Source organism: Auritidibacter sp. NML100628 (assembly GCF_003185985.1).
Taxonomy (GTDB): Bacteria; Actinomycetota; Actinomycetes; order Actinomycetales; family Micrococcaceae; genus Auritidibacter; species Auritidibacter ignavus.
In genome coordinates this window covers 57672-114146 of record NZ_QHLP01000004.1, presented here as the reverse complement: position 1 = coordinate 114146, position 56475 = coordinate 57672, and the positions used below count along the sequence as shown (strand labels likewise).

Below are 56475 nucleotides of genomic sequence, written 5' to 3'. Positions count from 1 at the left end.
CAATCAATTCCTGGCGACGGGTCTCGACGTCTCCGCCCTCGTCAGCGACCTTGGCCAACTCGCGACGGTAGAGAATATTAACCGCACCCTGGGCACCCATAACACCGATCTGGGCGGTAGGCCAGGCCAGGTTGAGGTCTGCACCGAGCTTCTTCGAACCCATCACAATATAAGCGCCCCCGTAGGCCTTCCGAGTGATCACGGTGATCTTCGGGACCGTAGCCTCGGCATAGGCATAAATCAGCTTCGCGCCACGCCGAATGATGCCGTTGAACTCCTGATCGGTGCCGGGCAAGAAACCGGGCACATCCACCAGGGTGACAATCGGAATGTTGAAAGCATCGCAAAAACGCACGAAGCGTGCCGCCTTCTCCGAAGCAGCGATATCCAGGGTGCCAGCAAATTGCATTGGCTGGTTGGCCACCACGCCCACCGAACGCCCATCCATCCGGCCGAACCCGACAATCACGGAGGGAGCATAAAGTTGCTGGACTTCTAAAAAGGCCCCGTCATCAACCAGCGTGGCCACCACGTCGAGCATATTGTAGGGCTGGTTCGCCGAGTCGGGCACGATAGTGTTCAGGGACAGGTCGGCTTCGGTGGTCGCCAGATCGGGGTCGACATCGAAGATCTGACCATCGGAGTAGTTGTGCGCTGGCAGGTAATCCAGCAGTTCCCGCACCCAGTCGAAAGCATCGGCTTCATCCTCGGCCAGATAGGCCGCGGTCCCGGTCCGCTCATTGTGACTACGAGCGCCACCAAGAGTTTCCATATCAATGTCTTCACCGGTCACGGCCTTGATGACATCGGGGCCGGTGATGAACATGTGTGAGGTCTGATCCACCATGACCACAAAATCGGTCAGGGCCGGGGAGTAGGCGGCACCGCCAGCAGCCGGTCCCATAATGATCGAGATCTGCGGAATCACCCCCGAAGCCAACACATTATTGCGGAAGATGTCTGCGAACATCGCCAGGGAGTCCACGCCTTCTTGAATGCGTGCTCCGCCCCCGTCGTTGATCCCGATGATAGGACACCCATTACGGGCAGCGAATTGCTGGACTTTGACGATCTTTTCCCCGTTGACCTTCGACAGGGACCCACCGAACACGGTGAAATCCTGAGCGTAAACGGCCACCAGACGTCCATCGATGGTCCCGTAGCCAGAAACCAGACCATCACCTTCGGGGTGTTTGGCGTCCATACCGAACGAGGTGGTGCGGTGCACGCGAAGCTGATCGAATTCGACAAATGAGCCGTCATCCACCAGCTCGTCGAGACGTTCACGAGCGGTGGCTTTACCGCGGGAGTGCTGACGGTCAATCGCGACTTGGCCGGAGGGCACCATCGCAGATTCACGCCGATGGAAGAAGTCTTCGAGTTTTCCCGCGGTGGTAGTCAGATCGGGAGTGGTCTGTCCCGCCTGGTCTGGCTCAGTGCTCAACAGCTTCCTCCAACATGGGTTAGGTGTGCTTTGTTGATCCCGCTGGTACTGCTGATTCTAGCGCGGAGAGCACAGCAAGATTCGAATCTCTAGTGTACTCATCTCAGCGCTCTGGCACCATGAAGTGTCCTGCGGGAAAGGCATCCCCTACGCTAGGAGTGTGACTACTTCCTCTGAGCCCATCATCCCAGCTGATCCGCAACGGATTCGTGAACGTTTCTCCACCGGCCTCAGTGATGATACCCGGCGGGGAGCCAGTCGGTTATGGTTGCCCAGCGTGGATTCCACGCAACGCTTTCTGATGAGAGAGGCCAAAGAGCACCCGGAGTTCTGGCCACACGCCAGTGGAGTGGGAGCTAATTATCAAACGGCAGGTCACGGCCGTCGTGGAAACGCCTGGCAGGCTGCTCCGGGCGCCTCGGTGAGTATGTCGATTCTGCTCAAACCCGCGCGGTTAGGACCCGGCCTCCAGGCCCAATATTGGCCCTGGATTACGTTGGTGGCTGCCGCGACGCTGGTCGACTGGTTCGGTGAACTAGGTGTGACGGCTCAGGTGAAATGGCCCAATGACGTGCTGGGATCTGACGGACGAAAACTCGTGGGAATCTTGGCGCAGGTTGTCGATGACGACCGGGTGATACTCGGTCTGGGCATCAACCGCGATTTCGGTGGTTCCGGCCAGCAACGTCCGGTCGACACCGCTGCGGCACTTAGCGATTACAACCCGGTCCTGGCCACTGTGGGGTCTCGAAAGCTTGCTGACGAGGCGATGACTCGTTTGGTGGCCGGACTCGAGACCTTTGCTGAGCGCGTCAATCCGCCCAACCCGGATCACGTCGAAGACGAACTGCGTCGTCTCAGTCGATTGATCGTTACCGAAGGCCAGTACATTAGCGGTGAACTTCCAGGCCAGCGTCGCTTGACCGGCTGGATCAGAGGCCTCGGGGATACCGGTTCACTGTTGGTCGAACCTGACCCCTCTCTGCCAGAGGACACCCTGGAAGATCTCCCGCGAGATCCCGACACCGGGTGCGTTGATCTGACCTCAGCAGTGATTCATCACGTTAGACCCCGATAGGTTCGCCTCCAGCCAGACAAGCACGACTCCACGTCGGGCTCGACCGGTAGAATGGCAGTGCCGGTCACATATCTCACGCTGTGAACGCTGAGCACACAGCATTTCTTCATCTTTGTCCGGCATACTGTGGTCGATGCAGCAGATGCACCCCGTCCGGGTCGGAGAGGAGGAGGATAAATGGCCAAGCTTGTCACCGGAGAACAAATGCGGATCCGTACCCGTGCCGATGCCTCCATCCTGATTGGCCCAGCCATCTGGCTGGTGTTATTGGGCGGGCTTCAAGGCGCTTGGCAAGGATTCTTAACCCGCCCTGATCTGCCCTGGGCGCTGAGTACGTATGACCGTGTGTGGTCGATCGCCGGAACTGTTGTGGTGGTTTTACTCCTGGCAGTGCTGGTGGTTCGCCCAGTCTGGCAATGGTTGACGGAAGTTTATGAAATCACCACCCACCGGGTGGCCCAACGCTACGGCACCTTATCTGTGCGTCGCCGGTGGATGGCGCTATCCAGTATTGTCCACATCCGGATTCGCCAGTCCCGCCGACAAACTCGTCGCGGGGTCGGAGACCTCCAACTCTTCACCGCTCAAGGACAATCCTGGACTTTGACTAACGTGCCACACGTCGATGACTTCACCCACTTTGTGGAAAACGAACGTCTCGCTTATGCTCGCAAATTTGGCACGTTGTCGGCAACCTATCGGCCCGACTATCGCCATGACGGCATGTCGACACAGACGCCGGGGAACTCCCAACCCCACCCGATGGGAGGCTACTGATGGCTCGCGGATCAGAGAACACCGGGCATTCCGAAGACCAGGTTTACCGGGACCCCACACCTACTCAGCCTGAACCAGTAGTGCAGTCTAACCCTTGGGAAGGGCTCAAAGAGCTCAGCGACTTACAGGACCAGAAAGGTGACACCGCTGCCACTCTTGACCCGATCAACGACCCGGAAACCTGGACCCAGGCGATCCGGGTGCTTGATGAAGAGCTCATCGGGGGGCCACGCAAACTTAATCGTCGCCAGTTGGCCCAGAAACTCGGCGTATCGGCGCTCTCCGTTCGCAAGCTCGGCCGAGCCTTGGGCTTCCCGAATGTCTCCGAAGAAGAACCAGTCTTTACCAATAGTGACGCTGACGCCTTCGCCACCATGATCGACTTGGTGCGACGCGGTATTTTGAACGAAGAAACCGCGATCTCACTCTCACGCTCCATTGGGCAGATGACCGACCGGATGGTGGTCTGGCAGATCGAGGCCCTAGTGGAAGACAAAATGAATGCCGAAGGTCTCTCAGATCCGCAGGCCCGCCGTGAAGTCGTCCAGATGTTGCCCCGAGTCGTGGATTCGCTGGAAGAAGTCATGGCCTACTCCTATAAGCGTCAACTGAATTCAGCGTTGCAACGACTGGCCGTGCGGGTTGAAGCAGGGCTCGCCGCTTCAGCCCGGGGTCGCGATGGCACCGAAGACGATGATTCGCTACCGCTGGCCCGGGCGGTCGGGTTTGCCGATATGGTCTCCTACACCTCGCTGTCGCGCACCATGTCCGAACGCACCCTGGCCCAAATGGTGCAACGCTTTGAGAACCGGTGCGCAGAAATTATCTCTGTGGGCGGAGGTCACCTGGTCAAAACCGTCGGCGATGAGGTGTTGTTCAATGCTGAAACCCCCGAAGACGGAGCCGAAATCTCGCTGGCCTTATCAAAGGCGCTGTCGGATGACCCGGTGCTCCCCTCGGCGCGCGTCTCGTTGGTGTGGGGCCGGGTGCTCTCCCGACTCGGAGATATCTACGGCCCCACCGTCAACCTTGCTGCCCGGCTGACCGCGCTGGCCGATCCGGGCACCGTGCTGGTTGACCAGATGGCTTCCAACGCGCTCGCCGATGATGACCGCTATATTCTGATTCCCCAGCCACCGGCTTCGGTGCGAGGATTCGGTGAAATTCGCCCGGCGATGTTGATGCGGGGCACCGGTGAAGGTATTGAGATCGACTAGTGGGCGACTATTCTGGTGGGGTGAGTTCATCCTACCGATTCCGTAGTGGCGTCGCCACCGATGTGGGGCACCGACGTGACACTAATGAAGACAGCCATGGCACCGCTGACGACCTGTTCATCGTCGCCGACGGTATGGGAGGACACGATGCCGGAGAAGTCGCCTCGGCGCTGACCGTCAAAGCCCTGCTCACCGGGCGCAAAGAACACGGCGACAAGCTCGTAGAACTCACGGATCTGCAACAGTGGCTCACCACCGGCAACAAAGAAGTCTTTGACTATTCCAATGGGCGAGCTGGCACCACTGTCACGTTGCTCTGCGCGGTCAAACACGAAGGCGTAGAGCGACTGGCGGTGATCAATGTCGGTGACTCTCGCACCTACCTGTACCGCAGCGCCGATGAACAACTTGTGCAATTGACCGAGGATCACTCCGTGGTCCAAGAAATGCTCCGCTCCGGCCACATCACGGCCGATGAAGCACGCCACCATCGGGCCAAAAATATGATCACTCGTGCCGTGGGTTCCCAGCTGCGACTAACCGCCGATGTCATGATGCTCGATGCCGCGGTGGGAGACCGGTTCTTGCTGTGTAGCGATGGGTTGAGTAACGCGGTGGATCACCACGAAATAGGTTTAGTGCTCACGTCGGCCCAAACACCGCAAGATGCCGCCGACACATTTATCGAACAGGCCCTCGACCTCGACGGCTCGGACAATATCACCGCCGTGGTGGTGGAAGTGCTCGATGCCCCACCCGAGACCGACCACCAGAAGGTTCAGCAATGACTTCCTCCGCAGAACATCACGAGCCAGACGTCATCCCCGATTCCGAGCTACGTGAACACTACGAGCAACTCATCTCTCAGGTGCGCCGGCATCGCACCGCGTATTACCAACACGATGAGCCTGAAATCTCCGACGCCGCCTACGACAAGCTGTACCGCGAGCTTGAAGACCTCGAAGCGATGCACCCGGAGATCGTGGCCAATGACTCACCCACCCAAGACGTCGGTGGCGACGTCTCGGCGGCCTTCACCCCGGTGGAACACCTGAACCAGATGTACTCGCTGGAAGATGTCTTCTCCCTGCAGGAGCTGACCACCTGGTTCACTCGCACCGAGACCTCCCTGCACAACATCCGCCCCGATATGCGTCCGGCTTGGTTAGCGGAGGTCAAGATCGATGGTTTGGCCATCGCGCTGGTGTATCGCCATGGCGTCTTAGAGCGGGCCGCAACTCGTGGGGATGGCACTGTCGGTGAAGATGTGACCCACAACGTGCGCACCATCAAAGACATTCCCCAACGACTCCGTGGAGACAACATCCCTGAGTTGGTTGAAGTCCGCGGAGAGATCTTTATGCCGTCCCAGGCCTTCCGAGAATTCAACCAGCAACGTGCTGAGTCCGGGTTGGCGCCCTTTGCCAACCCGCGTAACGCCGCGGCCGGGTCACTGCGACAAAAGGACCCGGCCCTCACCGCCCAACGTCCCCTATCGATGTTTGTCCATGGCATTGGAGCTCGGGAAGGACTGGAACTCACCAGCCAATACGAGACCTACCAGCAACTGGGGGAGTGGGGGCTACCTATCAGCCCGTACACCACCTTTTTCTCTGCTGAATCCGCCGAAGCAGCGCACCAGGATGTGCTGGATTATATCGCTCAGTATGGCGACCAGCGCCACGAGCTGGTGCATGACATTGATGGCATCGTGGTCAAGATCGATGACTTCGACCTGCAACGCCAGTTAGGCTATACCTCTCGGACACCACGCTGGGCGGTGGCTTATAAATACCCACCGGAAGAAGTCCATACCCAGTTATTGGATATTCGCGTCAACGTTGGCCGTACCGGACGAGTCACCCCCTACGCAGTGATGGAACCGGTCGTGGTGGCCGGCTCCACCGTCTCCATGGCGACCCTGCACAACCAAGACGTGGTCACAGCGAAGAACGTCAAGATCGGGGACACCGTGGTGTTGCGCAAGGCCGGTGACGTGATCCCCGAGATTGTCGGGCCGGTGCTGCCGATTCGTGAACAGATCCAGTCCGGCGAGCGCGATGGTGAGATTCGGGACTTTCAGATGCCATCCGAGTGTCCTTCGTGTGGTGAGCCGTTGGCCCCGGCGAAAGAAGGGGACGTGGATCTGCGGTGTCTCAATGCCGAGAAGTGTCCGGCGCAATTGACCGGACGCATTGAGCACGCCGGCTCCCGGGGGGCCTTCGACATTGAAGCCCTGGGGGAAGAAGCCGCTATTTGGCTAACCAATGGGCCCGGACCTGACCCGGCCCATAACCACGGGCACGTCCACCCCCAAGGCCCGGGCGTGCTGACCTCGGATGCTCAGCTGTTTGACTTGGCAGAAACTAACGGTGACCCGGACCTGAAAGCAGCGCTGGGCGAGGTGAAGGTCTGGCGCGAAAAACGCGTCAAAGACAAGGACGGGCACCTGGTCCCCAGTGGCACGTGGCAGTTACAGCCCTATTTTTACAATCAACGTGGCGAACCCACCGCGAACACCAAGAAGTTATTCGCCGAACTGGACAAAGCCAAAGAACAACCGCTCTGGCGAGTGCTGGTGGCGCTGTCGATCCGCTACGTCGGACCCACCGCCGCCCGGGCGCTGGCCGTGGCCTTCGGGTCACTGCCGGCTATCCGAAAAGCCGCCCAGTCCGGTGACCCTGAAGCCTTTGCTCACGTTGATGGAATTGGCCCAACTATTGCCGAGGCACTGGTCGAGTTCTTCTCCGAACCATGGCGGCTGAAGGTCATCGATGCGTGGGCTGCTTGCGGGGTGCGCACCGAAGACGAACGCAACCAAGCCATGGCCAAAACCCTGGCGGGGCTCACGCTCGTGGTGACCGGCACGTTGGAAGAATTCAGCAGGGACTCAGCCAAAGAAGCCATTCTTGCCCGTGGTGGGAAAGCCACCGGGTCGGTGTCGAAGAAGACCGACTATCTCATCGCGGGCGCCAATGCCGGTTCTAAACTCGATAAAGCCGAATCACTGGGCATCACCGTCCTCGACGAAGCGGGATTCCAACGGCTGTTGGAACAAGGACCTGACGGCGTTGAAGGATAGGACCTATGGTCGATGAATGCTCCCATCCGGTCCAGGGCCTGCTCGCGGTCGCACGCGCGGCCGCTCGAGCTGGCGCCGAGACGTTGCAACGGCGCCCTGGTCCACTGACGCCGTTGCGCGCCGACCAGCTCGGTGCCGAAAACAAAACCTCGACCTCCGATTGGGTCACCGACTACGACCGTGGTGCTGAACACGCGGTGCGTTCGGTCATTATCGCCTATCGGCCCCACGATGAGATCACCGGAGAAGAATACGACCAGCACGTCCCCGAGAGCCCGTCGGGATACCGGTGGTCCATCGATCCACTGGATGGCACCACGAACTTCATCAGGGGCATCCCACACTATGCCACCAGTGTGGCGGTGGGCTACCACGCCGACGAGGGACGGGCTGTCCAATGGCTAGCCGGAGTCGTCCACGCTCCGGCGCTGGGGTGCACCTGGTACGCCGCGCGTGGGGCGGGTGCCTATCTGGTGCGCGAGGCCGATGTCCCTGCGGGTGAAGCAGGTCAGCACCCAGAACCGTTGCGACTTTGTGGCCCGGCATCACAACAGCAGGGGCGCCTGCTGGGAACCGGGTTCAGCTACGATCGGCAACGTCGTCCCTACCAAATTGAGGCTGCCAACCGGCTGATGGAGCACGAAGGATTCGCCGATATCCGCCGTCTCGGGTCAGCTGCCATTGATCTGTGTCTGGTGGCTCAAGGTACGCTGGACGCCTACGCCGAGTACGGTTTGAGCGAGTATGACTGGGCCGCTGGCGCGTTGATTGGTGAAGAAGCTGGTCTTAGCGTGCGTCGGCCTCGCTGGTCTAATGGCGTTGAGACGGGAGATTGGTGTCTGCTCGGGGAACTGGGTCCGACCGGCAACAGTCTCGGGCTGGAACCAGGCCACCGCTGTCACTACTGAAAGGTGGAGCACGTGATTCAGATCAGAACCGCCACCGAAGACGATTTCGCCGCCATTTCCGACCAACGAGTGCGCTCCTACCTTGACGGTGGTCATCTCCGCCCCGAAGACAGCTATGTCGAGACCTTGGCCGACGTGGCTGCTCACGCCTCCGAACTCCTGAAGGTCGCTGTCGATTCAGCGCACCCGGACCAGGTGCTCGGTTCAGTGATCATGGTTCGCCCCGAGGACGATGCCTCGGAAACCGCTCGACCGGATGAACGTGAATTTCGCATGCTCGTGGTCGCCCCGGAGGCACGCCGTCGAGGAGTCGGCGCCGCCCTGGTCACTGCTGTATTGGATTGGGCCGAACGTGAAGGCGCTCGCGCGGTGTCGCTGACGACCTTGCAATCTATGACCGAGGCGCACCGACTCTACGAACGTCTGGGCTTTCGCCGGGCGCCGGAACGCGACTGGTCGCTGTCTGATATCGGCTTAGCTGACCCGGTCGACGGTGAAGAGGTCTTTCTCGTCTACGTCCGCCCCTTGTCAGCTGAGACAACGGGCTAAACTAGATGCGGACTGAAATACGTGCAGATGAACAGTGCAGTGATAAAGGAGACTCATGTCCGGAATCTCTCGCGAGACGGTCGCGCATCTAGCGCAACTGGCTCGAATTGATCTAACCCCCGAGGAACTTGACCGGTTCTGTGGTGATCTCGATCTGATCCTGAAGTCCACCGCGATGGTGCAGGAAGCGGCCGGAGACGACGTTCCGCCCACCTCTCACCCGATGCCACTGACCAATGTCTTCCGTGAAGACGAGGTATCCGGTGTGCTCACCCAAGATCAAGCGCTTGGCGGTGCCCCTGACGCCGAAGACGGCCAGTTCAAGGTTCCTTCGATCCTGGAGGCTGAGTAATGACACAGACCACAGATCTGACACGTTTAACTGCCCTGCAGATGGCTGAAAAACTCCAGTCCGGAGAGATCACCTCTAAGGAGCTGACCCAGGCCCACCTCGACCGTATTCACGCCATCGATGGTGACGCCGAGTCCGGGGTTCACGCCTTTCTTCACGTCAACGCCAAAGAAGCCCTCGAGGTGGCTGTTGAAGTTGACCAGTTGCGCGCGCAAGGTGCTGAGCTACACCCGTTGGCCGGTGTACCCATTGCCATTAAGGATCTGCTGGTTACCGTCGGACAGCCTACGACCGCAGCATCCACGATCCTCAAGGACTGGATGAGCCCTTACGACGCCACGGTGATCCGCAAGATCCGTGAGGCCAAACTGCCCATACTGGGCAAAACGAACCTGGACGAATTCGCAATGGGCTCCACGACCGAATTCTCCGCCTACGGGCCCACGCGCAACCCCTGGGACACCACCCGCGTCCCGGGCGGATCCGGCGGTGGCTCCGCCGTTGCGGTCGCAGCGTTCATGGCCCCTCTAGCGATCGGTACCGATACCGGCGGGTCCATCCGCCAACCCGGTTCCTTCACCGGAACAGTGGGCGCTAAACCCACTTACGGTTCGGTCTCCCGCTATGGTGCGATCGCGATGGCCTCCTCGCTGGACACTGTCGGCCCGGTGGCCCGCACCGTGGCTGATGCAGCGGCTCTGCACGAGCTGATTGCCGGCCACGACCCGCACGACTCCACCTCGCTACAACGCGAGTGGGACGACCTCGCCCCGGCTGTGGTCGCCGGTGAGGACCTCACCGGGCTGAAAATCGGTGTCATCGAGGAACTTGACGGTGAAGGATTCGATGCTGGGGTGCTGGAATGTTTCCAGGCCAGCTTGAGGCTGCTCGAAGATGCCGGAGCCGAGATCGTGAGGGTCGCATTGCCTCATCTGAAAGCCGCTCTGCCGGCCTACTACCTGATCATGCCTTCGGAGGCGTCCTCCAACCTGGCCCGCTACGACGGTGTCCGCTACGGCAACCGGGTGGTGCCTGAGCAGGCCACGATCGACCGGGTCATGTCCGCTACCCGTGCTGCTGGCTTCGGAGATGAGGTCAAACGTCGCATCATCCTGGGGACCTACGCACTTTCGGCCGGTTACTATGACGCCTACTACGGTTCGGCCCAGAAGGTGCGCACTCTGGTCCAGCGCGACTTTGCAGCAGCCTTTGAAAAGGTAGACGCTCTGATCTCACCGACCACCCCAACCACCGCGATTGCCCTGGGCGAGGAACTGGACGACCCGATCGCCATGTACCTTAACGACGTGGCGACCTTGCCGTCGAACCTGGCCGGGATTCCTGCGATTTCCGTGCCCGGTGGACTGGCCTCCAACATGCCTGTCGGCGTGCAAATCCAAGCCCCGGCCACCGAAGATGCGCTGATGTACCGCATCGGTGCCGCCCTGGAAACCGGTCTGAAAGCCTCGCATGATGGCGCCGATTTCTTCTCGTTACTTCCCAACGCTTATGAGAGTGATGCCCGATGAGCCAAGATCTCATGAACCTCGATGAGGCCTTTGAAAAATTCGATCCCGTGCTGGGCTTTGAAGTCCACGTCGAGCTGAACACCACGACCAAAATGTTCTCCGCGGCGCCCAATGCCTTCGGCGATGAACCCAACACGAATACCACTGAAGTCGATTTGGGGATGCCCGGCGCGTTACCGGCAGTGAATAAAACCGCGGTGGAATCAGCGATCAAACTGGGCCTGGCCCTGAACTGTCACATCGCCGAGAAGTGCGGTTTCGCCCGCAAACAGTACTTCTACCCGGATCTGGCGAAGGCTTTTCAGACCTCCCAGTACGATGACCCGATTGCGTCGGACGGTTATGTGGATGTGGAACTTGATGACGGAGAAATATTCCGCGTTGAGATCGAACGCGCGCACATGGAAGAAGACGCTGGAAAGCTCACCCATAAGGGTGGGTCCGGACGCATTCAGGACGCCTCCTATTCCCTGGTGGACTACAACCGTGCCGGCGTGCCCCTGATCGAAATCGTCACCAAGCCCATCGAAGGCGCCGGCGATCGGGCACCGGAGTTGGCCCGAGCCTATGTGACTGCGATCCGCGACATCGTCAAAGCCCTCAATATCTCGGATGCCCGCATGGAACGCGGTAATGTGCGGTGCGACGCCAATATTTCGCTCAAGCCTCGAGGTGCAGAGAAATTCGGGACCCGCACCGAAACCAAGAACGTCAACTCCATGCGTGCGGTGCAGAACGCGGTGAGCTACGAGATTCAGCGCCAGGCTGCGATCCTGGATCAGGGTGGGTCTGTCACGCAGGAGACCCGGCACTGGCAGGAAACCTCAAAGACCACCACCTCGGGTCGTCCGAAGTCCGATGCTGACGATTACCGGTACTTCCCCGAGCCCGATTTGGTGCCGATCGTGACCGACCAGGCCTGGATTGACAAATTGCGCGAAGAACTGCCCGAAGATCCCTTGGCCCGCCGTCGTCGTCTCAAAGGCGAATGGGGTTACTCGGACGAAGAGTTCCGCGATGTGGTCGCAGCCGGGCTGATCGATGAAATCGATGCCACCGTTTCGGCCGGGGCCTCGGCATCGGCTGCCCGTAAATGGTGGATGGGGGAAATCGCCCGACTGGCCAATGAAGGTGAGGTTGCACCGCATGAACTCGGTGTCACCCCCGAGCACGTGGTCGAGATTGAGGCGCTCATCTCCGAAAAAACCATCAACGACAAGATCGCCCGCCAGGTCATCGGCCACGTCGCCGACGGTGAGGGCTCTCCTGGAGAGATCGTTGAAGCCCGTTCTTTGGCCGTGGTCTCCGACGAGGGCGCGCTGAACGACGCCGTGGCCCAGGCGATTGCCGACAACCCGGACGTGGTCGAGAAGATCAAGGGTGGCAAGAAGAAAGCCATCGGTGCCCTGATGGGACCGGTGATGAAGGCCACCCGCGGTCAGGCGGATGCTGCACGTGTCCAAGAACTGATCAATGAACAGCTCGGCCTCTGAACCCCGGTCTATGCCTGGATTCCCGAGTCGTTGACGGCACCGAAGCCGGCCCCGTCTTACGCATCACGGGGCCGGCGTGGTGCTGTCTAGGCCCGATTTTCGTGCTCTGGCGCCTTAGCTGACCTTGAGCGAGCGCAACCGGTTGACCGCTGCCATCACTTCGTGGCGACGGGGCATTGCCAGGTGACCTTTCCACCGTGGCGCTAGCTCACTCAAGCTACGTAGCGTTAGGTTTTTCTTGCCCCTGTTATGGTTGTCACCTTGTTGTTGCGTTACGATGATCTGTTCCAGAATGCCAGCAATGGCCCGGGTCTGTTCCACACTGACCAGCTGGCTGAGGGCGGAGAGATCAATATCTTCGTGCCCGATCTGAATGGTGTGCACTCCGCGTGCCCGAGGCGGTTTCCGGGGAGATTTGATCTGTTGCGGAACACGATCCTTCGGCAACCTCAGGGGTTGCGCAGCGCAGTGGTGTCGTTGCTGGGCACCGAGCCGGTGAGCCTCGGCGGTGAGATCACTGACACGGTAGTTTTCTAAACCTAGGACACGATCGGCCACCGAAAAGAACGCTCCGGTGCCCCCGGCCACCAGCACCGTGGAAATGCCTTGGTCGGCCAGTTCTTTGATGCGTGCGGTAAATGGGGTAATCGGCTCGGTTTTGACTAGCTGACGCATCAACTCATCCCGGACCATGAAGTTCGTGGCAGAGGTATCCTCATCGATCAGCACAGCGCTTGCTCCTGCTTCCAGGGCCTCTACGACGTTAGTGGCCTGCGAGGTGGAGCCCGACGCGTTCGTGGTGGAAAAACGTGTCGTGTCAGTGCCCTGTGGTAGGTCAGAGATGAAGGAGGAAATATCGACGCCGGCCACTGAACGACCGTCTTCGGCCCGAATTGCCACCGCATCGGGATCCGTGATCACGAACTCACGTCCGTCGCCGGCTCGGTGGGGATACACGCCGTGCTCCAGCGCATTGAGTACCGTGGATTTACCGTGGTAGCCCCCACCGACGATCAGTGTGATCCCGTGGGCGATGCCCATACCGGTGAGCGTTCGGCCACTGGGGAGATCGAAGCTGACCGAGACGGAATCCGGGGACTCGAACGGTTCGGCATATTGCAACGGTGCCGAGGAATTACCGGCAGCGCGGGGCAGGACTGAGCCATTGGCGATAAAGGCGACCAGCCCGCGGCGGGGAAGCTCGTCGCGAATGGCCTGCTGGTCCTTCAATAGCGTGATGGTCTCGTCCAGTTCCTGGTGGTCAATCTCCTTCGTGGCATCCCGGAGTAGGTCAGGCAACACCTGGGTGATCAACCGGGCAGCCTGGTGACCTTTGATCCGGCGACCCGCAGCCGGCAAGGACACCAGCAGGTGGATTTCCATCACCCACCGACTCGACCCTGGGACGCGATGAAACTGGATGCACGAACGCTCCAACACCTCAGGCCCAAACGTCCCGATGCTGATCTCGCGCGGGGCACGCTGGCGGATCCGGCGTGCCAAGTAGTCTGTGGTGGCCACTGTGGTCAGGTGGTCGGCGAGGTTCTCTAGGTGGTCGGCTGTGGCAAATACTCGCACCGTCGACGGCGGCGCATACGGGTCAGCCTGAATATGGTCCAGGTGTACCGTGAGCTCTCCGAGCTGGTGCTTACCCTTCAGATTGCGATATTTGGCGTAAGACTGCCCGTCCAGAGCGTGTAACTGCTTCGCCAGCGACATGGCACCTCCATCGTCAGCATCGAGACGTCACGCAGGTTTGGCAGTCTAACAGTGCACCCTTAGTCCCGGCTCAACCTGTCCGCACCGGCATGCGGGCCACCACCGTGTGGTCTCCTGTCATCCAGCCGCGCACGTAGACTGAGTGACTATGAAGTATGTGATTATTGGTGGCGGGATAGCCGGAATTTCCCTGGCCGAAGAGCTCACACGGCGTGTGGCCAGCAACGATCAGGTCACGGTGCTTGAGGCCGAAGACCGGTTGGCGTATCACACCTCCTCGCGGGCCGCCCAGCAACTGACACTGTCTTATGGACCCCAGGCGGTGCGAGAGCTTATCGAGTTCACCGTCCAGGACCTCGACAAACGACAACAGGGACTCGACGAACCACTGATGTGGCAGTCCGATTTCTTGCTTTTCGGTACCCAAGACCATGTCGTGGAGGAAATGTATCCGGGAATGACGCCCTTGACTCACCAGGAGGTGCGCGAGCACGCCCCGGAGATCCGTCCCGAAAGCTTCGACGATGGCGGACTGGAACACCGCTCGGTGCGAGTCCGCGCTCTGCCATTCCTGCACTGGTTGGCCGATCAGGCCACCGACCGCGGGGCGAACACCGTGCTGAATGCTCGAATGATCCGGGCTGAACGTGTGGGTGGGCTCTGGCAGCTGACCACTGAGGACGGCCAGGAATTCGTCGCCGACGTGGTGATCAACGCTGCTGGAGCGTGGGCCGATATCGTCGCTGAGGCCTTTGGGGCCCGGCCCTTGGGTCTCATTCCTAAGCGTCGTACGGCACTAGAGGCGGCTCTGGCCACTCCGCTGACTCCCGACCACCCGCTGGTCTGCCGTGCCGGCCACGACTACTACTACCGCTACGACGAACTGGGCATCGTCGCTTCTCCCGGGGAGGATGAGCCCTGGCATGCTGAGGATGCCCAACCCCGCGATGCCGACGTACAACGTCTGATCGATCGCATCCAGACTGAGACGACCTTGGAGATCACTGAGGTCATTCGCTCTTGGTGCGGACTGCGCACTGAAGGCCCCGATGGGGAACCGGTGAATGGATTTGACCCCCAAGTCCCGGGATTGTTCTGGCTGGCCGGACAATCTGGGTACGGATTCCAAACCTCACTGGCTATGGCCACTCTGGCCACCGACCTGCTCATTGATCGCACCGCTGGCAACTGGGTGAGTGCTGATGCCGTCGCTCGGGTCAGCCCGGACCGCTTTTACCAGCAGGGTTGAGCCGACCGACTTACCGCAGTGCCTGCTGGGCCGCTTCGAGTCGCGGTACCATCTTCCGCATGAGCCGACGGAAGGCAGAGGCTGGTGGCTGACGCCGGAGTGCGTTCTCGATCGATTCCAGTGCCATCGACGCTGACCATACGCGGGCATGCACCAGCTCGGAGGGTGAAGAACAGATCTGGGGGAGCAGACCGGCGCCGTGCCACAGACTGAGAATCGCCGGATTCAGGGCCGGGTCCCACCGACTTGCCTGGTCCCAGTCCAGCACCCCGTTCAGTCGCCAGGGATCCTGGAGCCAGAGCATATTGTGTCCGGCGAGATCACCGTGCACGAGCCCGAAAGGGCCTTCTTGGGTCCAAGTATGAGTCAGTTCCGCGACGTCTGCGATAAACTGCGCAAAATCCGGTAGCGGTGGGCCGGGCATCTTGGCTAGTCGCGTGACTTTCTGCGGGGTCAGCCCGCCACGCTGGGCAAAGGGCTGGTTCAACGCCAAACCGGTGGTGTCAACCTCCGATAACGTGTGAACAATGTCGCGTAACTGCTCTGGGTCTCCGCTGTGGTTCGGGTGGGCCGTGCCAGCAATATAGGGCTGGATAACTCCGCCGTCGACGATCGACAACGCTACCGGGACCTGCCACGGTAACTGGGGTGCGAGCTGGTCCAGCAATGTTGCCTGACGTTCAAGATTGGTGGCCGGATCCCGTGGAATCCGCACCACAAGGTGGCCCGGAACGATGACCAGACGATGATCTTTTCCTCGCTCGATCAGATGAGCTTGAGACCACGGTGCGGACTCAATCAGGGCGCGGTGTCTAGCGCTGATCCCCTCGCGCAAATGCGCGGCCAAACGCTGTGCCAGGGCCAGGTCTTCGTCGGTGGGCAAAGAAGCCATAGTGTCTAATTTAGTGCCCCCGACAGGTTTACACTGGGGTGGTGCTGAGATTCTCGCGAACGGTGGTCTGGTGGCAGATCCTGATTGTCCTGGGGCTATCCCTGGGACGCTCCGGGGTCTACGCCCTGGTGGACTTAATGGAAAAGCTCACTCAAGCACCTTTAGACGAGCAAACCACCGCGCTCAACCCCTCGCTGGCACCAGATCCCGTGTTTGATCTGATTCGCCAACTCCTCAGCATTGGGTTCGGTCTGGTCCCGGTCGTGCTGGTGCTTCACCTGGTGTGGATCTACGGTCGCAACCCGTTGAGAAGCTTCGGTTTGGATTTCCGCCGTCCGGTGAGTGACCTTGGGCTGGGACTGATCCTGTTTGTCACTATGGGTGCTGGCACTCTGCTGGTCTACGCGGTGGGACGATCTATGGGGCTGACCACCGCGATTATCGGATCGAGCATGAATGACCACTGGTGGACTCCCATCGTGCTGACGCTGGCAGCCGTCCGGCACAGTCTGGTTGAAGAAGTCATTATCTTGGCCTGGTTGGTGGACCGGGTCAGCCTCCTGCGACGCACCCCCTTTCCCCCGGCTGACTTGGGTACAAATACCACCTGGCTGCCAACCACCACGACCGATGTGGTCGCGGTCTTGCTGGTCTCCTCGCTGATCCGGGCCAGCTACCATCTTTACCAGGGCATCGGTCCGGGGATCGGTAACGCGATCATGGGAGTGGTATTCGTGCTGGTATATCTGAAGTATCGAAGGGTGATGCCGATGGTCTGGGCTCATCTCTTCTTGGACGTGGCCGGCTTCGTGGGCTTCCCGGTACTCGAAAGCCTGGGCTGGTTTGGGCACTAACGTCGGGCTCGGCGTGCCACGTGGAAGGTAAGCGGTTGTGCATCGCGATCACACAGCGCGCACCGCATCGTGAAAGGAACATTCATGCAGAAAAATAAGCTTCTGATTTATGGCCCGTTGGGTGTGGGCGCTCTCGCGCTGTTTTCGCTCATGGCGCTACTGTTATACCTGTTTATTTTTGGCACCCTCTTGGGCCATAATGTTTCCTCGCTCGACGGTGACGGACCGCAATGGCCGTTTGCGACCGCATGGGTGCTGGGATGGATTAGTGTCATCTGCGTTCCGCTGGGGGCTCTCTGGGCCGTGATCATGCCACATATTGGCCGGGAGCAGGGCTAAAGAGAGAAGCCAGCTCAGCTGGGGGTCGTTCCATGGCCGGTTTGTCCGCTGTCAGCGGTGCAACCGTTTATTGGTCAGCCGGGTCGCGGTGGCGGTCGTGGGGTCTTCTGGCCACGGGTGTTTGGCGTAGCGTCCTCGGTTCTCGGCACGTACCTGGGGATAGACTTCAGACCAGAAAAACGGCAGGTCTTGGGTGATAGCTAACGGTCTTCCGGCAGGGGAGAGCAAATGAATGCTAACCGGGACATCGACAATGGTTGGTGTCTCCACGGCTCCGAACATCTCTTGGAGCTTCACTGCCAGCACGGGTGGGTTCTGGGAATAATCCACCCGATAGCTTGAACCGGACGGGACCGTGAGCCGTTCCGGGACTCGTGTCTGTAATTCAGCGTCCTTGTCCCAGCCCACCAGCGTCTTCAGACCTGACAGGAGATCTTGGGCAAAAGGAGCCCATTGTTCGGGAGTGAAACTCCGGGGATCGGGCCAGTCTGGCAGATGGTGATGGGCGAAGCGTAGCCGGTCCCAGTACTGCCAGAAATTCTGACTTGGGTTGAGGGCCTCGAGCCCCTGGACGCGAACGGCCCGAGCGGTGGCCAGCAACGTGTCGTCACTGGTGGCCGCCACCGGAGTCTGGTTGAGAATGATGGCACCGATCCGGGACACCTCGCGGACGTTGACTTTCTGCCCCGACCATTCGGCAACTCGCTCTTGGGTAACGGGTAACAACAGCTCGACGGTGTCTTGATCAACCGGCACTGCCGCGCGGATGATGGGCTTGCCACGCAACAGCCCAACCTCCGTGCACACTAACCAGTCGGTCTGCGGTAGCCGAGAATCTCGGGGTAGTTCGGCGGCGGTTCCGGAGACCAACAAGAATTCTCGGGAGTCGCGTTCTCGGCGACGGGCAATGCGATCTGGGTAAGCCAGAGCTGCTACGGTGACGAGATCCTGTTCCCGGGGCTTCTCAGCCGGTGCTATACCGGAGGGGGTAGCACCGGTGAGGCCGAGAAATCGGTGCGCCTCGCGTGGAAGCTCACGTGCTCTCACATTGACACCAGGGGCTCTCTGATCGGAATCCAATAACGCTACCGCCGTGGCCGCGGTGACAGGGTCGAGGAGTTCGGAACCGTCCAGTAAAGCGCGGGCGAGTCGTGGTTCTGTAGGAACTGAGGCTAAACGTCGACCCAGATCGGTCACCACCGGCCACGCACCGGAGTCTTCATCGGGCGGTTCGATAGCTTCCAAAGCACGCAAGACCTCCACTGCGGCGCGATATGCGCGTTGCGGTGGACAGGTCGGGAGACGGGTCGGACCCCAACACGCCAGGAACAACACAGCCGAGGTCAGGTCACTGGTGAGGATCTCCGGGGTGATATCACTGGGGCGGGCAGCATATTCGCGTTCCGTCACACACCGTACGACCAGGCCTGGCCCGAGACGCGCCGCACGACCGGCCCGCTGCCGCATCGAGGCCTTGGACGCACCCACGGTGACCAGCCCGGTCATCGCCCGCATCGTGTCTAACCGTTGGGTTCGCTCCAGCCCTGAGTCCACTACGGCCCTGACCCCCGGAACGGTCAAGGACGACTCAGCGACATTCGTTGCCAGAATGATGCGCTGATGGTTGGCTCGGGAGAGTACCTGGTCCTGTTCCTCGGCGGTGCTTGACCCGGTCAACACGAGGGCTTCAGGAAGCTGGCGTTGTACCGCGCGGATCTCGGCGACACCGGGCAGAAAGACCAAAACGTCTCCCTCGGTGCGAGCACTGGTCTGGGCCGTCGTCTTCGCAACGTGGGCGAGAAAATCTGGAGTGACGCCACGGTCGTCCAGCGCGGTGGGGGGCTTAGAGAATTCTTCGGTGAGGGCATAGATCTCGGTGTGGGCGGTGAATAATGCAGCATCAAAATAGTTCACCCACTGTTGCGACTGCGCAGTTGCTGACATCGCCACGAGTTCCAGGTCATCGCGTCGTGGTAAGAGATCGCGGATAAATGCGGCGGTGAGGTCGGTTTCTACGGAGCGTTCATGGATTTCGTCGATCACCACCGCCGAAACATCATCCAGGTCCGGATCACGCAACAGACGACGGAGCAACACTCCCACCGTGACGAACTCGATCTGAGTCTGTGCTGAGACCTTCGCATCGCCCCGAACGGTATAACCAATGTGGTCCCCCACGATGGTGCGAGTGAGCTGTGCCAGTCGCCGTGCTGCTGCCCGGGCCGCAACCCGGCGCGGCTGGGTCACCACGACCTTGAGACCGGGCTCGCGGTGCTCGGCCCTGGCCGCCAACAACGGGGGAATGATCGTGGTTTTACCCGTACCCGGAGGTGATTCCACCACCGCGCGTAGCCGGTGCGGTAGCCCGAGAAGTTCTTCGACTAATGACGCGGCCGGTAACCCGTGGCCGATCTGTGGGAGGGCGTCGTGGAAGGACAATGAAGAACTGGTCATCCCTTGTAGTCTATGGACTCGTCGTTGGTAGGCAGAACCAGTGCAGTCTCCGATGTGATCAGACCTGGGATGAAATGACCGCCCAGATCTGGCAGAATACTTTGTATTGGTCACGAGTGTCAGTGAAACAGCCCCGGCTTACTGACCGGCAACCCTCCACCGCGGTGGGGTGCCCCGGGTGAGGACCAGGCGCGAACCACAATGGTTCGCAGCAAGCGCGGGTCCACCGTGCTCTGAACGCTGTCTGCCGGCACGGTGTCAGAACACGAGTTGCGACCCCTGAGACAACAGGAGTCAAACCCCATGGGTCAATCACAGCAACCAGACAGCACCAACCCCAACACCTGGGGGCTAGCCACCAAACAGATTCACGCTGGGATCCCGGAGGTAGCCGACTACGGTTCCACCCAGCTTCCCATTCATGCCACAGCGTCCTATAACTTCCCGACTTTGCAGGACGCAGCCGATCGTTTCGCACTCTCCAGCCTGGGCCAGATCTACACCCGCATTACGAATCCCACCACCGACGCGGTCGAACAGAAGATCGCCGCACTGGAAGGTGGCGTGGGGGCGGTGATGACCTCCTCCGGACAGTCCGCGACCACCCTGGCCGTTCTCAACCTTGCCGGTGCGGGAGATTCGGTGGTGGTGTCCGCATCACTGTATGGTGGCACCCAAAACCTGTTCAAACACACCCTGCCGCGACTCGGGATTGAAACGATCTTTGTCGACGATCCCGATGACCTTGACGCCTGGAAACAGGCCATCAAACCCAACACCAAGGTGCTCTTTGGTGAAGTGCTGGGTAACCCGAAAGCCGATGTGCTCGATGTGGCAGCGGTGGCAGATATTGCCCATCAGGCGGGGCTCCCCTTGATCGTGGATTCGACATTGACTCCACCGCCGGTGTTCCGCCCGTTCGAACACGGTGTGGATATTGTCGTGCACTCGGCGACCAAATACCTGGGCGGTCATGCCGCGGCGCTCGGCGGGTTCGTCGTTGATTCGGGCCATTTCGACTGGACAGCCGACCCGGAAAAATTCCCCTGGTTCAATACCCCCGACGAGTCGTATCACGGCGTGGTGTTCGGCACCGATTTTGGACCCGATGGACCGCTGGGCGCGAATCTCTCCTATATTTTGCGACTTCGCACCCAGCTGTTGCGCGATCTGGGCAGCGCAGCCAGCCCATTCAATGCCTGGATCGTCAACCTCGGCCTCGAGACCCTCTCCTTACGTGTCTCCCGCCATGTGGAATCAGCGCTGACGGTGGCGCACTGGCTGGAAGACCATCCCTTAGTTCAGCACGTGGCCTACGCCGGTCTGGAATCAAGTCCCTGGTATCACCGTGCCCAACGGCTGTTGCCCGAGGGAACCTCTGGCATCGTCTCCTTCAACATCGCCGGCGGTGCACAAGCCGGTCGGATTTTCGCTGAAGCCTTGACGCTTCACAAGCGAGTCGCCAACCTTGGCGACACTCGCTCACTGGTGATTCACCCGGCTTCGACCACTCACGCCCAGCTCAGTGAAGCAGAACAGCGGGCCGCCGGCGTCGAGCCGTCGTTAGTCAGGCTATCGGTCGGTCTGGAGAACCCCGAGGATATCCTGGCTGATCTGCAACAAGGTTTTGCAGCAGTCGAACAGCGTCGCTAGCGCCACAACCGCGTAGCTACTCGCAGATACTGCCGGGCACAGTATCGACAACCGGAACTGAGGATGATGAACGTGTCAGTGGATGCAGAACCGATCGTTGCAGGTCGTGCGATCTCACCGGGGCTTCGGACCATCTCAGTGGGTGAACTGACCTTTGAAACCGGAGGCTGGCTACCCGAGGTGCAGCTGGCCTATGAAACCTGGGGCACACTCAATCAGGATGGCTCCAACGCCATCCTGATATTGCACGCCCTGACCGGTGATAGCCACGTGGTTTCCTCAGAAGCGCTTCCGCATCCGGGCTGGTGGGAGTCTCTTGTCGGGCCGGGCCGCCCCATCGATACCCGAAAATGGTTCGTGGTGGCACCCAATATGGTGGGTGGCTGTTACGGCTCGACGGGCCCGTCTTCCCCGGACCCTGACGGGCGACCGTGGGGCTCACGGTTTCCCTTTACCACGATCCGAGATTCGGTTCATGCTGAAGCACGCCTGGCCGACGCGCTGGGCATTGAGACTTGGCACGCCGTGCTGGGCGGTTCTATGGGCGGAGCTCGCGCACTGGAATGGGCAGCCACCTACCCGGAACGAGTCCGGGGTGCGGGTATTTTAGCCTGTGGGGGAGCAGCCAGCGCCGAGCAGATTGCCTTCGCCCAGTCGCAAGTGGCCGCGATCAAACTTGATCCACACTACCGCCGTGGTGACTACTACGGTCAACAGCCGCCCGAGGAAGGGCTGGGTATCGCACGGCGCATTGCTCACATCACCTACCGTTCGGAGGCCGAGCTCCAGTACCGCTTCGCTCGGAAACCTCAAGGGCAGGAAGACCCCTTCGGACAGATCACTCAGCGTACCGGCCGGTACCAGATCGAATCCTATTTGGATTACAAAGCCAAAGACCTGGCCTCCCGGTTCGATGCCAACTCCTACGTGGTTCTCACCGAAGCGCTGATGTCGCACGACGTTGGACGCAACCGTGGCGGGCAACAAGCCGCGGTAGCACGGATTGTGGCAACACCGTTCATCGCTGCGGTCTCCTCGGACCGGTTGTACTTCCCCTCTCAGTCCCAGCAACTAGCCGACGACTTCAACCGCGGCCGTGGTGCCCAGGATCCTAATCATCCGCAGCATGTCCTCAGTCACCAAATCGATTCGCCCATCGGACATGATGGCTTCCTGACCGCTCCCGAAAAAATCGCGGATGAACTCATCCGGGTCCTGGAGCTGTAAAGCGAAGCTTCTGCACTGGTAGACTGGTTCGCTAAGATCATCGACTATGAGCTACAACACTGAGTCGAACCAGCTGGTAGTACGTTTCAGCCACCAGGACCTTTCCTCCCGGAGCGATAGTGATCTGCTCGTGGTGCTTCACGGTTACGGCGCCGATGAAACCGATCTCCTTCCGCTCACGGCCGAGTTGCCCGACACTTTTACCGTAGCCGCGGTGCGTGCCCCCATCTGGCTGACCAACGGGATGAATGGATACGCCTGGTTCCCGATCACCGAAGACTTGAGCTCACCTCCGGAAAGCGTTCGCAACAGCCTTGAGCAGTTGGACTCCTGGATCCAGAGCGTCGCTGATGGTTTCCGCACCGTCTCCATTTTGGGGTTCTCCCAGGGTATGGCCATGGCCACCTCCATGTTACGGATGCGCCCCGACCAATATGCTGCGGTGGTTGGTCTGTCGGGCTTTGTTCTTGACGCGAGTAACGAGCCACTCCTGGCAGAGCTGTTGAGTCACGACGAAGAACTGGCAACCAAACAGGTGCCGGTCTTCTGGGGTCGCGACCTACAAGACCCCATTATCCCGCCTGAAATGGCCGAAGATGCCGGCGCGTGGCTTGACCAGCATGTCGACCTCACACAGGACACGTACCAAGGTGTGGGCCATGGGGTACACCCGCAGGAAATCTCCGATCTCACCGCATTCCTCGTTCGCCACGTCGCGAACCGGCGTTAACCGTAGGTGAATTTCGGGGTGCATCAGGAGACATGGGTTGTTACCAACCTGTAATCTGTCGCCCTTACAGTGATCGTGTTCTTACTGAGGCTGACCAAGCCTTGTTCCAAGATCACTATCACCGAGGAGAACGCGCATGTCGTCGAATCGTCGCCCGGTTGCTATCGGGCTGATCACTCTGATGGGGTTGCTTGCTCCGACCCCGGCTTTGGCAGCGACTTCCGAGTCCCCTGCCCCTGAAGAAACTCCCGCACCTTCGGCACCGGCTACTCAGCCGTCGGAAGCTCCTGCGGAGACTCAGCCCGCTGACAACGGACCTGAGACTGAAGATACCGAGACGGAAGGTTCTGAGACCGCGGGCTCCGAATCCCCTAATCCGGATGAGGAAACCGCCGAGAACCCAGACGGAGAAACCACCGTCAGCTTGCTGAACATCAATGACTTTCATGGTCGCATGAGTGAAGATATCGCCATGCCGTTTGCCAAGCTGATCACTGATCAGCAGGCTGTGAACCCTGGTAACACTTTGTTCTTGTCGTCTGGTGACGATATTGGTGCTTCGCTGTATGTTTCCTCTGTGCAGGATGACAACCCGACTCTGGATTACCTGAATGCTCTAGGTCTGGATGCTAGTGCGTTGGGTAACCACGAGTTTGATAAGGGCGTTAGCGACTTAGTAGACCGTGTCTTCCCGCGCTCGGATTTCGATCATCTGGCGGCTAATGTGATCGTGAAGGAAACCGGCGAGCCGCTGACCGATCCTTATAAGATCTACGAAACCGAGTCCGGTCACTCCGTGGCCGTCGTGGGCGGTGTGACCCAGGAGACTGTTACCCTGGTGAACCCGGCCGGCATTGAGTCCGTCGAGTTCAAAGACCCGGTGGAATCGGTCAACACCTACATTGAGCAGCTGTCCGATGGGGATGCGTCGAACGGCGAGGCAGACATCATCGTGGCTTCGTACCACGAGGGTGTCAACACCGACAATATTGACAACGACCGCATCGTCAACAACACCCACCCTGAAGCTGACGTGATCTTTACCGGTCACACTCACGAGTTGTACAACGTGGATGCTCCAGTTCCAGGCGAGGAGGGCAAGACCCGCCCGGTTATGCAGACCGGTGAATACGGCAGCAACCTGGCTCGTGTTGACTTCAGCCTCGATGCTGAGGGCGAGATCATTGACGTCGAGCACAAGAACTTGCCTGCCGGCGATGCTCCGAGTGAGGACGAGATCGCTGCCAGCCCGGTGCTGACCGAGGTTAAGCAGATTGTTGATGACGCCGCTGCTGTGGCTGAAGAAGAAGGCTCTGTGGTGATCGGTGAGCTCGAAGACTACATCACCACCGGTTACAATCCTGAGGCCACCGATAAGGGTGGATTCGACCAGCGTGATCGCGAATCCACCATGGGTCACCTGGTGGCCGATGCGTGGTTGTGGGCCGGCAATAACAACCCGGCTGGTCTGAGTGCTGACATCGGTGTGCTGGCCGCCGGCTCCCTCCGTGACGAATTCCCCAGTGGCCTGCGTCTGAACAAAGACCTGCAACCTGGTGAAGTCACCGTTGCTGATGCTGTATCCGTGAACCCGTTTGCTAACGACATCTACGTCGTAGAGATCACCGGCGAGCAGCTCCGTGAAGCGCTGGAACAGCAGTGGCAGACCACCGCTGATGGTGAGATTCCTTCTCGCCCCTACCTGCAACTGGCTCTGAGCTCTAACGTTCGTTACACCTTTACCGGTGAAGTGTCGACCAACGCTAACAACCGTGCTGGTCACGAGACTCTGGGTAACAACATCGACCAGATCTGGGTTAACGACAAGCTGGTCACTGGTGACGAGACCTTCAAGGTGGCTCTGCCGTCCTTCTTGGCCGCTGGTGGTGACAACTTCCGTGCTTTTGGTAACAGCCTGAACCAGCAGCAGACCGCGCTGATTGACTCCGACATCTTCGTCAACTACCTGCGTGACGAGCTGGATGGCAAGATTGCTCCGCGTTTCGATCAGCAGGCCATCAATATCTCTGATGTGTCTGATAGCTACGACATCAACGGCGAGCTGACTTTCGGCCTGCAGTCCCTGGGTGTTCCGTCCTACAACGCTCCGATTCCGGAGAACTTCGCGGCCAGCATCGTGACCGAAGATGGCACCGAGGTTGAACTGGGCACCGTCGAGGTGCAAGACAAAGCAGGTAACGTCAAGTTCGACCTGTCGCAGTTCGATTTGGCTGCCGGTAACGTTCAGGTCAAGCTGGTGGATGAGACCACCGGTACCATCATTACCCGCGCCATTGAGTTGACTGGTGAGCGGGACGACGAGGGCGGACAGCCTGGTGATGGTGAGACGACCGAGCCTGGTGACGAGGAGACCAGCGAGCAGCCTGGTCAGCCTGGTGATGACGAGACCAGCGAGCAGCCTGGTCAGCCTGGTGATGACGAGACCAGCGAGCAGCCTGGTCAGCAACCTGGTGATGAAGATGAGTCGGGCAAGCCTAGCGAAGGTGGCGAGGCTAGCGAAGATGGCGAGGCTGGCGACAAGGGCCAGGGCGGTGCCGAAGGTTCTGAACAGGGCTCCTTGGCTTCCACTGGTGCCACCATTGGTGGTCTGGCACTGCTGGGTGTAGCGGCTCTGGGTGTTGGCGCGCTGTTGGTTCGCCGCCGCGCTAACGCTCACGAGTAAGGGCCCTATCCCCTGAGGGGATAGTTCACACTGACGATCAGGGTGGTGACGGAATCATTTCGTCACCACCCTGAATCGTTGTGGAGGCTGAGTCTTAACCGGGTTAAAGAACGAAAAACATAGGAACAGACTAGACCCCGGGTGATTCTCGTTCGATAGTGACAGCAATGCCTGCGCTCGGGATAGCAATTACGTCCCCGGGGTGCAATTGTCGACCACGGCGAGTTTCGACCTCACCGTTGACCACAATAAGGCCATCCTGGATAATCTCACGGGCCTCCACTCCGTCTTCGACGAGGTTTCCCAATTTGAGGGCCTGGCCTAAACGGATCATGTCATCGTTGATCAATAGTGCTGTGACGTCAGGTGGCTCAGAAGCAGAAATACCCATGATGCCATTCTCACACCCGCCAACGATGTTGTCAGTGCCTGATCTGGGTGTCGCATCCGTGCCCGTGACTCAAACTGCCCGTAGACTAGTCACCGTTAGGCTCGCTTACGCACCATCGAACAGAGTGAGCCTCCACGATATCAAGACACTCATACCACCTTTGTCCCGCGCGAGCCCGCGCAGAAAGTGAAGCTTCATGGCTGCCCCGTCATCTCCTCTGGACCAGGTTATTAATCTCGCCAAACGGCGTGGATTCGTGTTCCAAGCCGGTGAAATTTACGGTGGCTCGCGTTCAGCCTGGGACTATGGACCACTGGGCGTCGAGCTGAAAGAGAACATTAAGAATCAGTGGTGGCAGACCTTTGTTCGTGGGCGTGGCGATATGGTCGGACTGGACTCGTCCATTATTTTGCCCCGTCAGGTCTGGGAGGCCTCCGGCCACGTCGAGACTTTCACGGACCCGCTGGTGGAATGCACGAGCTGTCACCGCCGGCAACGCCAAGACCACCTCGAGGAAGCTTTCGAAGCCAAGCATAACCGTGTTGCAGAATCCATGGCAGAAATCGTCTGCCCCGACTGTGGGACTCGTGGCCAGTGGACCGAACCTCAGTTGTTCTCCGGACTGGTCAAAACCTATCTGGGGCCGGTTGATAATGAGGAAGGCCTGCACTACATGCGCCCGGAGACTGCCCAGGGCATCTTCGTGAATTTCCTGAACGTGCTCAATGCCTCCCGGAAGAAACCACCGTTTGGTATCGGCCAGATTGGTAAAGCCTTCCGTAACGAGATCACTCCGGGTAACTTCATCTTCCGCACCCGCGAATTCGAACAGATGGAAATTGAATATTTCGTCCATCCCGACCAGGCTGGCGAACACTTTGACCGGTGGGTTGATGACTGCTTCAACTGGTTCGTTGATCTCGGCGTCAACTCCGACAACCTGCGTAAGTTCGATGTTCCTGCCGAAGACCGGGCACACTATTCGGACGGCACCATCGACTTGGAGTATCGTTTCGGTTTCCAGGGTTCTGAGTGGGGCGAACTGATGGGTATTGCGAACCGGACCAACTATGACCTGTCGCAACACACCGAGTATTCCGGTACCAAGATGCAGTACTTCGACCAGGGCACCAACGAGCGGTACACACCCTATGTGATTGAACCCTCCTTCGGTCTCACACGCTCGCTGATGGCCTTCTTAGTGGATTCCTACCGCGAAGACGAAGCCCCCAACACGAAGGGTGGGGTTGATGTGCGCACCGTACTGGGCCTGGACCCCCGATTGGCACCGATTAAAGCCGCCGTGCTCCCGCTGTCGAAGAAATCCGAGCTACAGGTCCCGGCTAGCCAGCTGGCAGACACGCTGCGGAAACGTTGGAATGTCGATTACGACGAGTCCGGGGCGATCGGGCGTCGCTACCGTCGTCAGGACGAAGTTGGTACCCCGTACTGCATCACCGTCGACTTTGACACGCTCGAAGACCAGGCCGTGACGATCCGCGAACGTGACTCGATGAACCAAGAACGTGTGAGCCTTGACCAGGTGGAGAACTACCTCAGCACCAATTTGGGTATCTAAATGACACCAGGCGACGATATTCACATCCGGCCTTGGGCAGAAGGCGACGACCTGAAGCTTCTCGAAGTTTTCGCCGACGTCGCCTCGCCCCAGCAAGCTGCCGACCGACTCATTCTTGCCAGGGCCACCACCGAGCCCTTCGGCATCACTTTGGTCGCTGAACGCGACGGTATTGCCATCGCTGCCGGTGGTGTGCGAGAGCAACCCATCCACCCCCAACGGCACTGGGTATACCTCGAAACTGCTCCGCTCGAGCGTCGTCAAGGATTTGCCGGCCTGCTCTTGGAACGGTTGGGTGAGAACATCCCGGCAGGTAGCGAGCTCAAGGCCCGGTCGGTGGCCGGTGATACCGCCACCGAATCCTTTTTAACCCGGCACGGGTTCTCCCGCATCAACACCGCTCGCAGGGTGCTGATTGGACCCGGTGGACTACAAACTCCCACCTTCAGCGAGAATGGTGAGGACGGTGCCCCAGTGTTAGAAGAACTCGGCACCGGTTCCGTTGAGCTCTCTCAAACGGTCGCGACCTTCTACAATGCCGTGCATGCTAGCTGGGATCCCAGCGAAATCAGCCTGACCAAGGCTCAACAGCTTTTCCTGGCACCTGAAACTGCAGCGACCGGCGCTGTGGTAGTCCGAGACCGCCCCAAAGCGCACTCGGGTACCATTCAGGCATTCGCGATCTCGTACCTAGTGGAGAGACCGGACGAAGCCGAGCACGATGAACGGCAACCGGCCGAGGTGCTCATGGGGTGGAACCCGGAGGCTCCCGACCCGCACACCGCCGTGAGAAACTTACTCGCCATGCTCACCGGAACATACCCCATTCAGCTCGAAACCGATGAGTCACTCACCGCGCTCAACCCGGTCATCGACGAGTTGATTGAGTCCGGCTATGCCACCGTGGAAGCAACTCATCACCTGTGGGCCACGGATGGCTGATCACCGTCGCCGTTCACGTCGAGCAACCACTGCTGGGCACCCCCGCAACGAGACGGAGACTGGGACCCCGCACGCCGGGCACGGCCACGGCCTACCGGCCGGGCCCAGCGCCGATGGACTGGTGGCTGGCACCTCCAGTCGCAAAAAGCGCCGTGTCATCGGGTGGCTGACCGGAATCCTGGCCCCGTTGACCCTGGTGCTGATCATCGGCATGGTGCTGTTGTGGCCTTCCGGCAGCTACCGGGAACTGACCCTCGACGACCCCTACGGCACGACCGAGAACTTCACCATCACACCGGCCACCGTCATCGAAACGGCGGAACGAAGCTGTCAAGACCAAAACCAGGTGATGGAGTCAACCACCGGGGCTCCCATGACCCTGCCCGATTCCGAGACCGGGGCTAGCCCAGACTGCCACACCGCTTGGGTCAATCCCGATGGAGGTGGCAGTGAACGAGTCGAAGTGGAGATCCCGCCCCAGGTCTCGGCTTCGGCCAGCATTGAGGTGGGAGACCGACTGAAAATCCTGCGCCCCAACGCCTCGTCGGGATTTGACACCTCGGTGGCCGATTTCGTCGACTTCGAGCGCACCGTACCGATCGTGCTGCTGGCCGGCCTCTACGCGCTGGTGGTCGTGCTGGTGGCCCGGTGGCGCGGGGTGCGTGCGATCATCGGACTCGTCGCCTCCTTCGCGGTGATCTTCTTTTTCATGATCCCGGCACTGCTCGAAGGCGGCCCACCACTGTGGATTGGACTCGTCGGGTGCTGTTTGATCATGGTCGCTGTGCTCTACTTCGCCCACGGTTTCTCTCTACGGACCACCACCGCCTTGCTCGGCACCCTCTTAGGTCTGGGCTTGACTGCAGGATTGGCCATTTGGAGCACCGATGCCGCCTATCTGACCGGGATGGGTGAAGAAGAATCCTTCGTGCTCTCCTCGGTCGTGCCCGATATTCGGCTCTCGGGCATTGTGCTCTGCGGACTACTTATCGCCGGGCTGGGAGTGCTCAACGACGTGACCATCACCCAATCCTCAGCGGTCTGGGAACTGCAAGCCGCCAACCCGCAGGCCAGCGCCAGGGAGCTCTTTAGCGCCGGCATGCGCATCGGCCGGGACCACATTGCCTCCACGGTCTATACCATCGCCTTTGCCTATGCCGGATCAGCGTTACCGGTCATGATGGTGATCTCCATGTACGAAACCGGACTGGGCACTATCCTGGTCTCCTCCGAACTGGCCGAAGAAGTCGTCCGGATCTTGGTGGGATCGATCGGACTGGTCTTGGCCATCCCGGCCACCACCGCCATTGCCGTTGTGGTGGCCAGGGCCGTCAGCAGTGACTCTTAACCTCCACCCGTGGTAGTGTGATCCGGGGCACAACTCGTGCTAGATTCAGAGATGAACCCTGTCCTGTACGCTCGTACAGTTCGCGGGTATGTGGCATGAATCGGTAGCACGACGGGAGAAAGAGGTCTCGATCATGGTTCAGCAACTTAGTCACTACCTCAATGGTGCACGGGTACCGGGATCATCTGGTGCCTTCAGTGACGTCTACAACCCCTCCACGGGAGAAGTTCAAGCTCAGGTCCCGCTGGCCAGTGTCGACGAGGTTCGGGAGGCAATCGCCCAGGCCAAACGAGCCCAGCCCGCGTGGGCAGCCACCAACGCCCAGAAACGAGCTCGGATCATTTCGCGATTCGTGGATGTGGCCTACCAGCACGAAGACGAGCTGGCTGAATTGCTCTCGCTGGAACACGGCAAGATTTTGGACGACGCCAAGGGAGATTTGCAACGTGGGCTGGACGTGATGGAATTCGCCACCGCAGCCCCGCACCTGCTGAAAGGCGAGTACTCGACCGGAGTCGGCACCGGCATCGATGTCTACTCCATGCGCCAGCCGTTGGGTGTGGTCGCCGGCATTACCCCGTTCAACTTCCCGGCCATGATCCCGCTGTGGAAGGCCGCCGGCGCGATTGCCTCCGGTAACGCCTTCATCCTCAAGCCCTCCGAACGAGACCCTTCGGTGCCCCTGCGGCTGGCGGAGCTGTTCACCGAGGCTGGGCTGCCCGATGGCATCCTGCAGGTCGTCAATGGCGATAAAACCGCCGTCGATGAGATCCTGGACCACCCCGACATCAAGGCCGTGGGCTTCGTGGGGTCCACCCCGATCGCTGCCTCGATCTATTCCCACGCTGCCGCGAAGGGCAAGCGCGCCCAGTGCTTCGGTGGGGCGAAAAACCACATGGTGATTATGCCCGATGCCGATATGGACCAGGCCGCCGATGCACTGATTGGGGCGGCTTTTGGTTCGGCCGGTGAGCGGTGTATGGCCATCTCCGTGGCGGTGCCGGTCGGCGTGGAGACACATCAGATCATTCGCGATAAGGTCCTGGAACGCGCCCAGCGACTCACCGTGGGACACTCGCTGGCTCAGGACTCCGATTTCGGTCCGGTCGTCTCCCCGGAAGCCAAAGAACGCATTGAAGCGGCCATCGCCCGCGGTGTGGGTGAGGGTGCCGAGCTCATCCTGGATGGCCGCCATCCCAAGGTCGCCGATTATCCCAATGGCTTCTATATCGGTGCCACCATTTTCGACCACGTCACTCCCGGGTCCTCACTGCACGCCGATGAGATCTTCGGTCCGGTGCTTTCCATTGTCCCGGCCGCCGACTATGACGCAGCGGTGGAGATCATCCACGGCCATAAGATGGGCAACGGTGTGGCGATCTTTACTCGCGACGGTGACGCTGCTCGGGAATTCGCCGCTGGGATTGAGGTGGGCATGATCGGTATTAACGTGCCCATCCCGGTTCCGATCGCCTATTACACCTTCGGCGGCTGGAAAGCCTCGGGCTTCGGGGATCTCAATCAGCACGGCCCCGATGCGTTCCGGTTCTATACCCGCACCAAGACCGTCACCCAACGGTGGCCATCCGGTATCAAAGACGGCGCCAGCTTCGTGATGCCCACCGGCAACTAACACCCCACCACGAAAGGATCACGAAGATGAGCGAGAACCATTCCGAACACGTCATAGCAGAGGTCCGTGGATCACTGGGCATCATCACCCTGAATAAGCCCCAGGCGATGAACTCGCTGTCACTGGAGATGGTCCGCACCATCACCGCGACACTGCAACAGTTCCGCGAGAACTCTGCGGTGGTCTCAGTCGCGTTGCGCGGTGCCGGCGATCGCGGTTTCTGTGCCGGCGGGGACGTGGTGGCGCTGTACCACCAGGTCGTCAATGATCCGCGTGATGCCTCGCCGTTCTTCATTGCGGAGTACCAGCTCGACCACGCCATTTCGGTCTACCCTAAGCCGGTGCTGGCCGTGATGAACGGTGTGGTGCTCGGTGGGGGAGTGGGCCTGGCCGGCCCCAGCTCCCACCGGATCGTGACCGAGACGACCCGGCTGGGTATGCCAGAAACCGGGATCGGTTTCAGCCCCGATGTGGCTGGAGTCAACTACCTAGCCCAGGCGCCTGGACTGCTGGGACGCCACCTGGCACTGACCGGTGCACACATTTCAGCTGCCGATGTCCTACATATCGGAATGGCTGATTATTTCGTCAACGACGAGTCCATCGAGGAACTTTTGGACGCGGTGTCTCAGATCAGCACCGCAGACCAACTGGACCCGACCATCCGGCAGTTTCAGGCTGAGCCGGGCCAGTCAGAGCTGGCCGCCCAGGCGGAATGGATCGACCGAGTCTACGACGCAGACACCGTGGAACAGATGCTGAGCAATGTGAGTGGCTTGGTGGAAAACCACCCCGACCACCCGGCCGGAAAGGCGCTCCGAGCACTACAGCGTAATTCACCGACCGGGATGAAAGTGGCTTTAGAAGCCGTCAAACGGGCCGGAGACCAGACCATTGGTGAAACCCTGGCTCAAGATTTGCGGACCACCATGAATGCTGCCTATGGCCACGACTTGCGCGAGGGTATCCGCGCTCAACTGGTGGATAAAGACCGCAACCCGCGGTGGAAACCGGCTGAGCTCTCGCAGGTCAGCCAACAGCTGGTCAACAGCTTCTTTGACCCTGTCGATGGGGTAGCAGATCTAGAACTCAACGAAGGATGAACCTGATGAACATCGCGTTTTTGGGATTAGGAAATATGGGGGCCCATATGGCCCGCAACCTGCTGGAGGCCGGCTACCAGGTGACCGGTTTCGACGTGGTTCCCGCTGCCGTGGAGCGTGCCGCCGAGGCGGGGATTGCCCCGGCCGAGTCAGGAGAGGCCGCGGTGCGCGACGCCGAGGTGGTGATCACCATGTTCCAAAACGGGCAACAGGTGTTGGATGCCTATCAAGGCTTACTAGCTGCCGCGCCGGAGAACACGCTGTTTATTGACTCGTCGACTATCAGCGTCGATGAAGCCCGTCAGGCTGCAGAACAGGCTCGTCAGGCAGGCCACCGCCCACTGGATGCTCCGGTCTCGGGCGGCATGTCCGGTGCTGAGGCAGGAACCTTGACTTTCATGGTGGGTGGCGATGCCGAAGCGTTTGCCACGGCCGAACCGCTTTTCCAGGCCATGGGACGCAAGATTGTGCACTGCGGTAACTCCGGTGCTGGACAAGCGGCAAAAGTCTGTAACAACATGCTGTTGGCGGTGACCACCATTGGCGCCAGTGAGGCCTTCGCGCTGGGACAGAATCTGGGGCTCAGCGACCAGGCACTGTACGATGTGCTGTCGACTTCGGCGGCACAATGTTGGACCGTGACCACCAACTGCCCGGTGCCCGGCCCGGTGGGCACGGCCCCGGCCGATCGGGGCTACGCCCCGGGGTTTGCGACCGCGCTGATGGCCAAGGATCTCGGGTTGGCGCACGCCGCGATTGAAACCACCGGGACCTCGGCTTCGTTCGGGGAAGCAGCCTACGAGGCATACCGTCAGTTCAACGAGCTAGATGGTGGTGCCTACTCAGGACAGGACTTCTCAGCGATTATTAAAACTATTCGCCAGAGTTGACCTCGTGATGACGACGAGAAAGCGCAAAACAACGACACCCACCACTGAAAGGTAGATGACGAGACGATGACTGAGTCCAGCGAAGAGATTATTCTGACCGAAGTCCAAGACCGGATCGGAGTGATCCGGCTCAACCGTCCTCAGGCCCTGAATGCACTGAATGCCGAGGTCATGACCGCGGTGGTGGACACCGTCACAGGCTGGGAAAAAGACCCCGAGATCATGGCTGTCGTCATTACGGGCAACGAGAAAGCCTTCGCTGCTGGTGCTGACATTAAAGAAATGTCGACCAAAACCGCAGTAGAGATGGCGCGCAACGACTGGTTTGCCGATTGGGACGCCTTTGCGAATCTACGGATCCCTACCATTGCTGCGGTCAACGGGTATGCGCTCGGTGGTGGCTGCGAGCTAGCCATGATGTGCGATATTCTCATCGCCGGTCCCTCCACCAAATTTGGTCAGCCTGAAATCAACCTCGGTGTCATCCCCGGGATGGGTGGTTCCCAACGACTCACCCGAGCGGTCGGAAAAGCCAAGGCCATGGACATGGTGCTGACCGGTCGGATGATGCCAGCCGACGAAGCAGAACGCGCCGGTCTCGTTTCACGACTAGTCGACGAGGATGAAAAGGTTTTTGACACCGCGATCGAGGTGGCCGGAACCATCGCCTCGAAATCGCGTCCGGTGGTTCTGGTCGCCAAGGACGCGGTGTCTGCTGCCTTTGAGACCACCTTGCAACAAGGTGTGCTCTTTGAACGCCGGACCTTCCATAGCCTGTTCTCCCTGCAGGACCAGAAAGAGGGCATGGCCGCCTTTAACGAAAAGCGCAAACCTGAATTCACAGATCACTAAAAATCCCCACACATACAGGATCCGCCGGTTGGTGTCCTACCAGCCGGCGGATCCTGCTGTGCTGAGGGCTGAAGTCCGGGAAATCGGTCAGTTACGCGGTGACATCCGTGTCGGAAAACTCGTGGTTGTACCCTTCGGTGCTGGTGCGCGTGGCACGAGCTTGATCCGTGAGTTCGCCTTCCTCACCGTGGAATTCCCGCTCTTTTGCACGCAATTCAACACGGCGGATTTTGCCCGAAACCGTCTTGGGCAACTCGGCGAATTCCAGCCGGCGAATCTTGGCATACGGAGGCAACACCGTGGAAGTGTGAGCGAAAATCGATGCCGCGGTCTCAGCAGTCGGCTCGTGCCCGGCGGCCAACACCACATAGGCTTTCGGCACCGAGAGTCGAATCGGATCCGGGGATGGGACCACCGCCACCTCGGCCACTGCCGGATGCTCAATCACCGCCGATTCCAATTCGAAGGGGGAGAGCTTATAGTCAGAAGCTTTAAACACGTCATCGGCTCGACCAATATAGGTGAAGATTCCCTGCTCATCGCGCTCCATGATGTCACCGGTGTGGTAGTAGCCACCGCGGAACGCTTTGTCGTTCTTCTCCGGGTCCCTATAGTAGCCCTTCATCAGCCCTACCGGCCGAGGGTCGGCAACCAGGCATACCTCGCCCTCTCCTGCCCCTTCGATGAGCTCATCGGTGGCCGGATCGATCAGGACCACCTCAAAGCCGGGGAGGGGCCGGCCTACGGAACCGGGCTTGAGCTCCTGGCCGGGAGTATTAGCGATCTGCAACGTGGACTCGGTCTGTCCGAACCCGTCGCGAATGTCTCGATTCCAGTCTTCGCGGACTTTATTGATCACCCGGGGGTTCAACGGTTCACCGGCAGCAACAACTTTGTCGGGTGGATTCTTCAGTTTGGTCAAATCCGCCTGAATCAGCATCCGCCAAACCGTCGGCGGAGCGCAGAAACTCGTCACCCCTTCGTCATCCATAACCTGCATCAATTTTTCGGCATCGAAGCGTGAATAGTTGTAGAGGAAGATCGTCGCTTCAGCGATCAACGGGGCAAAGAAATTCGACCAGGCGTGTTTTGCCCACCCTGGCGACGCGACATTGAGGTGAACATCTCCGGGTTCTAAACCGATCCAATATACCGTGGTGAAATGCCCAACCGGGTACGAGAGATGGGAATGAGCCACCATTTTGGCCCGTGATGTGGTCCCGGAGGTGAAATACAACAGGACCGTGTCATCAGCAGGAGTTGGTTGATCCGGTGTAAAGGCGATGTCCGCATCGAACGAGGCAACGTAGCTGAACCGGGGGTGGGCCACATTCTGCGCTTCGGTGTCCGACCTCGTGGTTCCGGTGGTGATGACCGTCATCTCACCGGTGACGGCCTCGAACTTCTCTGCGTTATCTGGGTTGACCACAACCCAGCGAGCCTCGGAACGATCAATGCGCTCCTGTAGATCATGGGGCGAGAGCATCACCGTGGTTGGTAACAGCACCGCCCCCAATTTGATGCCAGCCAGCATCGTTTCCCACAGCTCCACCTGGTTATTGAGCATCACCATCACGCCATCGCCACGCTGTACACCCAGAGAACGCAACCAATTGGCAACCTGCGAGGAGCGGTCGGCCAGTTCTCGATATGTCAGTCGCGTCGAGGAACCATCCTCTTCAACGATGACTAACGCGTTGTGATCCCCGCGTTCGGTCTCATAGGCCACGTGGTCGACCCAGTCTAGGGCGAAATTGAAGTGCTCAAACTCTGGCCACCTGAAGTTCTCTCGGGCGCTCTGGATATCGGTGCGGTAGCTAAGAAGTTGATCGCGGGCTGCGCGAAATGTCTCGGTAGCTGACATGAGGATTGTTCTCCTTGCCAAGGATGGAAACAGGGGGATGGAATCACATGCTGTACAAGTGTATAGTTCCAACTGGAGTGATACAGCTCACTTTATAGTTTCGAGAGAGGATGTCAATGACTTCGACCGTGGCCTGCGACCCTGAGCTTCGTCTCCCTTTCCCTGATGCGGATCTGTTCGATGTTGCATCGTTGCTGACGGCTGATGAACGTCAAGCTTTGCGTGCCGTGCGATCCTACATGCAGGACGTGGTTCGCCCGGTGATTGTCGACTACTGGAACCGTGAAGAGTTTCCTTTTGAGTTGCTTTCGGGGATGGCTGAGGTTGGGCTCGCCGATGTGGCTTTACAGGACCGGTCCTGGCTCTACCGTGGGCTCGTCTACTCCGAAGTGAGTCGTGTCGATGTCTCGCTCGGGGCGTTGGTGGGTATTCATAATGAGCTCATTGTCGGTATGGTCAACCAATTGGGGTCTGAGGCTCAACGACAGCAGTGGCTACCAAAACTCACCCGTTTTGAGGCGGTCGGGTCGTTTGGAATGACCGAGCCGGATCACGGGTCCGACATCGCCGGGGGTTTGGAAACCACTGCCACCCCGGTTGAGGGTGGATGGGTTATTAATGGTGCCAAGCGCTGGATCGGCGCCGGGACTTTCTGTGATTTTCTCTTGGCCTGGGCCAAGGATGCCGCTGATGGTTCGGTGAAGGCTTTCCTGATTGACTCATCGACCCCAGGGTTTTCGGCCGCAAAGATTGGGCATAAGATCGGTCTGCGCGTGATGCAAAACGCGGACATCACCCTCGATAACGTCTTGGTTTCCAGCGATGACATGCTCCCCGGAGTGGTCGGCTTTGACTCCGCGAACGAAATGTTGCGCAATTCCCGGGTCTGGGTCGGCTGGCAAGCCGTCGGCGCCCAGCTGGGTGCCTTTGATGTGATGCGCAACTATGCGCTGAATCGACAACAATTCGGTCGTCGGTTGGTGAAGTTCCAGCTCATCCAGCAAGGTCTTGCAGACCTGATCTCCAATGCCCATGCATGTCTGGGCATAATGATGAATATTGCTCGCTTGCAAGAAACCAACCAGATCGAAATGGTCCATGCCGCCATGGGTAAGGCGACCGGGTCTCGGCTGTTGCGAGAATCGGCGGCTATTGCGCGCAACGCGCTGGGTGGTAACGGGATCCTATCGACCTATGAAGCAGCCAAGATCTTCGGTGATGCCGAGGTGATACACACCTATGAAGGCACCTATGAGATCAACTCGCTGATTGTGTCTAGGGCGGTGACGGGGCACTCTGCTTTCGTGTAGAGTCAGCCATGTCACGCCGTGTTTTCTCTCACATGGTATCCCAGAGAATCTCACACAAAGGCCCCCATGAAAACCAGTGAAATGATCCAGCGTGCCCGCCTGAACACCATCGGGCAAGCTTTGCACCGGGTAGCTGTCGGATCGCCCGATAAGCCAGCTCTGAAATATCTGCAACGCGAATTTAGTTATCGAGATCTAGACTATGCGGCCACCATCACCGCTCGTCTGCTGATCGAAGCCGGGGTGAAACCGGGTGACCGCGTGGCTTCCTATGCCAAGAACTCCGATGCCTTTGTGTTGGCATTCTTTGGGTCTTTACGGGCCGCTGCAGTTCACGTGCCCATTAACTTCGCCCTCACCGGTGAAGAGCTGGTACATGCGTTGATTGACTCCGGGTCCACCTATGTCTTTTGTGATCCAGATCAATATGACAAAGTCGAGGAAGTTCGTGGCGATACGGCCGTGCAACAGGTGACCTTGCTCCACGGGGACATGGACTCGCTACTGGCTCGGGTGCAGTTGATTCTCGAGGATCCTGAGCAACGCCAGGCCTACACCTCTGGTGAGACACCGGATAGTCAGGCACAATCTAGTGATGTAGTGCAACTGCTCTATACCTCCGGAACCACCTCGCGCCCGAAGGGTGCGATTCACACGCACGAATCGTTGATGACCCACTATGGTGCGGTGCAACAGGCTCTGGACTTTACGCCCCAGGATCGTCCTGTGGTGTGTATGCCGCTTTATCACTCGGCCGGGCTCCACGTGTTTTTGACCCCTTATCTGCTGATGGGGGTAACCGTTCGACTCCTAACCGTTCCGGATATCTCAGAGATCTTGGCGAAGGTGGAAGAAGACCGGGCCACCAGCTTGTTTTTAGCCCCGACCGTGTGGGTGCCGTTATCGCAGCATCCAGAGCTGGAACACCGGGATCTCTCCTCGCTGACGCACGCCTACTACGGAGCCTCTATCATGCCGGTCACGGTGCTCCAAAGACTGCGGGAGGCTTATCCGAAAATCGGGTTCTACAACTGCTTCGGTCAATCTGAAATGGGGCCGCTCGTTTCTGTCTTGCGTCCAGAAGACCATGATGAACGGCCGAAATCCGCGGGTCTACCGTTACCCACGGTGCAAATCCGGGTGGTGGACCCAGAAGGGCAGCCGGTCCCTGAAGGAACCCCGGGGGAGATTCAGTATCGTTCGCCGCAACTGTGTCGGGGCTACTGGAATCGGGGTGAGGCTACTGCCGAAAGCTTCGCCGATGGCTGGTTCCACTCCGGAGACCAGGTCGTGCTCGATGAAGACGGCTACATTGAGGTGGTCGACCGGATTAAAGATGTCATTAACACCGGCGGTATTCTGGTTGCCTCCCGCGAAGTCGAAGATGCCATCTACCGTCACGACGCCGTGGCGGAAGTTGCGGTCATTGGGCGCCCTGATGAGAAGTGGATCGAGTCCATTACCGCTTTCGTGGTTCTCAAGCCCGACCAGCAGCTCGACGCTGACGAGCTCAAAGAGTTCCTGCGTCCCATCTTGGCCGGGTTCAAGATTCCTAAGAGTTACGAGTTCGTCGATGAATTGCCTCGGAACCAGTCCGGCAAGATCCTCAAACGCGAGCTCCGGGCGGCCTAAGACCGTAACTGGGCCTCAGCAAACTCGACGTCGAACCCTTCGGTAACCACGGGCGGAGTCTTCTGCCCATCGTCACCGTGGAGTTCTTGCTCTTGGCGACGTAATTGCACCCGTCGGATCTTGCCGGAGATCGTCTTGGGTAGCTGCGAGAACTGGAAGCGACGAACTCGGCCGTATGGTGGCAGTGTCTCACGACCGAACTCATAGATGGACCGCGCGGTCTCTTCGGTAGGTTCATAGCCTTGAGCCAAAACGATATAAGCCTTCGGCACGGCCATACGAATGGCATCCGGTGAAGGCACCACGGCAACTTCCAGCACCGCGGGGTGCTGGATGAGCCCGGATTCCAGTTCAAAGGGCGAGAGCTTGTAGTCGGAGGCCTTGAACAGATCATCGGCGCGGGACACGTAGGTGTAGACCCCAGATTCATCGCGCTTCATCACGTCCCCGGTGCGGTACACGCCCTGTGAGAAGGCTTCGGCATTACGCTCATCATCCCGGTAGTATCCCGGGGTTAACCCGCCCGGTCGTGGGTCGAGGCGGAGAACGACCTGGCCTTCACCGGGGCCGGAAATGATGTCTTCGGTGTCCTGATCCATCAGCTCGACCTGGTAGCCCGGCAACGGGCGACCCAAAGCGCCCGGGGTGAGCTCTTGGCCGGGGGTGTTGGCGATTTGGAGCGTGGATTCGGTCTGCCCATAACCGTCGCGAATATCCACGCCCCAGTCACGCCGGACGTGTTCGATGATGCTGGCGCTGAGTGGTTCCCCGGCCGAGAGTGCAACCGTTGGAGGAGTGGACAGTTGGGTCAGATCTGCCTGGATCAGCATTCGCCACACGGTCGGAGGAACACACAGGGAGGTGACCTGCTGGCGATCCATTAACTCCATCAGCGCCTCGGGATCAAAGCGACGGTAGTTGAATACCAGAATGGTGGCCTCGGCAATCCAGGGTGTAAAGAAGCTGGACCAGGCGTGTTTGCCCCAGCCCGGGGAGGCGATATTCAGATGGACGTCTCCGGGACGCAACCCCATCCAATACAGAGTGGAGAAGTGCCCTACTGCGTAGGAGTACTGCGTGTGAGTAACCATCTTCGGTTCCGAGGTGGTCCCGGAGGTGAAATAGATCAGCATCGTCTCCGCCGCATCGGTCAGCCCCGGATCGGTCAGCTCGCCGGTGGCCTCGCGGGTGAACCCGTGGGCCTGATCTGTGGCCTCCCCAGTGGTGATCAAACCATCGAGCTGGTCGGCACAGTTGGCGAATTTGTCGAGATTGTCCGTATTGGTCATCGCCCAACGCACTTGGGCGCGTTCCAGACGAGAGATAATGGCCTGGGGAGCCAGCATCGTGGTGGTGGGCAGAACGACCACACCGAGCTTGATCGCTGCCAGCATGGCTTCCCACAGCTCGACCTGGTTGTCCAGCATCACCATGAGCTTATCGCCACGGCCCATGCCCAGGGATTGGAACCAGACCGCCACGCGGGCAGCGCGCTCCGCGAGCTCGCGGAAGGTCAAGGAAATGTCTACGCCGGCCTCGTTGGCAATGATCAGAGCTGGTTGATCGCCACGGACGGGGTCGGCGGCCAGCTGGTCGAACCAGTCGGAGGTGAAATTGAAGTGGTCGATCTCAGGCCACGAGAAGCTCTTGCGTGCTTGGTCGAGATCCTCACGTAAACGTAGCAGGTCATCTCGGTAGGCTCGGTAGGTCTCCGTGACTGTCATCAACACACACCTTTCGTGGCTTCAATCTTGGCTCGAGCTGATCAGATGTCGTGCACCACTCGGCGGTAGCCCGACTCAAAGTCCTTCCGGCCACGGGCAATGTTCTCACCAACTAACCGCAACCTGTCGGTACGCAATCCCACGGTGAGTGCATTTTGGAGCACTTCACGATTTTTTGGTGTAAAGAACAGAAAGCCCAGGATCCGCTGTGCCCGATGGAAAAGGGACTGTGCATCGAGATCGTCGTCGCCGAGCGCCTCATAATAAACATTAGCAATCTCCACCGGGCTCAGATCCTTCAAACGCCCATGTGAGCCCAACATCACGGTGCGGTATACCGCCCATTGATCGATGTTGACACTGGCGGGCCAGAGGAAGCCGTACTCGTCGGTGATCCAGGTGCCGTGAGCGAGCCGCTCACGGATGACCTGGCTGGCCGCGGAGCTGACGCGGGTGACGAACCGTGGCCGGCAGGGCCAGAGGTGATCGAGCAGATATTCCGCCCGGGGCCGACCGGACATCCCCGACGTATCGGGGTACCGCAACCGCTCGCCCCAGCGTGGTTCCAAATACTGCTGCAACTGAACATTGTCGACCTCGGCGCCGGACTGTGTGAAGCGCATAATGGTCTCCGTCTCCCGGAGCACATCCTCCAACTGTGAGGTAATCGTTTCGATGCGGTTCAGATCCCGATTCGATAAGCGGGGATTTGTGGCGAGATCAGAAGTTGGGTCCACAGGTGACACCGTCGGTGCCCAGAGTCGCTGGGCGCGGGCGTACTGTGTATGGAGACGTTGAATCGCTGGGTGCTGGCCGGTGACCCATTCGGGGTGGTCCAAGGCCTGAGCGGGGTCGGTTTCTCGCAGTGCCAGTTCCGACTGCAACCGCTTGATCTTGTGTTGTAAGGCGTTCAATCGGGCACGCTGGACACGACGTTGATATAAGAACACGGCACAACAGCCCACAGCGATCACCAGGGCCACCAGTAAGAAGAAGATCACAGGCTCCACGATGCTCACTCTATCTTGTGCGCTCGGTGTGGTGAGATGAAACGGTGGGACGCACGGCGGGCTGATCCATCACTTCCAGCCCAGGTGCTCAAATACCCGGACCCAACTGGCAAAGAGGCGCCGGTTGGCAACCACGCCTCACTGGTTGGGGTTGGCCACCAGGAGCAGGTCAGCCTCTCGCGCCGCCTGATCTGCGGCCAGCTGCTCCGCGACGCTGTCTACGGTGCCCACCACCGTGGGCCCGGACCGAGCTCGAGCACCATCGAGCATCCCGACAGAATCTGTCTCCCCCGAGATCGGGGCATAACGGAGCTTGTCTTCGGCCGATTCGATCACGTAGATAGACCGAGTGACCGCCGTCTGTCCGCCTGTCGTGTGGCCCGAGGCAGTATAAGCGGCACGATACTCGGTGAGTTGGTGAGCCTGCTGGATATGGAAGGGGCGTCCGTCGTCTTCCAACAACAGGGTAGACGAGACCAAGTTATATCCCTGTTCGCCGGCCCAGACTGCCGACGAGGTGCTTCCCGCGCCCCAATACAGGCGGTTAATCAAGGTCGAGGAATACGGTTCGATGCGCAACCGGTCCACCCCCACCGGCGCCCAGGACGACTCCGGGTCGGCATGAGCGATGGGCTCACCGGAGACTGCCTGTCGAATGCGTCCCCCGGTGTTGCGGGCATAGTCAGACCAGGACTGGCCCTGGTCACGGTGATAACCGAACTGGTGTTGCCCATCCAAGGCCGCCTCAGGGGAACCACGGGAGATCCCCAGATGTAGACGCGCATCGGAGATGAGATCGGTGGTGGCGGCTTCCTCGGCAAAGTACAGCGGATTCTCGTAGCGCAACATTCACCCGTAACATTGGATTCATGACGAGTCGCGTAGCCGCCTACATGCGGATCTCCCAGGACCGCACGGGCGACGGATGGGCCATCGACACCCAGCTCCGCAAGATCAGCGACCTGGCCACGCTGAGGGGCTGGCGGGTCGTCGCCGAGTACGAGGACTCCTCCGTCTCGGCCTCCAAGCCGCGTGGTGCCGGCACGGACTGGGCCAGGATGCTTAAGGACGCCAACGCCGGTCAGTTCGACATCGTGGTCGCCGTCGACATCGACCGCCTCCTGCGCAGCACCAAGGATCTGAACACGCTGATCGACCATGGGCTGCAGGTCGTCACGGTCGACGGCGAGATCGACCTCGCCACGGCCGATGGGGAGTTCTGGGCGACGATGCTGGCCGGCACGCGCGCTTCGAGGCCAGGCGCAAGGCGGAGCGGACGATCCGCTCGAACGAACGCCGTCGTACCGAGGGGATGCCGGTGCTCTCGGGCTGGACGCCGTTCGGCTACACGAAGGACGGGGCGCAGATCCCGGAGCAGGCCGAGGCGGGTGCGTACCTGATCCGGTCGGGCGGGGGCACCTTCCGCCAGTTCTACGACGAGCGGATGGAGCGGGTCGACAAGCTGCGGGCGCCGGGCAAGCAGCTCGAGGACGAGGCGCGTCGTCATGAGGACGAGGCGCGCAGGATCACCGGCAGGGTCCGATGATGGAGATGACGGAATAGCCCCGGCCAGGGCCGGACGGGGCTATCGGTGAAGAGGGAGAGGTCCATGCTCGGCAGGTGCGCTGGGCCGGTCATGATCTTGGGTCAGGTGAGTTCGGTGATGAGGTCGCGGATGCGGGATCCGATCTCGTTATGGATGGGGCGCACAGCGTCGAGCCCAAGTCCTGCGGGGTTGTTCAACTGCCAGTCCTCGTAGCGTTTGCCGGGGAAGACCGGGCAGGTGTCGCCACATCTCGTCGTGCTCACTGCAGCCGAGGTCTGCGCGGTGTCGGTGGCGAGCAGCGTGGCATGGTCGGAGGGTTGGATTGCGCACACGGCGAGGGCCTTCGCCAGTGGCGGGGCCCTCGTGGCTGTTCCTATGACGGCATCGAAGTTCTGTGGATAGCGTCAGCCTTCCGTCTTGGCGTCCTGGCAGCAGTTCTCCTCCGTTGGCTGAGGCGTCGTAGTGTTGGTGTTCTGCTGCTTATCGTCTTCGTCGGCCGGGACGATCTCGACGTTGCAGCAGTCTGACTGCTCGTTCTTCGAGCGTCCGGTGAACAGGTCTTTCAGTCCCATGGTGGTTCCTTTCCTATGGTGGGTTTACGGGGGACAGTTGTAGGGATCAGGCTGTGATCGTGAGGATGTAGCCGCCGGCGATCGCCACGGTAAGGATGGTGACGACGAATGCCACGAGAAGCCGTGGCTTGAAGATCGCCGTGAGCATCGAGACCTCCGGCGGGGAGGCCCCGGCCCCGCCGATCATCAGGGCGAAGATCGGGCCGAGGGCCACACCGGCGGACTGGAGGGCCAGCCCGACCGGGAGCATGGTCTCCAAGCGGATGTAGAGCGGGGTGCCGATGACCGCGGCCAGTGGCACCGCCCACCAGATGTTGGCTCCGGCGAAGGCGGTCAGCTGGTCCTCGGGGACGAACTCGTAGATCGCGGCTCCGATCGCCACGCCGATGAGCATGGGCACAAGCAGGGGGCGCAGATCGGTCCAGGCTTGGTGGAGCGCTCCGGGCATCTCGCCGCGCATTCCTTTCCACGGCTCGGGCGTCGTCTCGCCCTGCACGCGCACGCGCTTGAGCGCCTTCTTCAGGCCCAGGCCGCGCCATACCCACGGGATGATCAGTGAGACGGCCAGGGTGAAGAGCGTGTAGACGATCGCGGTCGTCCACCCGAAGATGATTCCGACGCCGCCGACGATGATCGGGTTGAGCAGCGGTGAGGCGATGAGGTAGGTCATCGCGGTCTGGAAGGCGACCCCGGCGTTGAGCATTCCGACCAGCATCGGCAGTGTCGAGCAGGAGCAGAATGGAGTCACCGCCCCCAAAAGTAGTCCCTTGATGGATCCGGGGACTTTCCCGCTGCTCATCCAGTCACGCATCTTCTCCGGGCCGAATCGCCGGTTGATCAGCGCGACGGCGGTCGAGACGACGAGGAACAGGGCCAGCAGCTCGCCCAGCAGCAGTGCGAAGGTGCCGAGCGTGTCAGTCAGCATCGGTCACCACACTGCGTGCCGGGATTTCGGCCTCGGTGCAGCAGGCTCGCTGTCCGGCGGGAGTCAGGGTGGCAAGGTGGGCCAGCCATTGGACTGGGGCGGCCAACTGTTCGCAGCAGATCGAGATGAGGTTCGACCGGCCCTGCGGGGTCACGTCGATCAGTTCCGCTTTAAGCAGGGCGGAGACGTGGTGGCTGACCAGCGCCTGACTAAGGCCGGTGGCCTCCTGCAGCTGCTTGTTCGTCTTGGCGCCATCGGCGAGGCACAGCACGATCGTGAGCCGGTTCTCATCGGCCAGGGCCGAGAGGGTGGGGGCCAGGTAGGCGGCGCGTTCTTTGGCTGAGAGGTCCGAGGCCACGGCCGGAATTTGTATCGGTGAAGGCATACCTCCACACTAATAAGCCACTGCTTATGACACAAGCGACGGCTTATCTATTGTGGGGGTGACGCCTCGGGGAGGTGGCTGGTGATGTCATGGACTGCGTCCTTGGCGGTCCTGCCCGCCCCGATCAGGGTGGCTGAGGCGAAGCCGGTCCAGTCCCCGTACCCGAGCAGGTGCAGGCGGGGCTCGTCGGCGGAGCGTGTGCCGATGGTCTTGGGCACGCCGTTCTCGCGCCTCAGGCCCAGGGACGCGAGATGGTTCAGGGTGGGGCGGAAGCCGGTGCACCAGATGATCGCGTCGTAGGGATCCATGGTGCCGTCGCTCCAGGCCGCTCCCTCGGCGGTGAGCCGGTCGAACATGGGGCGGGGGCGCAGCACGCCGCGGTCGCGGGCAGCACGGACACTGGGGACCATGACGATGTCGCCCAGACCGGAGACGCCATCGGCCTGGGTTCCCGCCTTCCGGGCGGCTTCTTGTCGGGTGGCGGTGTCGAAGAGGACGCGGCCGTCGACGTCGTCGGGCATGAACCGGGGCGGGTGTCGGGTCGCCCAGGTCGTCTCCGCGATGGTGGAGACCTCGGCGACGATCTGCGCGGCGGAATTGCCGGCACCGACGACCAGCACCCGCTGGCCGCGGAATCGCTCCGGGACGGAGTAGTCGACCGTGTGTAGCTGCTCGCCCGCGAAATCGGCCATGCCCGGATAGGCGGGCATGAAGGGGGTGTCCCAGGTGCCGGTGGCGCTGATGACGAACTCGGCGTTCCAGGTGCCCCGGTCGGTCTCAACGCTGAGCCCGCGGCTGTGGGCGCGGACGCCGCTGACCTGGACGGGCCGGTGCACGGGCAGCTCGTAACGCTGTTCGTAGTCGTGCAGGTACTCGACGACGTGACCGGCGGTGGGGAACGTCTCGCCCCGCTGGCGCGGCATTGGCCAGCCCGGTAGCGGGCTGTACTCGGCCGGGGAGAACAGTCGCAGTGAGTCCCAGCCGTGACGCCAGGCCCCGCCTGCACGGTCCTGCCGGTCGAGGATCACGAAGTTCAGCCCCGCCCGGCGAAGATAGTAGCCGGCGGCCAGGCCTGCTTGGCCGCCGCCGATCACCACGACGTCGGCGTGCTCACTCATCGGTCTCCTGAGGAACGAGCAGTTCGGCGATGAGGACGCGGACGCGGGTCTCGATCTCGTTCCGGATAGTACGCACGGCGTCGAGCCCACGCCCTGCGGGGTCGTCGAGCTGCCAGTCCTCGTAGCGCTTGCCGGGGAGAAACGGGCAGGTATCGCCGCACCCCATGGTGATGACGACATCAGCGGTCTGCACCGCGTCGGTGGTCAGCAGCTTGGGCCGCTCGGCGGTGATGTCGATGCCGACCTCGCGCATGGCCTCGACCACGGCCGGGTTGAGCTGGTGGGCGGGCTCCGACCCAGCGGAGCGGACCGCGATGCGGCCCGCCGCGTGGTGGGTGAGGAAGGCGGCGGCCATCTGGGAGCGTCCGGCGTTGTGGACGCAGACGAACAACACCGTCGGAGGGGTATCGGTGGTCATCGGGGGCTCGTTTCTGTCTGGTAGGGGTCGGTGTGGAACCAGCGGCGTGCAGCCCACAGGGAGACGTAGACGAGAGCGACGAGGACAGGCACCTCGATCAACGGGCCGACCACCCCGGCCAGCGCCTGCCCACTGGTTGCGCCGAAGGTGCCGATGGCGACGGCGATGGCGAGTTCGAAGTTGTTGCCCGCCGCGGTGAATGCCAGCGTGGTGGATCGGGCGTAGCCGAGGCCGATGCCCTTGCCGAGCAGGAGGCCTGCGAACCACATGAACGCGAAGTAGACCAGCAGCGGCAACGCGATCCTCGCGACATCGAGGGGATTCTGCGTGATGGTTTCGCCTTGGAGGGCGAAGAGCAGCACGATCGTGAACAGCAGCCCGTAGAGCGCCCACGGCCCGACGCGCGGGATGAACTTCTCTTCGTACCAGGCGCGGCCCTTGCGTTTCTCGCCGATCCAGCGGGTCGCGAACCCCGCGACCAGCGGTACGCCGAGGAAGACGAGCACGTTGAGGGCGATCTGCCCGACCGAGACGTCCAGGCCCTGGGTGTCCAGGCCCAGCCAACCAGGAAGCACGGTGAGGTAGAACCATCCGAGCACGGAGAACATCACGACCTGGAAGATCGAGTTGATCGCGACCAGCACCGCGGTCGCTTCCCGGTCGCCGCAGGCCAGGTCGTTCCAGATCACCACCATCGCGATACAGCGGGCGAGACCGACGATGATGAGGCCGGTGCGGTACTCGGGCAGATCGGGCAGGAACAGCCAGGCGAGGGCGAACATGACCGCGGGGCCGAGCAGCCAGTTCAGCACCAGCGAGGACACCAGGAGTTTCTTGTCGCCGGTGACGGCGGCGATCTTGTCGTAGCGGACTTTCGCGAGCACCGGGTACATCATCACCAGCAGGCCCAGTCCGATCGGCACCGAGATGCCGGCGACCTCCATCCTCGTGAGCACGTCAGCCAGGGCGGGGATGAAGCGGCCCAGGAGGAGGCCGGCGATCATCGCCAGCCCGATCCAGACCGGCAGCCACTTATCCAACGTCGACAACTGCCGCCTCGCCGCAGCCGCAGGCGCTGGGGTGTTCGTGCTCTTGGTGTTCGGGGGTGCGGGCATCGTGCTGCTCAGTCTCCTCGTCAGCTCGGGGTATGCGGTTAGTTCGTAGGCTTAGTGGCGCGGATGATCGCGGCGTGCATCCTGTCCGCGGGCTCGTGCGTGAACTCCACGCTCGCACCCGTGAACCCCGCCTTGGCGAGGCCGTCGAGGTACTCGGTCTTCGACAGGGCTCCGGCGATACACCCAACGTAGGAACCGCGCTCAGCACGCTCTTCGGGGGTGAGGGGGTCTTCGGCGACGACATCGGAGGCCCCGATACGGCCACCCGGCGCGAGGACGCGGAACATCTCGGCAAGGTCGGCGGGCTTGTCGGTGGAGAGGTTGATGACGCAGTTGGAGATCACCACATCCACCGACCCGCCCGAAAGCGATATGTCCTCGATGGTGCCCTTGAGGAACTCGACGTTCTCCGCCCCGGCCTCGTTCTTGTTCTTCTCGGCCAGCGGGAGCATCTCGTCGGTCATGTCCACCCCATAGGCGAACCCCGACTTACCGACCCTGCGGGCGGGGAGCAGCACATCGAGGCCGCCACCGGAGCCGAGGTCGAGGACGCGCTCACCCTTGTGGAGTTCGGCGACCGCCGTGGGATTGCCGCAGCCCAGGCTGGCCTCGACCGCCTCCAATGGGAGTCCGGCGGCGGTCGCCTCGTCGTAGAGGCCCGCGCCGAAGCTCCGCTCGGTCGGAGCACAGCACGAACGCGAATCCGGCTCAGTGCCCTCGGCGGCAGTCGTGCTGGAACAGCACGAGGAGACGGGGGTCTCCTCGGTGAGGAGGTCGGCGTTGCAGGTGCCGGTGGTGACCGCGGTCGCGGCCTGGGCGTAGCGGGCGCGGACCTGCTCACGCAGCTCGGTATTCTCGTTCTCGCTCATTGCCTGCTCCATTTCCCGCGGGTACCCCGACTACATATTGATGCTCGTCGATGTATCGACAGTTGTCAATGCATGGCGTAGGGTCGAGGGCATGCCGATCTCACTGTCGCTGGTCGCGACCGACACGGGAGGATGTTGCGCCCCCGTCACGGGTGGGGTGCTCGCGGTCGAGGATGCGCAGCAGTTGGCGCGGATGTTCAAGGCCCTCGGTGATCCCACGAGGGTGCGGTTGGTGTCGATGATCGCTGCGCAGTCCGGCGGGGAGGCGTGTGTGTGCGATCTGACCGAGCCTGTCGGCCTCTCCCAGCCCACGGTCTCGCATCACATGAAGCAGCTCGTCGACGCCGGCCTGGTCACGCGTGAGCAGCGCGGCAAGTGGGCCTACTACGCGGTCGTTCCCGAGATCCTGGGGATGCTCTCGGCCGCGCTCGACCCGCAGACACTGAGCACTGACACTCCCGCGTGCTCCTGCTGAGGAGATTCGGGGTTCAGCGGCGCAGGGCGGCGTAGCGGTTCCACGCTGCTCCCGCGAGGGTTCCAGTTCGTCGGCCTCATGCTCAAGGCAGGGCTACTGGTGCTGCCGGAGGATGACGGCCCGACTTCCGCGAGACGAAGGGTGCCCTGCGCACGGCATGGCGCGAGTTCCAGGCGTTCCAGGCCCGCTCGCCCATCTGGCGGCTCGCGCTCATGGCGGCGCTCTACACCGTCGGCTTCATGGTCGTGCGGCTGCTGTTGACGCAGGCGATGGGGATCTTCGAGAACGTCTGGATCGCAGGCGGCATCTCGGCGCTCGTCGCCTCGGTGATCGTCGCCCCGACGCTCATCAGCAACCTCATCAAGGGGGTCGGCTCCAAGACGGGCGTGAAGGTCACGAAGGACAAGAGCTGTGGATGTGATGGCTTGGTGGCGGGTTTCTGTGATCTCTCAGTGGCGGTGCAGGCGCGATCAGGTGGCGGCCGTGGTGCGGCGCAGCTCGCGGTAGATGGTGGTGCGGGAGACGTTGAACAGCTCGGCGAGCTCGGCTTGGGTGTGTTCGCCGGCGGCGTGCAGCGTCAGCAGGTGCTTGCGCTGAGAGGGCGAGAGTTTGGGCTTCGTGCCTTTGAGTTTGCCCTTGGATCTGGCGATGCCAATGCCTTCGCGGGTGCGCAGGCGGATGAGGTCCGCCTCAAACTCGGCCACCATGCCGAGCACGTTGAACAGCAACCGGCCGACGGCGTCGTTGGGGTCGTAGACGCTGCCTCCGAGACTGAGCGCCACTCCCTTGATGGTGAGCTCGTCCGCGATGTCCCTCGCGTCCGGGAGCGAGCGGGCCAGCCGACGTACGGTGAAGGATCCCCTTACGGGCATGCGATCTGGGCTGACGCCTGTGACCGAGTGTTCAGTATGTGCTGTATAGTTCAGTTCATGCTGACTATTGCTTCGCGTCTCGACGTGATGAACCGCCTGGGTCGTGCACTGGCCGACCCCACTCGATCCCGGATCATCTTGACCCTGCTCGACCATCCCGCTTACCCGGCGGAACTGGCCCGAGATCTGGACCTGACACGCCCGAACGTGTCCAACCATCTGGCATGCCTGCGCGATTGCGGGATCGTCGTCTCCGAGCCCGAGGGTCGTCGGACACGATATGAGATCGCCGATTCGCACCTGGCGCAGGCGCTAACGGCACTGGTCGATGCCACCCTGGCAGTGGACGAAGACGCCCCGTGCATCGATCCCGCCTGCTCGCTTCCCGGATGCGACGCAGCTGGGGAGGGCGCATGATCCTCACCTCGGTCTTGCAGGCGATGGGCCTGTTCGCAGCGACCAACATCGACGACATCATCGTGCTCTCCCTCTTCTTCGCGCGAGGGGCAGGCCAGCGCGGCACTACCGCCCGCATTTTGGCCGGCCAGTACCTCGGATTCGCCGGCATCCTCGGTGCCTCGGTCCTGGTGACCATCGGCGCCGGAGCATTCCTGCCCTCGGCAGCCATCCCGTACTTCGGTCTCATTCCTCTGGGCCTCGGCCTCTGGGCCGCATGGCAGGCCTGGCGCGGAGACGATGACGACGATGACGACGAGGCCAAGGTTGCCGGCACGAAGGTCGGCGTGTGGACAGTCGCAGGCGTCACCTTTGCCAACGGCGGCGACAACATCGGCGTCTACACCCCTGTCTTCCTCAGCGTGGAACCTCTCGCAGTAGTCGCCTACTGCATCGTCTTCCTCGCGCTCGTCGCGGTCCTGGTGGCCCTGGCAAAGTTCGTCGCCACCCGCCCCCCGATCGCCGAAGTGCTCGAACGCTGGGAGCACATCCTCTTCCCCATCGTTCTCATCGGCCTCGGCATCGTGATCCTCGTCAGCGGCGGAGCCTTCGGACTCTGACGTAGCGGCAACGATCCAAACGGCCCCGACCGTGCTCACCCCTCTCGGTTCAGACCGCGACACCTACCTGCAGCCAGTCCTGGGTGATCGCGGCAACAAGACCGCCACGGAGCGTTGCAAAAACCCCGCCACGAAGCGAACGAAGCCACAACCACACCTCCCGATGCCCGGTGATCCGACGGAGGAGGATCGACGGGCGCCCCGGTCTGCGTGGAGGACCTCAGCCCTCCTCGAGTCGACGCAAGATGTTCGCCAACAGAATCACGGCATCCGCGGTGATGCCGGTCGTGGTCCGGTCGGCCTTCGGTGAGTGCTTCATCTTGTGGGCGAGAGCCGACGCCTTCTTGGTCAGCCCCGCAGCTCCTCATTGGACTTGCCGGGCAGACGGTGGTCGATGTACGCGCCGATGCGGATGTCGGTCTTGTCGACCGGAGGCTCTGAGAGTACCGGAGGGCAGTGCACCTCAGGATCGTAGACGTGGGCGCTGAGCGCCTCGAGGACGCCGACGCAACGGTTGCCCACATCCTTGTAGTCGACAGGCGTGGAGGCTGACCTGAAGCGCTGCCGTAGCTGTGAGATGTGATCGTCGACGTCAGTCCAGCCGAGATCGCCGTGCGGCGAGATGCCTTCGGCCAGTTCGCCAAGGAACTGCCGCTCTTCGGCCTCCTCAAGCTGATCCTGGATCGGCCGAAACACCTTCTCGATGATGTCGCGGCGGGCTTGCCAGCTACCGCTACCCCGGGCACCTTCAGCCATCCAGTGGATCTGGAACTCGGAGAAGTCACGCCATGGAGGGTCGAAGACGATGCCCCTCCGCTTGAGGAGCATGCGGAGCGCCTTGAGTGCGGCCCTCGCCTCGTCCTCGTCGGTCCGCAGGTGCGACTTCTCGGTGCCGTAGGACTCGTACTCTGCTCGGACGAGCCTGGTGAGCTCGAGCGCGGTCTCCAGCGGGTTCGGGTCGTAGGCGGTGCCCTGTGCGAGCTGGGTGATCAGGTCGGCGTTGAGAACCGGCTTCGATGAATCCCAGGGGTTGCCAGTCCCCGCTGGCTCCTCGAAGAAGTCTTTGATGCGCGTGCTTCATTATCCCACGACTCCTGCATTCACGCAGATCAAGAAAGAGCCCCCGAGGAGCGGATGCTCCCCGGGGGTCTCGTGATCACGCTCAGCTCTCCTGCTTCTGCAGCAGCTTCGAGCTGACGTGGTTCTGGTGCGGGATGGTGATCGAGCCGTCGTCGTTGACCGTGCCGTAGACGTTGTAGCTCATGAGTCCGACGAAGGTCAGCTCATCGCCGTTGCGGGTCCAGGAACAGTCATCGTCGATCTCGGCCTGCGGGTTGGTCCGCTCCTGGTGGCCGCAGGTGCTGTCCTCGCCGAGGACGAGCATGTATCGGCCCTCCTTGGCGTCGAGGTAGGTGCCCTCGAGGCTGTCGCCACTACAGCCGGTGAGCAGGGCGCTGGCGGCGATTGCGAGCGTGGTGGCGGTGATCAGGTGGCATCGCATGGTGGGGCTCCTATGGGAGGCAGAGATCTGTCAGACATGCTATGCCCGATTAGATGCTGCGTACGTGTGCGCAACTATGCTGCCAAGACAGGTTGAAATGCAGTCCATAATAAAAGGACAAGGCGAGCAAGACCCCGCTCCAGACCGAAGAAGGTCACCGTGATAGACCGTGCTGAGATCACCGTTGGATATCTGCACGCCTGTGGCGATCTGGAAACCTTCCTCGCGCTGGCTGGTGACGCCGAGTTGCGTAGCCGAAGCGCCGGTACGCGCTGGACCAACGAAGAATTGTTGTTTCACATGGTGTTCGGTTACATGGTGACCCGACGCCTGCTGCCCCTCGTCAAGTGTTTCGGTCGGTTGCCACCGTCCGTGGGGAATGCCTTTGCTGGGTTGCTCGATGCCGGGACCAAGCCCTTTGATTGGGTCAATTACTGGGGGTCTTGGGCGGCATCGCGCGTGTACAATCGTCACCGGATGGCCCGGAAGTTGCGTCGGGTCACGACCACGCTGGCCGCCAACCTGGAAACCGAGTCCCACGCCTCCTTGGGGCTGCAGATGGCGTTTCCCACCCGGTGGGATCCATTTTTTCGGCCGGTGATGACCGTGGCCGACCTCTACGCCTACCCCACGAAACATTTCGCCTTCCACGCCCAGCAACTGAGTTTCCTGCCCCACACCCCCGAATAACAAAGGGTCAGGCACAACAAGACGTGGGCAGCTCGTCATGGAAGGTGCCTGCCACCAGGCGCAGTGCTTCGGAGGTGGTCAGATAGGGTGCCCAGGTGTCGGCGAGGTGGCGGGTGGTCATCCCCGCGGTGATCGCATAAGTTGCCGGGAGCAGGAGCTCTGCTGCGTGATCGCCGATAGCGCTGATGCCCAGGATTTTGTCGGTTCCTGTTTCGGCGACCATCTTCAGCGCCCCGCAAGTGTCGTGATTGACTAAGGCGCGCGGCAGGTCTTGGAAGCTCAGCACCCGGGAGTGACACCGGTACCCGGCTCTCCGGGCCGCGGCTTCGGTCAGTCCGGCCGTGGCCAGTTGGGGGCGCGAGAAGATCACGGCAGGTAGGCCGGTGTAATCGACTTTCGTGGCCGGCACTTGCGGATCGGTGCGCAGGGCATTGGCCGCGGCAGCTTTGCCGGTGGCCGCGGCGACGTAGACATATTGCGGGGCCGCCGTAACGTCACCGGCAGCAAAGACCCGCGCATTGGTGGTGCGCTGGTGGTCATCGACGAGGATGAATCCCTCCTGGTCGGTGGTGATACCTGCGGCGGGCAGGTTGAGATGCTCGGTGGACGGGCGGCGGCCGGTGGCCACCAGCAGGCGCTCAGCACACAGGCTGCGTCCCGAGGCGGTGGCCACCTGGATCTGGTCATGCTCCTGGGTCACCCCGGTGGCGTGCTCTTCGAGCACCGTAATCCCATCGAGGGTCAGGGTTTGTCGGAGGATGGCGGTCATTTCTGGCTCGGCGGTGGGGGCGATCCGGCCGATGATCGTCACCCGGGTGCCCAAGTCGGCAAAAAGCTGGGCTTGTTCGATGCCGACGTAGCCGCCGCCGATAATAATCATGGACTCGGGCAGCTCGGTCAGTGCCATGGCCGTGGTCGAGGTCAGATAGTCCACCTCGTCCAACCCGGTCACGTCCTGTGGTAAGGCTGGCACCGCGCCGGTGGCCAGCACAATCGAACCGGCTGTCACCGGGGTCCCATCCACCACCAGGGTGTCGGGATCAACAAAGGAGGCCTCCCCGGTGCGGATCTGGAACCCATGCGCGGCCGCGACCTCAGCGTATTTGGTGTCTCGCAGCCGGGTGATTAGCTGGTCTTTTTGTCCGACCAGCGACCCCAGATCCACGCCCGCGGCGGAGGTGGGGACCCCGGGGAACGGGTTGGTCAGGGCGGCTTGCCGGGTGCCGGCCGCGGCCAACAGCGTTTTGGACGGGACGCATCCGATGTTCACGCAGGTGCCACCGAGGGTGTCCCGCTCGATCACCAACACCTCTTTGCCGGCCCGCCGGGCTGTAATGGCTGCCGCCATGCCAGCGCCACCGGAGCCCACCACCACCAGATCAACGTCGAAACCTTGTACCATCTGTTTGCCTCTTTCTTTGGTCTGCACCCAGTATGAACCTTCCAGTACACTGGAAGGTCAAGTCCGACGATCATAAAGGAGCCTTGAGTTCAATGAGGATTGGCGAATTGGCAGACGCTGCCGACACCACCACCAAAACGCTGCGCTATTACGAAGCCATCGGGCTGCTGCCACCCCCGGATCGGGCCCCGAACGGCTACCGAGACTACCCCGAAGCGATGCTCTGGCGACTCGATTTCATCCGTCGAGGCCAACGCGCGGGACTGTCCCTGGCCCACATCGGTGAGATTCTGCGGATGCGCGATACCGGCCAGCCGCCTTGCGCCCACGTCGACGCGCTGCTGGCCAACCGTCTGACCGAGCTCGACCAGCAGATCGCTGACCTCATCCAATTACGCCAGACCGTCACTGCCCTGCACCACACCAGCCGCGCAACGGACCCCGCCACGTGCCACGCCGAGGCCATCTGCACCAACCTCTGACCGCCAGAGCTGATGACTGCAAGAACTGTTCAACCGCTGTGGCTTAGAGACCGAAGGCTCCGCCGCTGATGAGGATCACAACGCCCAGCCCAATGAGGACTGCTGGAAACAGAATGTGTTCCCACCGTTCCAGGGCTTCGGCGATAGGTTTCCTGGACGTAATCCATCGAGCCACAAACACCAGGACGGCGACGAGGAGTAAGAAGACGATGCAGTAGGCCAGGATTGTGCTCCAGCTAACACTGACGAACACTGGCACATAGACCCCGATATTGTCGCCACCATTGGCGAAGGTCACCGCGGCCACGGTCCAGACCGAGACTCGCTTGCCTTCCAGCTGTGCTGCGTCGTCATCGTCGTCGTCGCGATTGCGCCACGCCTGCCATGTTGCCCATAGGCCTAGCCCCAGTGGGATCAGGCCAAAATAAGGCAGCACTTGGTCAGGTAGCAGCGCTTGGGCGCCCAGGACCGCAAGCACGGCAGCCCCGAGAATGCCGAGGAATCCGAGATATTGTCCCAGCAGGATACGGCGGGTGGTGCCGGGTTGTCCTTGGCCTCGGCCGAAGAACAACGACAAGATAA

At 60.9% G+C, this 56475-nt stretch carries 54 protein-coding genes, 2 pseudogenes and 1 riboswitch (2 of these 57 running past the window's edge); of the genes and pseudogenes, 32 read left to right on the top strand and 24 right to left on the bottom strand.

Annotated elements, in window-relative coordinates; translation table 11 throughout:
• Positions 1-1444, bottom strand: partial view of an acyl-CoA carboxylase subunit beta gene (locus tag DCC24_RS04825; protein ID WP_233242904.1) — the 5' portion only. Its footprint begins 170 nt before the window's first position; 1444 of the gene's 1614 nt are visible here — the first part of the coding sequence; its start codon is at positions 1442-1444; its stop codon lies off the left edge, out of view.
• 160 nt (positions 1445-1604) lie between these two features.
• Between DCC24_RS04825 and DCC24_RS04820 the strand changes: the two genes are divergently transcribed.
• From DCC24_RS04820 to gatB, 10 genes are all read left to right on the top strand, one after another.
• Positions 1605-2522 carry a biotin--[acetyl-CoA-carboxylase] ligase gene (locus tag DCC24_RS04820; protein ID WP_110098784.1) on the top strand — a complete coding sequence of 306 codons (918 nt, stop codon included), beginning with the start codon at positions 1605-1607 and terminating at the stop codon, positions 2520-2522.
• 177 nt (positions 2523-2699) lie between these two features.
• Positions 2700-3299 carry a PH domain-containing protein gene (locus DCC24_RS04815; RefSeq protein ID WP_110098783.1) on the top strand — a complete coding sequence of 200 codons (600 nt, stop codon included), beginning with the start codon at positions 2700-2702 and terminating at the stop codon, positions 3297-3299.
• Positions 3299-4516: an adenylate/guanylate cyclase domain-containing protein gene (locus tag DCC24_RS04810; protein ID WP_199446216.1), complete on the top strand. Its 1218-nt coding sequence runs from the start codon at positions 3299-3301 to the stop codon at positions 4514-4516. Before DCC24_RS04815 ends, DCC24_RS04810 begins: the two co-directional genes overlap by 1 nt.
• A 20-nt stretch (positions 4517-4536) precedes the next feature.
• Positions 4537-5304 (top strand): PP2C family serine/threonine-protein phosphatase, encoded by a 768-nt coding sequence (locus DCC24_RS04805; RefSeq protein ID WP_158524596.1) that lies wholly within the window; start codon positions 4537-4539, stop codon positions 5302-5304.
• Complete coding sequence (gene ligA / locus DCC24_RS04800; RefSeq protein WP_110098781.1) at positions 5301-7598, top strand: NAD-dependent DNA ligase LigA; 2298 nt, start codon at positions 5301-5303, stop codon at positions 7596-7598. The genes DCC24_RS04805 and ligA overlap by 4 nt, the downstream gene beginning before the upstream one ends.
• A 5-nt stretch (positions 7599-7603) precedes the next feature.
• A complete protein-coding gene (locus DCC24_RS04795; RefSeq protein ID WP_110098780.1) occupies positions 7604-8506 on the top strand; it encodes an inositol monophosphatase family protein in 903 nt (300 codons plus the stop codon).
• 12 nt (positions 8507-8518) lie between these two features.
• Complete coding sequence (locus DCC24_RS04790; RefSeq protein WP_199446214.1) at positions 8519-9055, top strand: GNAT family N-acetyltransferase; 537 nt, start codon at positions 8519-8521, stop codon at positions 9053-9055.
• Between the two features lie 55 nt (positions 9056-9110).
• Positions 9111-9407, top strand: coding sequence for an Asp-tRNA(Asn)/Glu-tRNA(Gln) amidotransferase subunit GatC (gene gatC / locus DCC24_RS04785; protein ID WP_110098778.1), 297 nt, complete (start codon positions 9111-9113; stop codon positions 9405-9407).
• On the top strand, positions 9407-10936 hold the full coding sequence (gene gatA / locus DCC24_RS04780) for an Asp-tRNA(Asn)/Glu-tRNA(Gln) amidotransferase subunit GatA (protein ID WP_110098777.1): 1530 nt from the start codon (positions 9407-9409) through the stop codon (positions 10934-10936). The genes gatC and gatA overlap by 1 nt, the downstream gene beginning before the upstream one ends.
• Positions 10933-12429 (top strand): Asp-tRNA(Asn)/Glu-tRNA(Gln) amidotransferase subunit GatB, encoded by a 1497-nt coding sequence (gatB, locus tag DCC24_RS04775; RefSeq protein ID WP_110098776.1) that lies wholly within the window; start codon positions 10933-10935, stop codon positions 12427-12429. The genes gatA and gatB overlap by 4 nt, the downstream gene beginning before the upstream one ends.
• A 114-nt stretch (positions 12430-12543) precedes the next feature.
• Here the strand turns inward: gatB and DCC24_RS04770 are convergent, their stop codons facing one another.
• Complete coding sequence (locus DCC24_RS04770; RefSeq protein WP_110098775.1) at positions 12544-14148, bottom strand: ABC-ATPase domain-containing protein; 1605 nt, start codon at positions 14146-14148, stop codon at positions 12544-12546.
• 148 nt (positions 14149-14296) lie between these two features.
• Between DCC24_RS04770 and DCC24_RS04765 the strand changes: the two genes are divergently transcribed.
• A complete protein-coding gene (locus DCC24_RS04765) occupies positions 14297-15397 on the top strand; it encodes an FAD-binding oxidoreductase (RefSeq protein WP_110098774.1) in 1101 nt (366 codons plus the stop codon).
• Positions 15398-15407: 10 nt separating this feature from the next.
• On the opposite strand, the gene DCC24_RS04760 is transcribed toward DCC24_RS04765, so the two are convergent.
• The gene (locus DCC24_RS04760; protein WP_110098773.1) at positions 15408-16289 is read right to left on the bottom strand and encodes a phosphotransferase family protein; all 882 of its coding nucleotides are present in this window, start codon (positions 16287-16289) and stop codon (positions 15408-15410) included.
• Between the two features lie 41 nt (positions 16290-16330).
• Between DCC24_RS04760 and DCC24_RS04755 the strand changes: the two genes are divergently transcribed.
• Complete coding sequence (locus tag DCC24_RS04755; RefSeq protein ID WP_110098830.1) at positions 16331-17143, top strand: CPBP family intramembrane glutamic endopeptidase; 813 nt, start codon at positions 16331-16333, stop codon at positions 17141-17143.
• Between the two features lie 84 nt (positions 17144-17227).
• Positions 17228-17482 carry a hypothetical protein gene (locus DCC24_RS04750; RefSeq protein WP_110098772.1) on the top strand — a complete coding sequence of 85 codons (255 nt, stop codon included), beginning with the start codon at positions 17228-17230 and terminating at the stop codon, positions 17480-17482.
• Positions 17483-17533: 51 nt separating this feature from the next.
• Here the strand turns inward: DCC24_RS04750 and DCC24_RS04745 are convergent, their stop codons facing one another.
• Positions 17534-19936 carry an ATP-dependent RNA helicase gene (locus tag DCC24_RS04745; RefSeq protein WP_110098771.1) on the bottom strand — a complete coding sequence of 801 codons (2403 nt, stop codon included), beginning with the start codon at positions 19934-19936 and terminating at the stop codon, positions 17534-17536.
• Between the two features lie 108 nt (positions 19937-20044).
• Positions 20045-20160: riboswitch (SAM riboswitch) on the top strand.
• Positions 20161-20239: 79 nt separating this feature from the next.
• Between DCC24_RS04745 and DCC24_RS04740 the strand changes: the two genes are divergently transcribed.
• The 4 genes from DCC24_RS04740 to DCC24_RS04725 all read left to right on the top strand — a co-directional run bounded on the left by DCC24_RS04740 (position 20240) and on the right by DCC24_RS04725 (position 26229).
• Positions 20240-21589 (top strand): O-acetylhomoserine aminocarboxypropyltransferase/cysteine synthase family protein, encoded by a 1350-nt coding sequence (locus DCC24_RS04740; RefSeq protein ID WP_110098770.1) that lies wholly within the window; start codon positions 20240-20242, stop codon positions 21587-21589.
• Positions 21590-21652: 63 nt separating this feature from the next.
• Complete coding sequence (locus tag DCC24_RS04735) at positions 21653-22816, top strand: homoserine O-acetyltransferase (RefSeq protein WP_233491981.1); 1164 nt, start codon at positions 21653-21655, stop codon at positions 22814-22816.
• A 46-nt stretch (positions 22817-22862) separates the two neighbouring features.
• Positions 22863-23546 carry an alpha/beta hydrolase gene (locus tag DCC24_RS04730; RefSeq protein WP_110098769.1) on the top strand — a complete coding sequence of 228 codons (684 nt, stop codon included), beginning with the start codon at positions 22863-22865 and terminating at the stop codon, positions 23544-23546.
• Between the two features lie 136 nt (positions 23547-23682).
• A complete protein-coding gene (locus DCC24_RS04725; protein ID WP_110098768.1) occupies positions 23683-26229 on the top strand; it encodes a bifunctional UDP-sugar hydrolase/5'-nucleotidase in 2547 nt (848 codons plus the stop codon).
• A 130-nt stretch (positions 26230-26359) separates the two neighbouring features.
• Here the strand turns inward: DCC24_RS04725 and DCC24_RS04720 are convergent, their stop codons facing one another.
• Positions 26360-26620, bottom strand: coding sequence for an RNA-binding S4 domain-containing protein (locus tag DCC24_RS04720; protein WP_110098767.1), 261 nt, complete (start codon positions 26618-26620; stop codon positions 26360-26362).
• Between the two features lie 196 nt (positions 26621-26816).
• On the opposite strand from DCC24_RS04720, the gene DCC24_RS04715 reads away from it, so the two are divergent.
• The 7 genes from DCC24_RS04715 to DCC24_RS04685 all read left to right on the top strand — a co-directional run bounded on the left by DCC24_RS04715 (position 26817) and on the right by DCC24_RS04685 (position 34967).
• Positions 26817-28199 carry a glycine--tRNA ligase gene (locus DCC24_RS04715; RefSeq protein ID WP_110098766.1) on the top strand — a complete coding sequence of 461 codons (1383 nt, stop codon included), beginning with the start codon at positions 26817-26819 and terminating at the stop codon, positions 28197-28199.
• Complete coding sequence (locus DCC24_RS04710; protein ID WP_110098765.1) at positions 28200-29141, top strand: GNAT family N-acetyltransferase; 942 nt, start codon at positions 28200-28202, stop codon at positions 29139-29141.
• On the top strand, positions 29095-30489 hold the full coding sequence (locus DCC24_RS04705) for a YibE/F family protein (RefSeq protein ID WP_233491980.1): 1395 nt from the start codon (positions 29095-29097) through the stop codon (positions 30487-30489). The genes DCC24_RS04710 and DCC24_RS04705 overlap by 47 nt, the downstream gene beginning before the upstream one ends.
• A 133-nt stretch (positions 30490-30622) precedes the next feature.
• The gene (locus DCC24_RS04700; protein ID WP_110098828.1) at positions 30623-32122 is read left to right on the top strand and encodes a CoA-acylating methylmalonate-semialdehyde dehydrogenase; all 1500 of its coding nucleotides are present in this window, start codon (positions 30623-30625) and stop codon (positions 32120-32122) included.
• A gap of 26 nt (positions 32123-32148) precedes the next feature.
• A complete protein-coding gene (locus DCC24_RS04695; protein WP_110098763.1) occupies positions 32149-33225 on the top strand; it encodes an enoyl-CoA hydratase/isomerase family protein in 1077 nt (358 codons plus the stop codon).
• 5 nt (positions 33226-33230) lie between these two features.
• A complete protein-coding gene (gene mmsB / locus DCC24_RS04690) occupies positions 33231-34115 on the top strand; it encodes a 3-hydroxyisobutyrate dehydrogenase (RefSeq protein ID WP_110098827.1) in 885 nt (294 codons plus the stop codon).
• A 66-nt stretch (positions 34116-34181) separates the two neighbouring features.
• Entirely contained in the window at positions 34182-34967 is a 786-nt protein-coding gene (locus DCC24_RS04685) for an enoyl-CoA hydratase-related protein (protein WP_110098762.1), read from the top strand.
• A 91-nt stretch (positions 34968-35058) separates the two neighbouring features.
• Here DCC24_RS04685 and DCC24_RS04680 read toward each other — a convergent pair whose 3' ends face one another.
• Positions 35059-36831, bottom strand: coding sequence for an AMP-binding protein (locus DCC24_RS04680; protein ID WP_110098761.1), 1773 nt, complete (start codon positions 36829-36831; stop codon positions 35059-35061).
• 116 nt (positions 36832-36947) lie between these two features.
• On the opposite strand from DCC24_RS04680, the gene DCC24_RS04675 reads away from it, so the two are divergent.
• Positions 36948-38141 carry an acyl-CoA dehydrogenase family protein gene (locus DCC24_RS04675; protein ID WP_233491979.1) on the top strand — a complete coding sequence of 398 codons (1194 nt, stop codon included), beginning with the start codon at positions 36948-36950 and terminating at the stop codon, positions 38139-38141.
• Between the two features lie 66 nt (positions 38142-38207).
• Positions 38208-39773 (top strand): fatty acyl-CoA synthetase, encoded by a 1566-nt coding sequence (locus DCC24_RS04670; protein ID WP_199446212.1) that lies wholly within the window; start codon positions 38208-38210, stop codon positions 39771-39773.
• On the opposite strand, the gene DCC24_RS04665 is transcribed toward DCC24_RS04670, so the two are convergent.
• From DCC24_RS04665 to DCC24_RS04655, 3 genes are all read right to left on the bottom strand, one after another.
• Entirely contained in the window at positions 39770-41497 is a 1728-nt protein-coding gene (locus DCC24_RS04665; RefSeq protein ID WP_110098758.1) for an AMP-binding protein, read from the bottom strand. The two genes, DCC24_RS04670 and DCC24_RS04665, sit on opposite strands and share 4 nt — an antisense overlap.
• A 41-nt stretch (positions 41498-41538) precedes the next feature.
• Entirely contained in the window at positions 41539-42507 is a 969-nt protein-coding gene (locus tag DCC24_RS04660; RefSeq protein WP_110098757.1) for a LapA family protein, read from the bottom strand.
• A gap of 138 nt (positions 42508-42645) precedes the next feature.
• Positions 42646-43356, bottom strand: a complete 711-nt coding sequence (locus DCC24_RS04655) for an LLM class flavin-dependent oxidoreductase (protein ID WP_233491978.1) — start codon at positions 43354-43356, stop codon at positions 42646-42648.
• Positions 43357-43376: 20 nt separating this feature from the next.
• On the opposite strand from DCC24_RS04655, the pseudogene DCC24_RS04650 reads away from it, so the two are divergent.
• A pseudogene (locus DCC24_RS04650) lies at positions 43377-43894 on the top strand (recombinase family protein); the annotation flags it as partial.
• A 260-nt stretch (positions 43895-44154) separates the two neighbouring features.
• On the opposite strand, the gene DCC24_RS12170 reads toward DCC24_RS04650, so the two are convergent.
• The 8 genes from DCC24_RS12170 to DCC24_RS04615 form a co-directional block, all read right to left on the bottom strand.
• The gene (locus DCC24_RS12170; protein ID WP_199446208.1) at positions 44155-44385 is read right to left on the bottom strand and encodes a hypothetical protein; all 231 of its coding nucleotides are present in this window, start codon (positions 44383-44385) and stop codon (positions 44155-44157) included.
• Between the two features lie 72 nt (positions 44386-44457).
• On the bottom strand, positions 44458-44625 hold the full coding sequence (locus tag DCC24_RS12165) for a hypothetical protein (RefSeq protein WP_166769961.1): 168 nt from the start codon (positions 44623-44625) through the stop codon (positions 44458-44460).
• A 46-nt stretch (positions 44626-44671) separates the two neighbouring features.
• On the bottom strand, positions 44672-45550 hold the full coding sequence (locus tag DCC24_RS04640; protein WP_110098756.1) for a permease: 879 nt from the start codon (positions 45548-45550) through the stop codon (positions 44672-44674).
• A complete protein-coding gene (locus tag DCC24_RS04635) occupies positions 45540-45935 on the bottom strand; it encodes a helix-turn-helix transcriptional regulator (protein ID WP_110098826.1) in 396 nt (131 codons plus the stop codon). Before DCC24_RS04635 ends, DCC24_RS04640 begins: the two co-directional genes overlap by 11 nt.
• Positions 45936-45982: 47 nt before the next feature.
• Positions 45983-47053 (bottom strand): ArsO family NAD(P)H-dependent flavin-containing monooxygenase, encoded by a 1071-nt coding sequence (locus tag DCC24_RS04630; RefSeq protein WP_110098755.1) that lies wholly within the window; start codon positions 47051-47053, stop codon positions 45983-45985.
• Positions 47046-47471 carry an arsenate reductase ArsC gene (locus tag DCC24_RS04625; RefSeq protein ID WP_110098754.1) on the bottom strand — a complete coding sequence of 142 codons (426 nt, stop codon included), beginning with the start codon at positions 47469-47471 and terminating at the stop codon, positions 47046-47048. The genes DCC24_RS04630 and DCC24_RS04625 overlap by 8 nt, the downstream gene beginning before the upstream one ends.
• On the bottom strand, positions 47468-48586 hold the full coding sequence (gene arsB / locus DCC24_RS04620) for an ACR3 family arsenite efflux transporter (protein WP_110098753.1): 1119 nt from the start codon (positions 48584-48586) through the stop codon (positions 47468-47470). Before arsB ends, DCC24_RS04625 begins: the two co-directional genes overlap by 4 nt.
• A gap of 38 nt (positions 48587-48624) precedes the next feature.
• Complete coding sequence (locus DCC24_RS04615) at positions 48625-49455, bottom strand: methyltransferase domain-containing protein (protein WP_110098752.1); 831 nt, start codon at positions 49453-49455, stop codon at positions 48625-48627.
• 91 nt (positions 49456-49546) lie between these two features.
• Here DCC24_RS04615 and DCC24_RS04610 point away from each other — a divergent pair, with 91 nt between their 5' ends.
• Positions 49547-49930, top strand: coding sequence for a metalloregulator ArsR/SmtB family transcription factor (locus DCC24_RS04610; RefSeq protein ID WP_110098825.1), 384 nt, complete (start codon positions 49547-49549; stop codon positions 49928-49930).
• An 82-nt stretch (positions 49931-50012) separates the two neighbouring features.
• Here DCC24_RS04610 and DCC24_RS12500 read toward each other — a convergent pair whose 3' ends face one another.
• The 3 genes and pseudogenes from DCC24_RS12500 to DCC24_RS04605 form a co-directional block, all read right to left on the bottom strand.
• Complete coding sequence (locus tag DCC24_RS12500; RefSeq protein WP_255410797.1) at positions 50013-50144, bottom strand: hypothetical protein; 132 nt, start codon at positions 50142-50144, stop codon at positions 50013-50015.
• 9 nt (positions 50145-50153) lie between these two features.
• A complete protein-coding gene (locus tag DCC24_RS12495; RefSeq protein ID WP_255410796.1) occupies positions 50154-50279 on the bottom strand; it encodes a hypothetical protein in 126 nt (41 codons plus the stop codon).
• 121 nt (positions 50280-50400) lie between these two features.
• Positions 50401-50835, bottom strand: a pseudogene (locus tag DCC24_RS04605) (recombinase family protein); the annotation flags it as partial.
• Positions 50836-50859: 24 nt separating this feature from the next.
• On the opposite strand from DCC24_RS04605, the gene DCC24_RS04600 reads away from it, so the two are divergent.
• Entirely contained in the window at positions 50860-51219 is a 360-nt protein-coding gene (locus DCC24_RS04600) for a helix-turn-helix transcriptional regulator (RefSeq protein ID WP_006590980.1), read from the top strand.
• The gene (locus tag DCC24_RS04595) at positions 51216-51818 is read left to right on the top strand and encodes a cadmium resistance transporter (protein ID WP_110098751.1); all 603 of its coding nucleotides are present in this window, start codon (positions 51216-51218) and stop codon (positions 51816-51818) included. Before DCC24_RS04600 ends, DCC24_RS04595 begins: the two co-directional genes overlap by 4 nt.
• 348 nt (positions 51819-52166) lie before the next feature.
• Here DCC24_RS04595 and DCC24_RS04590 read toward each other — a convergent pair whose 3' ends face one another.
• Both DCC24_RS04590 and DCC24_RS04585 read right to left on the bottom strand, forming a co-directional pair.
• Positions 52167-52646 carry a hypothetical protein gene (locus DCC24_RS04590; RefSeq protein WP_110098750.1) on the bottom strand — a complete coding sequence of 160 codons (480 nt, stop codon included), beginning with the start codon at positions 52644-52646 and terminating at the stop codon, positions 52167-52169.
• Positions 52647-52980: 334 nt separating this feature from the next.
• Positions 52981-53319, bottom strand: a complete 339-nt coding sequence (locus tag DCC24_RS04585; RefSeq protein ID WP_110098749.1) for a hypothetical protein — start codon at positions 53317-53319, stop codon at positions 52981-52983.
• Positions 53320-53478: 159 nt separating this feature from the next.
• Here DCC24_RS04585 and DCC24_RS04580 point away from each other — a divergent pair, with 159 nt between their 5' ends.
• Complete coding sequence (locus tag DCC24_RS04580) at positions 53479-54009, top strand: DinB family protein (RefSeq protein WP_043057151.1); 531 nt, start codon at positions 53479-53481, stop codon at positions 54007-54009.
• Positions 54010-54016: 7 nt separating this feature from the next.
• Here the strand turns inward: DCC24_RS04580 and merA are convergent, their stop codons facing one another.
• Positions 54017-55438 carry a mercury(II) reductase gene (gene merA, locus DCC24_RS04575; RefSeq protein WP_233242820.1) on the bottom strand — a complete coding sequence of 474 codons (1422 nt, stop codon included), beginning with the start codon at positions 55436-55438 and terminating at the stop codon, positions 54017-54019.
• A 65-nt stretch (positions 55439-55503) separates the two neighbouring features.
• Between merA and DCC24_RS04570 the strand changes: the two genes are divergently transcribed.
• On the top strand, positions 55504-55893 hold the full coding sequence (locus DCC24_RS04570; RefSeq protein ID WP_110098747.1) for a heavy metal-responsive transcriptional regulator: 390 nt from the start codon (positions 55504-55506) through the stop codon (positions 55891-55893).
• Between the two features lie 43 nt (positions 55894-55936).
• On the opposite strand, the gene DCC24_RS04565 is transcribed toward DCC24_RS04570, so the two are convergent.
• On the bottom strand, positions 55937-56475 hold the 3' portion of the coding sequence (locus DCC24_RS04565) for a cadmium resistance transporter (RefSeq protein WP_110098746.1). The gene runs 64 nt beyond the window's last position; 539 of the gene's 603 nt are visible here — the last part of the coding sequence; the start codon falls outside the window, past its right edge; the stop codon is at positions 55937-55939.

Bases quoted from the DNA above. Each gene is read 5' to 3' on its own strand.
- DCC24_RS12165 (WP_166769961.1), bottom strand. From the start codon at position 44,625: ATGGGACTGAAAGACCTGTTCACCGGACGCTCGAAGAACGAGCAGTCA.
- DCC24_RS04730 (WP_110098769.1), top strand. From the start codon at position 22,863: ATGAGCTACAACACTGAGTCGAACCAGCTGGTAGTACGTTTCAGCCAC.
- DCC24_RS04700 (WP_110098828.1), top strand. From the start codon at position 30,623: ATGGTTCAGCAACTTAGTCACTACCTCAATGGTGCACGGGTACCGGGA.
- mmsB (WP_110098827.1), top strand. From the start codon at position 33,231: ATGAACATCGCGTTTTTGGGATTAGGAAATATGGGGGCCCATATGGCC.
- DCC24_RS04640 (WP_110098756.1), bottom strand. From the start codon at position 45,550: ATGCTGACTGACACGCTCGGCACCTTCGCACTGCTGCTGGGCGAGCTG.
- ligA (WP_110098781.1), top strand. From the start codon at position 5,301: ATGACTTCCTCCGCAGAACATCACGAGCCAGACGTCATCCCCGATTCC.
- DCC24_RS04685 (WP_110098762.1), top strand. From the start codon at position 34,182: ATGACTGAGTCCAGCGAAGAGATTATTCTGACCGAAGTCCAAGACCGG.
- arsB (WP_110098753.1), bottom strand. From the start codon at position 48,586: ATGCCCGCACCCCCGAACACCAAGAGCACGAACACCCCAGCGCCTGCG.
- DCC24_RS04590 (WP_110098750.1), bottom strand. From the start codon at position 52,646: ATGCTCCTCAAGCGGAGGGGCATCGTCTTCGACCCTCCATGGCGTGAC.
- DCC24_RS04710 (WP_110098765.1), top strand. From the start codon at position 28,200: ATGACACCAGGCGACGATATTCACATCCGGCCTTGGGCAGAAGGCGAC.
- DCC24_RS12500 (WP_255410797.1), bottom strand. From the start codon at position 50,144: ATGAGCGCGAGCCGCCAGATGGGCGAGCGGGCCTGGAACGCCTGGAAC.
- DCC24_RS04720 (WP_110098767.1), bottom strand. From the start codon at position 26,620: ATGGGTATTTCTGCTTCTGAGCCACCTGACGTCACAGCACTATTGATC.
- DCC24_RS04735 (WP_233491981.1), top strand. From the start codon at position 21,653: ATGATGAACGTGTCAGTGGATGCAGAACCGATCGTTGCAGGTCGTGCG.
- DCC24_RS04635 (WP_110098826.1), bottom strand. From the start codon at position 45,935: ATGCCTTCACCGATACAAATTCCGGCCGTGGCCTCGGACCTCTCAGCC.
- DCC24_RS04655 (WP_233491978.1), bottom strand. From the start codon at position 43,356: ATGTTGCGCTACGAGAATCCGCTGTACTTTGCCGAGGAAGCCGCCACC.
- DCC24_RS04770 (WP_110098775.1), bottom strand. From the start codon at position 14,148: ATGTCGCTGGCGAAGCAGTTACACGCTCTGGACGGGCAGTCTTACGCC.
- DCC24_RS04610 (WP_110098825.1), top strand. From the start codon at position 49,547: ATGCCGATCTCACTGTCGCTGGTCGCGACCGACACGGGAGGATGTTGC.
- DCC24_RS04615 (WP_110098752.1), bottom strand. From the start codon at position 49,455: ATGAGCGAGAACGAGAATACCGAGCTGCGTGAGCAGGTCCGCGCCCGC.
- DCC24_RS04670 (WP_199446212.1), top strand. From the start codon at position 38,208: ATGAAAACCAGTGAAATGATCCAGCGTGCCCGCCTGAACACCATCGGG.
- DCC24_RS04765 (WP_110098774.1), top strand. From the start codon at position 14,297: ATGAAGTATGTGATTATTGGTGGCGGGATAGCCGGAATTTCCCTGGCC.
- gatB (WP_110098776.1), top strand. From the start codon at position 10,933: ATGAGCCAAGATCTCATGAACCTCGATGAGGCCTTTGAAAAATTCGAT.
- gatA (WP_110098777.1), top strand. From the start codon at position 9,407: ATGACACAGACCACAGATCTGACACGTTTAACTGCCCTGCAGATGGCT.
- DCC24_RS04705 (WP_233491980.1), top strand. From the start codon at position 29,095: ATGCCACCGTGGAAGCAACTCATCACCTGTGGGCCACGGATGGCTGAT.
- DCC24_RS04745 (WP_110098771.1), bottom strand. From the start codon at position 19,936: ATGACCAGTTCTTCATTGTCCTTCCACGACGCCCTCCCACAGATCGGC.
- DCC24_RS04630 (WP_110098755.1), bottom strand. From the start codon at position 47,053: ATGAGTGAGCACGCCGACGTCGTGGTGATCGGCGGCGGCCAAGCAGGC.
- DCC24_RS04740 (WP_110098770.1), top strand. From the start codon at position 20,240: ATGGGTCAATCACAGCAACCAGACAGCACCAACCCCAACACCTGGGGG.
- DCC24_RS04665 (WP_110098758.1), bottom strand. From the start codon at position 41,497: ATGACAGTCACGGAGACCTACCGAGCCTACCGAGATGACCTGCTACGT.
- gatC (WP_110098778.1), top strand. From the start codon at position 9,111: ATGTCCGGAATCTCTCGCGAGACGGTCGCGCATCTAGCGCAACTGGCT.
- DCC24_RS04680 (WP_110098761.1), bottom strand. From the start codon at position 36,831: ATGTCAGCTACCGAGACATTTCGCGCAGCCCGCGATCAACTTCTTAGC.
- DCC24_RS04675 (WP_233491979.1), top strand. From the start codon at position 36,948: ATGACTTCGACCGTGGCCTGCGACCCTGAGCTTCGTCTCCCTTTCCCT.
- DCC24_RS04625 (WP_110098754.1), bottom strand. From the start codon at position 47,471: ATGACCACCGATACCCCTCCGACGGTGTTGTTCGTCTGCGTCCACAAC.
- DCC24_RS04715 (WP_110098766.1), top strand. From the start codon at position 26,817: ATGGCTGCCCCGTCATCTCCTCTGGACCAGGTTATTAATCTCGCCAAA.
- DCC24_RS04810 (WP_199446216.1), top strand. From the start codon at position 3,299: ATGGCTCGCGGATCAGAGAACACCGGGCATTCCGAAGACCAGGTTTAC.
- DCC24_RS04570 (WP_110098747.1), top strand. From the start codon at position 55,504: ATGAGGATTGGCGAATTGGCAGACGCTGCCGACACCACCACCAAAACG.
- DCC24_RS04695 (WP_110098763.1), top strand. From the start codon at position 32,149: ATGAGCGAGAACCATTCCGAACACGTCATAGCAGAGGTCCGTGGATCA.
- DCC24_RS04595 (WP_110098751.1), top strand. From the start codon at position 51,216: ATGATCCTCACCTCGGTCTTGCAGGCGATGGGCCTGTTCGCAGCGACC.
- DCC24_RS04815 (WP_110098783.1), top strand. From the start codon at position 2,700: ATGGCCAAGCTTGTCACCGGAGAACAAATGCGGATCCGTACCCGTGCC.
- DCC24_RS04760 (WP_110098773.1), bottom strand. From the start codon at position 16,289: ATGGCTTCTTTGCCCACCGACGAAGACCTGGCCCTGGCACAGCGTTTG.
- DCC24_RS04725 (WP_110098768.1), top strand. From the start codon at position 23,683: ATGTCGTCGAATCGTCGCCCGGTTGCTATCGGGCTGATCACTCTGATG.
- DCC24_RS04600 (WP_006590980.1), top strand. From the start codon at position 50,860: ATGCTGACTATTGCTTCGCGTCTCGACGTGATGAACCGCCTGGGTCGT.
- DCC24_RS04795 (WP_110098780.1), top strand. From the start codon at position 7,604: ATGGTCGATGAATGCTCCCATCCGGTCCAGGGCCTGCTCGCGGTCGCA.
- DCC24_RS04750 (WP_110098772.1), top strand. From the start codon at position 17,228: ATGCAGAAAAATAAGCTTCTGATTTATGGCCCGTTGGGTGTGGGCGCT.
- DCC24_RS04585 (WP_110098749.1), bottom strand. From the start codon at position 53,319: ATGCGATGCCACCTGATCACCGCCACCACGCTCGCAATCGCCGCCAGC.
- DCC24_RS12495 (WP_255410796.1), bottom strand. From the start codon at position 50,279: ATGAGCGTCGGGGCGACGATCACCGAGGCGACGAGCGCCGAGATGCCG.